General features: G+C 64.9%; 56 protein-coding genes and 1 tRNA gene (1 of these 57 only partly in view). 35 read left to right on the forward strand and 22 right to left on the reverse strand.

The features are described from left to right. Positions 1–1611, reverse strand: the 5' portion of a protein-coding gene (locus IVB46_RS04610) for an OprO/OprP family phosphate-selective porin (protein ID WP_247301705.1). 21 nt of this gene lie to the left of the window's left edge; only the first 1611 of its 1632 coding nucleotides appear in the window; its start codon is at positions 1609–1611; its stop codon lies off the left edge, out of view. Between the two features lie 313 nt (positions 1612–1924). Here IVB46_RS04610 and IVB46_RS04615 point away from each other — a divergent pair, with 313 nt between their 5' ends. Genes IVB46_RS04615 through IVB46_RS04625 form a run of 3 tightly spaced genes read left to right on the forward strand, consistent with a single transcriptional unit; the run spans position 1925 to position 5932 of the window. After that, positions 1925–3331 (forward strand): DegQ family serine endoprotease, encoded by a 1407-nt coding sequence (locus tag IVB46_RS04615; RefSeq protein WP_247301707.1) that lies wholly within the window; start codon positions 1925–1927, stop codon positions 3329–3331. Further along, entirely contained in the window at positions 3328–4665 is a 1338-nt protein-coding gene (locus IVB46_RS04620) for a replication-associated recombination protein A (protein ID WP_028151184.1), read from the forward strand. Before IVB46_RS04615 ends, IVB46_RS04620 begins: the two co-directional genes overlap by 4 nt. Positions 4666–4717: 52 nt before the next feature. Next, positions 4718–5932 carry an RluA family pseudouridine synthase gene (locus IVB46_RS04625; protein ID WP_247301710.1) on the forward strand — a complete coding sequence of 405 codons (1215 nt, stop codon included), beginning with the start codon at positions 4718–4720 and terminating at the stop codon, positions 5930–5932. A 137-nt stretch (positions 5933–6069) separates the two neighbouring features. Here IVB46_RS04625 and IVB46_RS04630 read toward each other — a convergent pair whose 3' ends face one another. After that, positions 6070–6516 (reverse strand): hypothetical protein, encoded by a 447-nt coding sequence (locus IVB46_RS04630; protein WP_247301714.1) that lies wholly within the window; start codon positions 6514–6516, stop codon positions 6070–6072. Positions 6517–6590: 74 nt separating this feature from the next. On the opposite strand from IVB46_RS04630, the gene IVB46_RS04635 reads away from it, so the two are divergent. The 5 genes from IVB46_RS04635 (at position 6591) to IVB46_RS04655 (ending at position 10960) form a co-directional block, all read left to right on the forward strand. Continuing rightward, entirely contained in the window at positions 6591–7385 is a 795-nt protein-coding gene (locus IVB46_RS04635; RefSeq protein WP_247301717.1) for an ATP12 family protein, read from the forward strand. Between the two features lie 56 nt (positions 7386–7441). Beyond that, the gene (locus IVB46_RS04640) at positions 7442–9034 is read left to right on the forward strand and encodes a flagellar hook-length control protein FliK (RefSeq protein ID WP_247301720.1); all 1593 of its coding nucleotides are present in this window, start codon (positions 7442–7444) and stop codon (positions 9032–9034) included. Beyond that, the gene (locus tag IVB46_RS04645) at positions 9031–9294 is read left to right on the forward strand and encodes an EscU/YscU/HrcU family type III secretion system export apparatus switch protein (protein ID WP_028151179.1); all 264 of its coding nucleotides are present in this window, start codon (positions 9031–9033) and stop codon (positions 9292–9294) included. Before IVB46_RS04640 ends, IVB46_RS04645 begins: the two co-directional genes overlap by 4 nt. Before the next feature lie 127 nt (positions 9295–9421). Next, positions 9422–10240, forward strand: coding sequence for a class D beta-lactamase (gene blaOXA, locus IVB46_RS04650; protein WP_247301721.1), 819 nt, complete (start codon positions 9422–9424; stop codon positions 10238–10240). 63 nt (positions 10241–10303) lie between these two features. After that, entirely contained in the window at positions 10304–10960 is a 657-nt protein-coding gene (locus IVB46_RS04655) for a carboxymuconolactone decarboxylase family protein (protein WP_247301722.1), read from the forward strand. Between the two features lie 143 nt (positions 10961–11103). Here the strand turns inward: IVB46_RS04655 and IVB46_RS04660 are convergent, their stop codons facing one another. The 3 genes from IVB46_RS04660 to IVB46_RS04670 all read right to left on the reverse strand — a co-directional run bounded on the left by IVB46_RS04660 (position 11104) and on the right by IVB46_RS04670 (position 13313). Then, positions 11104–12096 carry a dienelactone hydrolase family protein gene (locus IVB46_RS04660; protein ID WP_247342157.1) on the reverse strand — a complete coding sequence of 331 codons (993 nt, stop codon included), beginning with the start codon at positions 12094–12096 and terminating at the stop codon, positions 11104–11106. A 74-nt stretch (positions 12097–12170) separates the two neighbouring features. Continuing rightward, positions 12171–12764 carry a hypothetical protein gene (locus IVB46_RS04665; RefSeq protein ID WP_247301726.1) on the reverse strand — a complete coding sequence of 198 codons (594 nt, stop codon included), beginning with the start codon at positions 12762–12764 and terminating at the stop codon, positions 12171–12173. 144 nt (positions 12765–12908) lie between these two features. After that, a complete protein-coding gene (locus IVB46_RS04670; RefSeq protein ID WP_247301728.1) occupies positions 12909–13313 on the reverse strand; it encodes a DUF4260 domain-containing protein in 405 nt (134 codons plus the stop codon). A 149-nt stretch (positions 13314–13462) separates the two neighbouring features. Between IVB46_RS04670 and IVB46_RS04675 the strand changes: the two genes are divergently transcribed. Together IVB46_RS04675 and IVB46_RS04680 are read left to right on the forward strand one after the other, a co-directional pair. Beyond that, positions 13463–14995 (forward strand): acyl-CoA carboxylase subunit beta, encoded by a 1533-nt coding sequence (locus IVB46_RS04675; protein ID WP_247301730.1) that lies wholly within the window; start codon positions 13463–13465, stop codon positions 14993–14995. 110 nt (positions 14996–15105) lie between these two features. Further along, positions 15106–15453 (forward strand): hypothetical protein, encoded by a 348-nt coding sequence (locus tag IVB46_RS04680; protein WP_247301732.1) that lies wholly within the window; start codon positions 15106–15108, stop codon positions 15451–15453. 105 nt (positions 15454–15558) lie between these two features. Here IVB46_RS04680 and IVB46_RS04685 read toward each other — a convergent pair whose 3' ends face one another. After that, the gene (locus tag IVB46_RS04685) at positions 15559–16215 is read right to left on the reverse strand and encodes a glutathione S-transferase family protein (protein WP_247342162.1); all 657 of its coding nucleotides are present in this window, start codon (positions 16213–16215) and stop codon (positions 15559–15561) included. Between the two features lie 196 nt (positions 16216–16411). Beyond that, complete coding sequence (locus IVB46_RS04690; RefSeq protein WP_247301734.1) at positions 16412–18370, reverse strand: alpha/beta hydrolase domain-containing protein; 1959 nt, start codon at positions 18368–18370, stop codon at positions 16412–16414. A 106-nt stretch (positions 18371–18476) separates the two neighbouring features. Here IVB46_RS04690 and IVB46_RS04695 point away from each other — a divergent pair, with 106 nt between their 5' ends. Continuing rightward, on the forward strand, positions 18477–18779 hold the full coding sequence (locus tag IVB46_RS04695; RefSeq protein ID WP_247301736.1) for a hypothetical protein: 303 nt from the start codon (positions 18477–18479) through the stop codon (positions 18777–18779). A gap of 121 nt (positions 18780–18900) precedes the next feature. Beyond that, entirely contained in the window at positions 18901–19182 is a 282-nt protein-coding gene (locus IVB46_RS04700; protein WP_028154910.1) for a hypothetical protein, read from the forward strand. Positions 19183–19323: 141 nt separating this feature from the next. On the opposite strand, the gene IVB46_RS04705 is transcribed toward IVB46_RS04700, so the two are convergent. The 3 genes from IVB46_RS04705 to IVB46_RS04715 form a co-directional block, all read right to left on the reverse strand. Then, positions 19324–19572 carry a hypothetical protein gene (locus IVB46_RS04705; RefSeq protein ID WP_063982626.1) on the reverse strand — a complete coding sequence of 83 codons (249 nt, stop codon included), beginning with the start codon at positions 19570–19572 and terminating at the stop codon, positions 19324–19326. A 282-nt stretch (positions 19573–19854) separates the two neighbouring features. Next, on the reverse strand, positions 19855–20865 hold the full coding sequence (locus IVB46_RS04710) for an alpha/beta hydrolase (protein WP_247301739.1): 1011 nt from the start codon (positions 20863–20865) through the stop codon (positions 19855–19857). Positions 20866–21061: 196 nt separating this feature from the next. Further along, entirely contained in the window at positions 21062–21760 is a 699-nt protein-coding gene (locus tag IVB46_RS04715; protein WP_028154913.1) for a winged helix-turn-helix domain-containing protein, read from the reverse strand. Between the two features lie 149 nt (positions 21761–21909). Between IVB46_RS04715 and IVB46_RS04720 the strand changes: the two genes are divergently transcribed. From IVB46_RS04720 to IVB46_RS04730, 3 genes are all read left to right on the forward strand, one after another. Next, on the forward strand, positions 21910–22218 hold the full coding sequence (locus tag IVB46_RS04720; RefSeq protein ID WP_028151164.1) for an NIPSNAP family protein: 309 nt from the start codon (positions 21910–21912) through the stop codon (positions 22216–22218). Positions 22219–22242: 24 nt separating this feature from the next. Beyond that, positions 22243–22593: an antibiotic biosynthesis monooxygenase gene (locus IVB46_RS04725; protein WP_247301743.1), complete on the forward strand. Its 351-nt coding sequence runs from the start codon at positions 22243–22245 to the stop codon at positions 22591–22593. A 71-nt stretch (positions 22594–22664) separates the two neighbouring features. Next, positions 22665–23474 (forward strand): isocitrate lyase/phosphoenolpyruvate mutase family protein, encoded by an 810-nt coding sequence (locus IVB46_RS04730; protein WP_063982628.1) that lies wholly within the window; start codon positions 22665–22667, stop codon positions 23472–23474. A 162-nt stretch (positions 23475–23636) separates the two neighbouring features. Here IVB46_RS04730 and IVB46_RS04735 read toward each other — a convergent pair whose 3' ends face one another. Continuing rightward, positions 23637–24032, reverse strand: a complete 396-nt coding sequence (locus tag IVB46_RS04735) for a hypothetical protein (protein ID WP_247301745.1) — start codon at positions 24030–24032, stop codon at positions 23637–23639. Positions 24033–24199: 167 nt separating this feature from the next. Here IVB46_RS04735 and IVB46_RS04740 point away from each other — a divergent pair, with 167 nt between their 5' ends. After that, positions 24200–24844 (forward strand): trimeric intracellular cation channel family protein, encoded by a 645-nt coding sequence (locus IVB46_RS04740; protein ID WP_071917394.1) that lies wholly within the window; start codon positions 24200–24202, stop codon positions 24842–24844. 39 nt (positions 24845–24883) lie between these two features. Here IVB46_RS04740 and IVB46_RS04745 read toward each other — a convergent pair whose 3' ends face one another. After that, positions 24884–26092: a cytochrome c gene (locus IVB46_RS04745; RefSeq protein ID WP_247301748.1), complete on the reverse strand. Its 1209-nt coding sequence runs from the start codon at positions 26090–26092 to the stop codon at positions 24884–24886. Positions 26093–26364: 272 nt separating this feature from the next. Between IVB46_RS04745 and IVB46_RS04750 the strand changes: the two genes are divergently transcribed. The 9 genes from IVB46_RS04750 to IVB46_RS04790 all read left to right on the forward strand — a co-directional run bounded on the left by IVB46_RS04750 (position 26365) and on the right by IVB46_RS04790 (position 39690). Further along, positions 26365–29856, forward strand: coding sequence for an indolepyruvate ferredoxin oxidoreductase family protein (locus IVB46_RS04750; RefSeq protein ID WP_247301752.1), 3492 nt, complete (start codon positions 26365–26367; stop codon positions 29854–29856). Positions 29857–30336: 480 nt separating this feature from the next. Next, positions 30337–31494 carry a thiolase domain-containing protein gene (locus IVB46_RS04755; protein ID WP_247301755.1) on the forward strand — a complete coding sequence of 386 codons (1158 nt, stop codon included), beginning with the start codon at positions 30337–30339 and terminating at the stop codon, positions 31492–31494. Further along, positions 31494–31883 (forward strand): OB-fold domain-containing protein, encoded by a 390-nt coding sequence (locus IVB46_RS04760; RefSeq protein ID WP_247301757.1) that lies wholly within the window; start codon positions 31494–31496, stop codon positions 31881–31883. The genes IVB46_RS04755 and IVB46_RS04760 overlap by 1 nt, the downstream gene beginning before the upstream one ends. 206 nt (positions 31884–32089) lie before the next feature. Continuing rightward, positions 32090–32950, forward strand: coding sequence for a MaoC family dehydratase (locus tag IVB46_RS04765; protein WP_247301760.1), 861 nt, complete (start codon positions 32090–32092; stop codon positions 32948–32950). Positions 32951–33112: 162 nt separating this feature from the next. Beyond that, the gene (locus tag IVB46_RS04770) at positions 33113–33991 is read left to right on the forward strand and encodes an SDR family oxidoreductase (RefSeq protein ID WP_247301764.1); all 879 of its coding nucleotides are present in this window, start codon (positions 33113–33115) and stop codon (positions 33989–33991) included. A 118-nt stretch (positions 33992–34109) separates the two neighbouring features. Next, entirely contained in the window at positions 34110–35063 is a 954-nt protein-coding gene (locus IVB46_RS04775) for a dihydrodipicolinate synthase family protein (protein WP_063982634.1), read from the forward strand. Between the two features lie 4 nt (positions 35064–35067). Next, positions 35068–35883, forward strand: coding sequence for an NUDIX hydrolase (locus IVB46_RS04780; protein ID WP_247301767.1), 816 nt, complete (start codon positions 35068–35070; stop codon positions 35881–35883). Between the two features lie 80 nt (positions 35884–35963). Next, positions 35964–36878, forward strand: a complete 915-nt coding sequence (locus tag IVB46_RS04785; RefSeq protein ID WP_247342166.1) for a DMT family transporter — start codon at positions 35964–35966, stop codon at positions 36876–36878. 124 nt (positions 36879–37002) lie between these two features. Then, on the forward strand, positions 37003–39690 hold the full coding sequence (locus IVB46_RS04790) for a PAS domain S-box protein (RefSeq protein ID WP_085405487.1): 2688 nt from the start codon (positions 37003–37005) through the stop codon (positions 39688–39690). An 8-nt stretch (positions 39691–39698) separates the two neighbouring features. On the opposite strand, the gene IVB46_RS04795 is transcribed toward IVB46_RS04790, so the two are convergent. Continuing rightward, positions 39699–40052, reverse strand: a complete 354-nt coding sequence (locus tag IVB46_RS04795) for a GrlR family regulatory protein (RefSeq protein ID WP_346016112.1) — start codon at positions 40050–40052, stop codon at positions 39699–39701. A gap of 260 nt (positions 40053–40312) precedes the next feature. Here IVB46_RS04795 and IVB46_RS04800 point away from each other — a divergent pair, with 260 nt between their 5' ends. Continuing rightward, positions 40313–40807: a hypothetical protein gene (locus IVB46_RS04800; protein WP_247301774.1), complete on the forward strand. Its 495-nt coding sequence runs from the start codon at positions 40313–40315 to the stop codon at positions 40805–40807. Between the two features lie 50 nt (positions 40808–40857). Here IVB46_RS04800 and IVB46_RS04805 read toward each other — a convergent pair whose 3' ends face one another. Further along, on the reverse strand, positions 40858–41244 hold the full coding sequence (locus tag IVB46_RS04805) for a VOC family protein (RefSeq protein WP_085405489.1): 387 nt from the start codon (positions 41242–41244) through the stop codon (positions 40858–40860). A 181-nt stretch (positions 41245–41425) separates the two neighbouring features. Between IVB46_RS04805 and IVB46_RS04810 the strand changes: the two genes are divergently transcribed. The 3 genes from IVB46_RS04810 (at position 41426) to IVB46_RS04820 (ending at position 42922) form a co-directional block, all read left to right on the forward strand. Next, the gene (locus IVB46_RS04810) at positions 41426–41998 is read left to right on the forward strand and encodes a hypothetical protein (protein WP_166342252.1); all 573 of its coding nucleotides are present in this window, start codon (positions 41426–41428) and stop codon (positions 41996–41998) included. Positions 41999–42160: 162 nt separating this feature from the next. After that, positions 42161–42694, forward strand: a complete 534-nt coding sequence (locus tag IVB46_RS04815) for a hypothetical protein (protein ID WP_247301776.1) — start codon at positions 42161–42163, stop codon at positions 42692–42694. 151 nt (positions 42695–42845) lie between these two features. Beyond that, a tRNA-Arg gene (locus IVB46_RS04820) sits at positions 42846–42922 on the forward strand. Between the two features lie 50 nt (positions 42923–42972). Here the strand turns inward: IVB46_RS04820 and IVB46_RS04825 are convergent. The 4 genes from IVB46_RS04825 to IVB46_RS04840 all read right to left on the reverse strand — a co-directional run bounded on the left by IVB46_RS04825 (position 42973) and on the right by IVB46_RS04840 (position 45065). After that, positions 42973–43125: a hypothetical protein gene (locus IVB46_RS04825; RefSeq protein WP_247301777.1), complete on the reverse strand. Its 153-nt coding sequence runs from the start codon at positions 43123–43125 to the stop codon at positions 42973–42975. Between the two features lie 189 nt (positions 43126–43314). Next, complete coding sequence (locus tag IVB46_RS04830; protein WP_247301779.1) at positions 43315–44280, reverse strand: helix-turn-helix domain-containing protein; 966 nt, start codon at positions 44278–44280, stop codon at positions 43315–43317. Between the two features lie 146 nt (positions 44281–44426). Beyond that, complete coding sequence (locus IVB46_RS04835; protein WP_247301781.1) at positions 44427–44645, reverse strand: hypothetical protein; 219 nt, start codon at positions 44643–44645, stop codon at positions 44427–44429. 141 nt (positions 44646–44786) lie between these two features. After that, positions 44787–45065, reverse strand: a complete 279-nt coding sequence (locus tag IVB46_RS04840; protein ID WP_071912916.1) for a hypothetical protein — start codon at positions 45063–45065, stop codon at positions 44787–44789. Between the two features lie 310 nt (positions 45066–45375). Between IVB46_RS04840 and IVB46_RS04845 the strand changes: the two genes are divergently transcribed. Next, positions 45376–45837 (forward strand): host attachment protein, encoded by a 462-nt coding sequence (locus IVB46_RS04845; protein ID WP_247301782.1) that lies wholly within the window; start codon positions 45376–45378, stop codon positions 45835–45837. Between the two features lie 30 nt (positions 45838–45867). On the opposite strand, the gene IVB46_RS04850 is transcribed toward IVB46_RS04845, so the two are convergent. Beyond that, positions 45868–46131 (reverse strand): hypothetical protein, encoded by a 264-nt coding sequence (locus IVB46_RS04850; protein WP_063982649.1) that lies wholly within the window; start codon positions 46129–46131, stop codon positions 45868–45870. 291 nt (positions 46132–46422) lie between these two features. On the opposite strand from IVB46_RS04850, the gene IVB46_RS04855 reads away from it, so the two are divergent. The 3 genes from IVB46_RS04855 (at position 46423) to IVB46_RS04865 (ending at position 48684) form a co-directional block, all read left to right on the forward strand. Next, positions 46423–46869, forward strand: coding sequence for a hypothetical protein (locus tag IVB46_RS04855; RefSeq protein ID WP_063982650.1), 447 nt, complete (start codon positions 46423–46425; stop codon positions 46867–46869). A gap of 98 nt (positions 46870–46967) precedes the next feature. Beyond that, entirely contained in the window at positions 46968–47840 is an 873-nt protein-coding gene (locus tag IVB46_RS04860; protein WP_085405495.1) for a DMT family transporter, read from the forward strand. A gap of 97 nt (positions 47841–47937) precedes the next feature. Further along, positions 47938–48684 (forward strand): hypothetical protein, encoded by a 747-nt coding sequence (locus IVB46_RS04865; RefSeq protein WP_247342169.1) that lies wholly within the window; start codon positions 47938–47940, stop codon positions 48682–48684. Positions 48685–48740: 56 nt separating this feature from the next. On the opposite strand, the gene IVB46_RS04870 is transcribed toward IVB46_RS04865, so the two are convergent. After that, positions 48741–49037 carry a histone gene (locus IVB46_RS04870; protein ID WP_247301785.1) on the reverse strand — a complete coding sequence of 99 codons (297 nt, stop codon included), beginning with the start codon at positions 49035–49037 and terminating at the stop codon, positions 48741–48743. Between the two features lie 66 nt (positions 49038–49103). Next, on the reverse strand, positions 49104–50495 hold the full coding sequence (locus IVB46_RS04875) for a deoxyribodipyrimidine photo-lyase (protein WP_247301867.1): 1392 nt from the start codon (positions 50493–50495) through the stop codon (positions 49104–49106). A gap of 169 nt (positions 50496–50664) precedes the next feature. On the opposite strand from IVB46_RS04875, the gene IVB46_RS04880 reads away from it, so the two are divergent. Continuing rightward, complete coding sequence (locus IVB46_RS04880) at positions 50665–52395, forward strand: Cache 3/Cache 2 fusion domain-containing protein (RefSeq protein WP_247301787.1); 1731 nt, start codon at positions 50665–50667, stop codon at positions 52393–52395. 164 nt (positions 52396–52559) lie between these two features. Here the strand turns inward: IVB46_RS04880 and IVB46_RS04885 are convergent, their stop codons facing one another. Further along, complete coding sequence (locus IVB46_RS04885) at positions 52560–53219, reverse strand: peroxiredoxin (protein WP_014494579.1); 660 nt, start codon at positions 53217–53219, stop codon at positions 52560–52562. A 381-nt stretch (positions 53220–53600) separates the two neighbouring features. On the opposite strand from IVB46_RS04885, the gene IVB46_RS04890 reads away from it, so the two are divergent. Then, positions 53601–54173 carry a hypothetical protein gene (locus IVB46_RS04890; RefSeq protein WP_028154483.1) on the forward strand — a complete coding sequence of 191 codons (573 nt, stop codon included), beginning with the start codon at positions 53601–53603 and terminating at the stop codon, positions 54171–54173. The last annotated feature ends 93 nt before the right edge of the window (positions 54174–54266 follow it).

Consider the following 54266-nt stretch of genomic DNA (forward strand, 5'->3'; position numbering starts at 1 on the left):
CAACGCGACCGCATCGAACTTCGAGCCGGTGTCCGCCGCCGACACCGCCGAGGCCTGCTTCGACACCGTGCCATGCAGATAGTCGAGCATGAAGCGCACATTGCCGTTGACGTACCAGTTGAGCGCCAGCGTGTAGACGGTTTGCCGCCCGCCGGCGATGCCGGCGGCGGTCGCCAACTGATCGTTCAGATCTATGGTCGAGTAGCGACCGGCGATCTCCCAGGCACCCCAGCCGCCGCCGTTGATCGAGAACGGATTGTTCGGCTTGACGCCGCCATAGGCCGCGTTGCTCGGATTGTACTTGCGCGATTCACCGGTCAGGACATAGGCCGCCTGTGCGTAGCCGCCCTGGAATTTCAGGCTCGATGTACCGATGGGCGCCACCGCGGTGTTCGCACCGCGATCGATGTTGAACCAGTAGTATTCGCCCTGGACCCAGAGCGGTCCATAGGTGGCCGCGGCTTCCACGCCATAGACCTGCGCGCCCGACACATTTGCAATCGCACCGGTCGAGATCAGCGTCGTGGGATCGATGCGCAGCTCGGGACGATCGCTGAGCGTGAGCGTTTGCGTGTTCGCGAGCAGATTGCGCGGCGGCTGGATCAGCCATTCCGCGTCGGCGCCGAGATGCACCGAGTAGTCGTTGCCGCTCACGACCTGACCCGCAACGCGGGCGGTCGCGCCATATTGCTCGCTGGTCCCGGGAGGTGACACGCTCGAGGCCGAGTGAATGGCACCCGAGGTCGGGCCGGTCACGTAAGCGCCGGCCCAGAACACGTCATTGTACCAGCGGGCACCGGCGGCGGAACGGAAGTCGCCGGCGGCGATATTTTGCGCGATGATGCCGACCGAGGCGCGTTCCATGAAGGCAATGTCGTTGGAACTCGTGGATTCATCCAGGGTCCAGGCAAGGTCCATGATGCCGGCTTCGATTGCCATCTTGCCGCCGAACGGCTTCAGCCCCGTGTAGCTCACCCAAGCATTCTCGATGCCGGAGGTGCCTCCGCCCGGCAGGAAGCCGACAGGGGTCGCGCCGGCGGCGCCCGTGCCGCCAAATCCGTCGGACGAGCCCCCGAAATCGTAGATCAGCGCGAAATTCCAGTCTTCGAGGAATTTGCCGACGACACCGATGCGCGCGCGACGCACGTTTTCGCCGCTGTCCAGCTTTTGCGGCACAGTTGCCGCCGTGTTGGGACGATAGTCATAGCCGCCCATATCGTAGTGCACGCGACCGGTGATCGCGACGCAGTTTGCCCCATCGGCGGTGCAGATGGTCGGCCGATTGTTCGGCATCGTCACGACGGCGCCGGACGCGGGCGCCGGTCCCTTGAGCGGGATCGCCGCGTTAGCATTGGCCACGGCCGCCTTCGCCTCCGAGCGGGCTTCGGCCTTGGCCTCTGCCTTTGCTTCGACTTTGGCCTTCGCCGTGGCCGCCGTGTTGGCGGCGGTCTGGCTCTGGAGCTTGTCGAGCTTCTGCTCCAGCATCTTCAATTGCTGCTTCAGCAGAGCGATCTCCTGATCGCTGCTGCTTGCCGTTTGGGCCTGGGCCTGCGAGGCCGCCAGCGCACCGGCGAGACCAATCGCGGTGGCCGCAAGTCTTGTCCTGCTCACATCATGACTCCATCGTTTGACGAACTTCCCCAAGTCGCAACGGGAGAGCCTAGGTATGATCGATGACTGCCCCGCGACGCTGCGCCCGGTTGCGCGGTTCCCACTGATGCCAATTCGCCGCAACCGAATCCGCTCGACACCACAATGGTGGATGACGCGCATCATGCCAATCCACCGCCCAGGTAAATTGTCATTTCGCATGCGGGACTTGCAAGGCGGACACACCGGAAAGGCGGCTGAATAATGCCCCCTGGCGCCCTTCTATTGGCGGGCGAACGCGCCTATATTCCGGCGTCTTTTCCGAGAGGTAGGAATGTTTCGATCGACCCGGACCGCCGTCATCACGGCATTGTGCATAGCGTTTTCAGCCCACCTCAATCCGGCCGCCGCGCAGGACCGCCGTGTCCCGTCCTCGCCCGCCGAACTGCGGCTGTCCTATGCGCCGATCGTGCAGCGGGTGCAGCCGGCCGTCGTCAACGTCTACGCGGCCAAGGTGGTGCAGAACCGCAACCCGCTGTTGGACGACCCGATCTTCCGCCGCTTCTTCGGCGTGCCGGGCCAGCAGCCCGAGCAGATGCAGCGCTCGCTCGGCTCCGGTGTCATCGTCGATGCCTCCGGCCTCGTCGTCACCAACGTCCACGTCATCGAGGGCGCGGACCAGGTGAAAGTATCGCTGTCGGACAAGCGGGAATTCGAGGCCGAGATCCTGCTGAAGGATCCGCGCACCGATCTCGCCGTGCTGCGCCTGAAGGACACCAAGGAGAAGTTTCCGACCCTCGACTTCACCAATTCCGACGAACTGCTGGTTGGCGACATCGTGCTCGCGATCGGCAATCCCTTCGGCGTCGGCCAGACCGTGACCCACGGCATCATCTCGGCGCTCGCGCGCACCCAGGTCGGCATCACCGACTACCAGTTCTTCATCCAGACCGATGCGGCCATTAATCCCGGCAATTCCGGCGGCGCGCTGGTCGATATGAGCGGAAAGCTCGCCGGCATCAATACCGCGATCTATTCGCGGTCCGGCGGCTCGCAAGGCATCGGCTTTGCGATTCCCGCCAACATGGTGCGCGTCGTCGTCGCCTCCGCCAAGAGCGGCGGCAAGGCGGTGAAGCGGCCGTGGTTAGGGGCAAAATTGCAGGCGGTGACGCCCGAGATCGCCGAGAGCCTCGGCCTGCGTTCGCCGACCGGCGCGCTGGTCGCAAGCGTGGTCTCGACCGGCCCCGCGGCCAAGGCCGGCCTGAAATCCTCCGATCTCATCACCGGGATCGACGGCCAGACCGTGGATGATCCCAACGCCTTCGATTACCGTTTCGCCACGCGTCCGCTCGGCGGCACGGCGCAGATCGACGTGCAGCGCGGCGGTAAGCCACTCAAGGTCACGATCTCGCTCGAGACCGCACCCGACTCCGGCCGCAACGAACTCGTCGTCACCGCGCGCTCGCCGTTCCAGGGCGCGAAGGTCTCGTCCATCACGCCGGCGGTTGCCGACGAGCTGCATCTGGACGCCGACACCGAAGGCGTCGTGATCACCGATCTCGGCGGCGACAGCGCGGCTGCGAGTGTCGGCTTCCAGAAGGGCGACATCATCCTCGCCGTCAACAACCAGAAGATCGGCAGGACCGCCGACCTCGAAAAGGCGGCGGGCGAACGGCCGCGGATCTGGCGCATCACGCTGGTGCGCGGTGGCCAGCAGATCAACGTCACGCTGGGCGGATGAGCCCGAAGCGACCACAGGAGACGCCAACTCTCTTTGCCGCGGCGGGGCTCGACCACGAGGCTCCGCATCCGCTGCCGGACCGGCTGCGCCCGCGCGCGCTGTCGGAGGTCGTAGGCCAGGACCATATCCTCGGTCCCGATGGTGCGCTGACGCGCATGCTGGAGACGCGCACGCTCGGATCGCTGGTGTTCTGGGGCCCGCCCGGCACCGGCAAGACCACGGTGGCGCGGCTGCTGGCCGATGCGACCGATCTGCATTTCGAGCAGATCTCCGCGGTGTTCTCCGGCGTCGCCGATCTGAAGAAGGCGTTTGACGCCGCACGCGCCCGCCGCGAGATGGGCAAGGGCACGCTGCTGTTCGTCGACGAGGTGCATCGCTTCAATCGCGCCCAGCAGGATTCGTTTCTGCCGGTGATGGAGGACGGCACCGTCGTGATGGTCGGCGCGACCACCGAAAACCCGTCCTTCGAGCTCAACGCGGCGTTGCTCTCTCGTGCGCGCGTGCTGGTGTTTCGCTCGCTCGATGCCGCCGCGATCGAAAAACTGTTCGCGCATGCCGAAGAGGTCGAGGGCCGCAAGCTGCCGCTCGATGACGAGGCGCGCGCCGTGCTGGTGCGCATGGCCGACGGCGACGGCCGGGCCTCGCTGACGCTTGTCGAGGAGGTCTGGCGTTCGGCGCGGGCGGACGAGATTTTCAACGCGGCGCAGTTGCAGGAGATCCTGCAGCGCCGCGCGCCGATCTACGACAAGTCGGCCGACGGTCACTACAACCTGATCTCGGCGCTGCATAAGTCGGTGCGGGGCTCCGACCCCGACGCCGCGCTGTATTACCTCGCGCGCATGCTCGATGCCGGCGAGGACCCGCTGTTTCTGGCCCGCCGCGTCGTGCGCATGGCGGTCGAGGACATCGGCCTTGCCGATCCGCAGGCGCTCGTCATTGCCAACGCGGCCAAGGACGCCTTCGACTTCCTCGGCCATCCCGAGGGCGAGCTCGCGATCGCACAGGCCGTCGTCTATCTCGCCACCGCGCCGAAATCGAACGCCGTCTACACGGCTTTCAAGGCCGCGATGCAGGTCGCAAAACAGGCCGGCTCGCTGCTGCCGCCAAAGCACATCCTCAATTCCCCGACCAAGCTGATGAAGTCCGAAGGCTACGGCGCGGCCTACGAATACGACCACGACGCCCCCGACGCCTTCTCCGGCCAGGACTACTTTCCGGAAGCCCTGGGCCGCCAGACCTTCTACGACCCGCCCGAGCGCGGTTTTGAGCGCGAGATCCGCAAGCGGCTGGATTACTGGGCCAAGCTGCGGAAGGAGCGGGGAGGCTCGCGCTAGAAACGGCCATTTCGCCGTGACGGGAGCCGGCTTTTAGGGTACGCAGGCAACCATGAGCCGCCGCATCAAGAGAATGAACCCAAAGCCCCGCTCGCGTGACGAGCGCGACGATTCGCGTCCATTCAAGGCGCGCACTGCGAAGAAGGCGGGACCACGGCTGGGTGGCAAGCCGGGTGCGAAGCCGCCGCGCTTTGCGGCGGAGCGTGCCGAGCGGCGGCCGCCCAAGGCTGCGCCCGAAGCGTCTGCGCCGGCAAAGCCCGTCGAGGCGCTGCTGCCGACCAAGGTGCAGACCGTCAAGGTGACGGCTGATGAAAACAACATGCGCGTCGATCGTTTCCTGGAAGCGCGCTTTCCCGGCCTGTCGTTCTCCCACATCCAGCGCGTCGTCCGCAAAGGCGAGCTGCGCGTGGACGGCAAGCGTGTCGACAGCAAGGATCGGCTGGAGGAGGGCCAGAGCGTCCGCATCCCGCCGTTGAAGCTCGACACGCCAAAGGCCGTCGGCGAGCTGTCGGAAGGTGCCCAAAAGACGCTTCAGGCGCTCAAAGAGATGACGATCTACGAGGACGACGACGTCCTCGTCCTGAACAAGCCTCTCGGCCTCGCCGTGCAGGGTGGCTCGGGCATGACACGGCACATCGACCAGATGCTGGAGGTGATGCGCGATTCCAAGGGCCAGAAGCCGCGCCTGGTCCACCGCATCGACCGGGAGACCTCGGGCTGTCTCCTGATCGCCAAGACGCGGTTTGCCGCCTCGCATCTGACCGGCGCCTTCCGCTCGCGGTCCGCGCGAAAAACCTATTGGGCGCTGGTGCCGGGTCTGCCGAAGCCGAAGCAGGGCCGCATCTCGACCTTCCTCGCGAAGGAAGAGAGCGAGGACGACACCATCATGCGCATCGCCCAGCATGGCGACGAGGGCGCGAGCCACGCGGTGACGTATTATGCGGTGGTCGAGACTGCCGGCAACAAGCTGACCTGGGTGTCGCTCAAGCCCGTGACCGGCCGCACCCATCAGCTGCGCGCCCACATGGAGCATATCGGCCACCCCATCGTCGGCGATCCCAAATATTTCAACATCGAGAACTGGCAGCTGCCGGGCGGACTGCAAAACCGGCTGCATCTGCTCGCGCGCCGCATCGTGATTCCGCATCCCCGCGGCGGCGTGATCGACGCCACCGCGCCATTGCCGCCGCACATGCAGCAGTCGTGGAATCTGCTCGGGCTCGATGCGAGCCGGTTCGATCCGATCGAGAACGCGCCGGAAGAGTAGGGATTGGGGCCTCGCTACCAGCCCCGTCATTGCGAGGAGCGAAGTGACGAAGCAATCCAGAATGCTTCTGCGGATACAGTCTGGATTGCTTCGCTGCGCTCGCAATGACGGTGTTGAGGCAGTGGCGACTGGCCCCCTCACTTCCGAAACTGCTCCAGAAACATCCGCAGACTGTCGTGCGGGCTCTCGACATCCGTGATCAGCCAGCCTTCGGGTCCGTTGACCAGGACGAAGTTCAGCGTGACCTTTCGCCCGCGATTGTCGAAATTCGCCGCGACATAGGTCTTGTCGTATTGCCTGCGAACGACCGCGATCGCGACCGGGCCGAGCTTCCAGCTCGGGCTCTGCACCAGGAAGTCGTAGGGCTCGACCCTCGGCGCGCTCCAGGCCTTGCGCAGGCTGGGGTCGAAGAATTGCCGGGCGGAGGCGGCATCGCGCGGCAGGCCTTTTGACAGTTCCGGCGCGCCATCGCCGTAATGCGCGTAGACATTGCGGACCAGCGATTCCGGGGTGCGGAAACCGGCGTCCGCCGCGGCCAGCCAGAGCCCGGCGAGCAGGGCCACAATGCCCGCAAGTTCCCTCATGCCTTGCCGCTCGCTTTATCAGCCGCCGGACTTGGCTTACAAGCCTAGCATTCAGAGACCGGGGCCGAAACGAGATGCGCGAATTGTTCGATGAGGTTGCGGGGCGGTCCCCGCTCGATCCGCAGGAGGCGGTGCGCCAGGCCGCGCGTACGCCGCAGCGCAAGCGCTTCTACAAGGAGGCGGGCGTGGCCGAGGCCGAGGGCGGCTTCGCCATCACGCTTGACGGCAGGCCGATCCGGACGCCATCGGCCCGGCAGGTGGTGATCCCGTCGCGCGCGCTGGCCGATGCCGTGGCCGCGGAATGGGCGGCCCAGGGCGAGACGATCAATCCCGTGACCATGCCGCTGACGCGGATCGCCAACAGCGTCGTCGAGGGTGTCATCGATCGCGTCGAGCTCGTCAGCGAGGACCTTGCCAAATACTTCGAGACCGACCTGCTGTTCTATCGCGCCGGCCACCCCGAAGGGCTGGTCGCCCGCGAGGCCACGCATTGGGATCCCGTGCTGTTCTGGGCTGCGGAGACGCTGGGCGCGCATTTCATCCTGTCCGAAGGCATCATGCATGTGAAGCAGCCGGACGAGGCCGTTCAGGCCGCCCGCGCCGCGCTCCCCGGTGATCCCTGGTCGATCGCGGCGCTCCACGTGGTCACGACCCTGACCGGTTCTGCGCTGCTGGCGCTGGCGCTCGCCCATGGCGTGCGCGATGCCGGCCAGGTCTGGGCCGCCGCCCATGTCGATGAGGACTGGAACGCCGAGAAATGGGGCGTGGACGAGGAGGCGGCTGCCCGCCGCGCCGCTCGCCTGAAGGATTTTGAGGCCGCCGTGGCGGTTCTGGCGGCCGTGAAGCCGCGAGCGGACAAAGGTCCTTAACGAGAGGTTTACGAGGGCGGCCTTAGGGTGGGGCCAGCGTTCCCTGGGCCCCTGAAATGCCAACGCCGATAAGCTCGATCGTTCCCATCAGTGCCGCCAGCCCTGTGGCTGATGCGGCGACGCCCGATCTCGTGCTCCAGGCCGGCAGCGTCGTGGACGCAAGGGTCGTCAGCGTGATGGCCGACAATCTGGTGCGGATCGCGATCGCCAATCTGTCGATGGATGTGATGTCCGAGGTGTCATTGACACCGGGGCAAAATCTCAAGCTCGCAGTGTCGCAGAACGACGGCACCATCAGGCTCGCCATCATGAACGGGGCAGGCGAGGCGACGGCCGATCAGATCACGCTGACGCCGCGGGCGGCTTCGCTAGTGGACAGCCCGCCGCTTGCACCATCTGCGACGACCGCACGCAACACGCTGACGCCGTTGGAGCAGGTCGCCGTCACCGTGGCTTCGGCCGAGGCGGTAACAAAACAGGGCAGCCAGGCGCCGCTGTTCGCCAATCTCGCTTCCGTCGTCACCGGTAGCGATCTGCCGGCCCGACTGAAGCAGGCGGTGCTGGACGTGCTGGCGCAGCAGACGCCCCTCACCACCGCCCTCGATGGCGGTGATATCGAATCCGCCTTCCAGAAGTCCGGTCTGTTTCTCGAGGCGTCATTGGCCGCAGGCACAACGCCGTCCTCCGGTACAATGCCGGACCTGAAGGCCGCGCTGCTGGTGCTGCGCCAGACATTGGCCACGCTCGAGACTGCCGCGCCACAGGCCCAAGGCGCCGCGATCGCTACGGCGGGGACACCGCAGGTCGCCGCCGCTCCGGCTCAGGCTGCATCGCCGTCGACCGAGCTCGCTATGGGCCAGCAACCGCAGATGCCGCGCAGCGCCAATCTCGCAGCCGCTGTGCTCGCCGACATCGCCGGCGGCGCTCCGCAGGCCGCGATGCCGCGAACCATGTCCGCCGGCCTTGCCGCGGCCCTCCTTCAAGAGGTCACGCAAAACCTGCCGCGCCTGATCGGCAACGTGCCGGGCTCCAACAAGGCCGTGCCCGACGGCCATCTCTTCGAGGCTGCGGCGCGCGCGACACCGCCGCCGTTCCGCGGCGCGCTGCCGGCGCCGCAGGGGATCGCCTCGCCATCGCTCGCGCCGGATACGCCGCTCTCCACAACGGTGCACCGCCTGCTCGACGACACCGATGCCGCGATCGCACGTCAAACGCTGCTCCAGGTCGCCTCGCTGCCTGATCGCACCGATGCCAGCGGTCACCGCATCGACCCGACCGTGCCGCAGTGGAATTTCGAGATTCCCTTTGCGACCCCGCAGGGCACCGCGATGGCGCAATTCGAGATCTCGCGCGATGGCGGTAATGAGTCCTCTGATCCCGCCAAGCGCGCCTGGCGCGCGCGCTTCACGCTCAATGTCGAGCCGGCCGGCCCCGTGCATGCGCTGATCACGCTCAACAGCGACAAGACTTTTGTGCGGATGTGGGCGGAGCGGCCCGCGACCGCGCAGCAGCTCCGCGCCGGCATCGGCGAGCTCAATCAGGCCCTGACGCGCGCCGAGCTCAAGCCCGGCGACATCCTGGTGCGCGACGGCACGCCGCCGCAGCCGGCGCCGGCCCGCGCCGGCCACTTCCTGGATCGCGCCACATGAGCGATCCATCCAAGCTCGCAATTGCGCTGCATTACGAGAAGGGCAGCAACGCGCCCGTCGTCGTCGCCAAGGGCAAGGGCACGATCGGCGAAAAGATCGTCGAGATCGCCAAAGCCAACGACATCCCGATCGAAGAGAACGAGATCTTGGCCGGCGCGCTCTCCAAGGTCGAGCTCGGCGAGGAGATCCCGCCCGACCTCTACAAGGCCGTCGCCGAAGTGCTGGTGTTCGTGCTGCGGCTGTCGGGCCGGGGACGGTAGAGCATGATCCGGAAAAGCGTGCAGCGGTTTTCCGAAAAGATCGTGCTCAAGAAATAACCTGTCATCGTTTCACCACGATAGCGGCCGCATGGTCGCGGCCATCTTCATTGCTCAACGGATACCGCTCTTGCTGACCCGCCGTTCCACTCTGGGCCTTCTTGCCGCAGCTGCCACCATGCCGTCACGTGCGTTCGCCCATGTCGCGCCGCCGCGCAACGAGATTCGCGACAGCCTGGCAAAGCGCTTCACCGATCTCGGCACGGCGGGCACCTTCGTCGGCTACAAGGTCGAGGACTATCTGATCGTCGCGAGCGACAAGGACCGTTCCGGCGAAGCGAAGCTGCCGGCCTCGACGTTCAAGATTCCGAACTCGCTGATTGCGCTCGAGACCGGCGTCGTCACCGATCCCGACAAGGACGTGTTTCCCTGGGACGGCGTGAAGCGGCCGATCGAGGCCTGGAACAAGGACCACACGATGCGCAGCGCCATCGCGGTCAGCGCGGTGCCGGTCTATCAGGAGATCGCGCGCCGGATCGGGCAAGAGCGGATGCAAAAGTATGTCGACATGTTCGACTACGGCAATCGCGATATCGGCGGCGGCATCGACCAGTTCTGGCTCACCGGCAATTTGCGCATCGACCCGGTCGAGCAGATCGATTTCGTCGACCGGCTGCGCCGCCGCGCGCTGCCGATCAGCAAGCGCAGCCAGGACCTCGTCGCCGACATCCTGCCGGTGACCAAGGTCGGCGACAGCGTCATCCGCGCCAAATCCGGCTTGCTCGGCGCCGAGCGCGGCGAGCCGTCGCTCGGCTGGATGGTCGGCTGGGCCGAGAAGGGCGAGGCGCACACCGTGTTCGCGCTCAACATGGACTGCAAGGAGCCGCGTCTCGTCGGCGAGCGCATGCCGTTGACGCAAGCCTGCCTTGCCGAGATCGGCGCGATCTAGCTGGCGCGTACGAACCTGCTAGCATCCTTCCGACCAAACAAAAGAAAAGGTCGGGAGGATAAAATGAACTCAACGCCACTCTGGCTGTCGTCGCTCACGTTGGCCGCCGCCGGCGGCTGGCTCGCAGCCACGATGTTTGCCGCACCCGCCACCAGCAAGGAGCCGCGCTTTCCGCAGCTCACCATGGACCAGCTCGACGCCAAGCAGAAGCCGCTCGGCGAGCAGATCATGAAGGTGTCGAGCGTCGGCATCGGCGGGCCCTACAATCCGATGATCCGCAGCCCGGTGCTCGGCCAGCGACTGTTCGACCTGTTCTACTATCTGCGCTGGGAAACCTCGGTCCCGACCAAGCTGAACGAGTTCGCGATCCTGATCATCGGGCGGCAGTGGCGCTCGCAGGTGGAATGGTTCGCGCATGCGCCGCTGGCGGCCAAGGCGGGCCTGTCGGCGGATATCATCGCGGAGCTGAAGGCCAACAAGCGGCCGTCGAAAATGGCCGAGGACGAGGCCGTGGTCTACGACTTCGTCACCGAGATCGCTACGACCAAGAAAGTTTCCGACGAGACCTACGCGCGGGCGAAGAAGGTGTTCAGCGATCAGCAGATCGTCGATCTCACCGCGGTTGCCGGCAATTACGTGATGGTCGCGATGCTGCTGGCCATGGCGGAAGAGACGGTGCCGCCGGACAAGCAGGAGCCGTTCAAGCCGGGCGAGCCGTAGCGGTTTTTGTTGCGGCCATCCTTCGAGACGCCCGCTGCGCGGGCTCCTCAGGATGAGGACCTGTATCGTGGCGAGATATCAGACCCTCATGGTGAGGAGCCCGCGAAAGCGGGCGTCTCGAACCATGAAGGCCCGCCTGCTTCTCACCCCAACTTGAACAGCGCTTGCAAAAATTCCTCCACCGCCTTGCGCGACTCCGCGGCGGTCGTGGGGTTGCCGCCGACATGCGGGTTCAGCTCGACGCAGGCATCCCTATAGGTGAACGGCGCGTTGGTATCGCCGTTCATCAGCACGCCGCCGTCGCCTTCCTTGATATGGCAATTGCGCACGGTCTGCGCGTTGGCCGACACCGCAACGGCGCTGACGCCGAGCAGGCCGCTGTCGAAGCCGTGCGCGCTGTCGGGGTATTCGGTCATCACCACATCACGCCCGGCCGCCTTGAGCCGTCCAACGAACGCCTTGCAGCTCGTCACGGGATTGTAGTCGTCGGGCGTGCCGTGGAAGATCCGGATCGGGCGTGCGGCGACGTCACTGTCGCTTTGATACGTCGTCGAGCAATCCGGATAGAACGGGATGTAAGCCGCGAACTGCACGCCGGACTTGTTCCAGAGCTTGTTGAAGCGATCGAGGCTCGCATAGAGCGTCGCCTGTCCGCCGCGCGAGAAGCCCATCAGCACGATGCGGTCGGGATCGACGCGGGGATGCTTCGCAAGAATCTCCAGTGAGCGGTAGATGTCGACGATCAGGTTGAGCCGGCCGAGCAGGGCCTGGTTCGGCCCCACCACCGTCAGCCCGCGGCCGGTAAAACCGTCGATCACGAAGGTCGAGATGCCCATGGCGTTGAAAGCGTGCACCCAGGCCTCGGTGGTGGCGCCGACGCCGCTCGAGCCGTGCATCAGCACCACGACGGGAAGTTTGCCGGTGCCCTGGGCGACGCGGAATTCGCCAGCGACCGTCACCGGCTTGCCGGCCGCCGCATCGCCGCTGAGGAATTGCTGGTCGGAGAGGGTGAGCGAGGGGATCGGGTAGATCTCGGCGCGGGTGGCGACTTCCTTCGACAGGGATTGCGCGTTGGCGCTACCGGCGAACAGTGTTGAAATGCAGAGCGCCATAGCGACGCGGAATGCGGTCGGCATCGTGATCATCCCCCTATGATTTTCATGGAGTAGAACAACCGGTCTGCGCGCTGTCAATTTGATGCGCGACGACCTCAGGCCTTATCTGCCTTCTTCACCGTCAGCGCCTGGTCGATTGCAAAGCCGCCGATCTCGCTCATCGCCTGCGAGATCGCGTCGCCCTTGCGGGCAAAGCCGGCGGAGAGGACATCGAACTGGGTGCGTGCCAGACGCAGCACCTCGAGCGGCACCGAGACCGCGGTCTGGTTGAAGCTGTCGACGGAGGCGCGCAACGTCTCGAGCTCGGTGGTGAGCTTGCCGATATGGCTTTCCGCATCCTGCATCAGGCCGAGCAGCTTGCCGCGCTCGGCGTCGAACGCCGCGCGCTCGGCCGCCGCGGCCGCGGTTAACTCGGCGAGCTGAGTCCCCAGCGTCGCGATCTGGCTGACCATGGCTTCGGAGGCGAGCGCGGTCGTCTCGCGCAGGTCTACAAGGCGCTTGTTCTCTTCCTGTTGCTCATGAAACAGACGTTCGGCCGACATCGCCCGTTGCTTCAGCGATTCGATCAGCGCGGCCGCGCGCAGCAGCATCTCGCCGTTGCGCCCCGACACCATGCTGGCCATCCGCCGCAGGAAGTCGGTGGTTTCGGACGGGCTGTTCGGCGGCAGGGGGACGGCCGTGGCGGACATGGGTGATGCTTGCAGCCAGACGTGGTGACCGCCGCCGTACCGACTGAGCTCACGCAACATTCGGCGCCTGATCGTGAAGGGGAGCAAGCCTGAATCGGCCGGCCCGGTCAACCGGCGAGGGCCGACAAAAAGGCGGCAATCCCCTCAAGCGTCTCTCTGGCGGCCGATCCGCCCGAGATGGGTGAAGCCGAACCCGGCCGAATATTTCAGGCCATAGCCGAGCGCCCGGTCGATGCCGATATGGGCGAGCCAGATCAAGGCGATGGACAGCGTGAGCGGCGAGGCGAAGCCGAAGCCCAGCGTCAGCAGCGCCACCGGCGCCATGTAGCTGTGGGCGGCATTGTAGACCAGCGCCCCGAATCTGGCGTCGGCGAGGTACGCCAGGAAGCTCAGATCGGGGACGAAGAAGAGCAGGGCGAACACCAGCCACGAGCCGCCCCAGGAGGCGTAGAGCATCACCATCCCCGTGAACAGGGTCAGGCCTTCCAGCCGCAGCAGGATCTTGACGCCGCCGGTCGCCGCGCCCGTCTCGGCCGTTACCTCATCCATTGTCGTCTCCCAGGCAAAACTCTGTAATTCCTTGCGCTTTCCCGCTGCGGCAAGGCAGCCCTGCGGCGCCGAAAGCGTCTTCCCGGCCCGCAAAATGCCGTGTTAGAACCCCCGGCAATCGCATTTAGGCTAAGAACTGGCGGGAGCAAATGAAGAATATCCTGGACGCCCTTGAAGATCGTCGCGCCGGCGCAAAGCTCGGCGGCGGGGAGAAGCGCATCGAGGCGCAGCACGCCCGCGGCAAGCTGACCGCGCGCGAGCGCATCGAGCTCCTGCTCGACAAGGGATCGTTCGAGGAGTTCGACATGTTCGTCGAGCACCGCTCCACCGAGTTCGGCATGGAGAAGAACAAGATCCCCGGCGACGGCGTCGTCACCGGTTGGGGCACCGTCAACGGCCGCAAGACGTTTGTGTTCGCCAAGGACTTTACGGTGTTCGGCGGGTCGCTCTCGGAAACGCACGCGCTGAAAATTACAAAACTCCAGGACATGGCGATGAAGGCGAGGGCGCCCATCATCGGCCTCTATGACGCGGGCGGCGCCCGCATCCAGGAGGGTGTCGCCGCGCTCGCCGGCTATTCCTATGTGTTCCGCCGCAACGTGCTCGCCTCGGGCGTGATCCCGCAGATCTCCGTCATCATGGGCCCCTGCGCCGGCGGCGACGTCTATTCGCCGGCGATGACCGACTTCATCTTCATGGTGAAGAACACCAGCTACATGTTCGTCACCGGCCCCGACGTGGTGAAGACCGTGACCAACGAGGTCGTCACCGCCGAAGAGCTCGGCGGCGCCTCCGTGCACGCCACGCGCTCCTCGATTGCGGACGGCGCCTTCGAGAACGACGTCGAGACGCTCTTGCAGATGCGTCGCCTGATCGACTTCCTGCCGTCCAACAACACCGACGGCGTGCCGGAATGGCCGAGCTTTGATGACATCGGCCGTGTCGACATGTCGCTCGATACGCTGATCCCCGACAATCCGAACAAGCCCTACGACATGAAGGAGCTGATCCTGAAGGTCGTGGACGAGGGTGATTTCTTCGAGATCGCGGACGCCTTCGCCAAGAACATCGTCACCGGCTTTGGCCGCATCGCCGGCCGCACCGTCGGTTTCGTCGCCAACCAGCCGATGGTGCTGGCCGGCGTGCTCGACAGCGACGCCTCGCGGAAAGCCGCGCGCTTCGTCCGTTTTTGCGATGCCTTCAACATCCCGATCGTCACCTTCGTCGACGTGCCGGGCTTCCTGCCGGGCACCGCGCAGGAATATGGCGGCCTGATCAAGCACGGCGCCAAGCTGCTGTTTGCGTATTCGCAGTGCACCGTGCCGCTGGTCACCATCATCACCCGCAAGGCCTATGGCGGCGCCTTCGACGTCATGGCCTCCAAGGAGATCGGCGCCGACATGAACTACGCCTGGCCGACCGCCCAGATCGCCGTGATGGGCGCCAAGGGCGCGGTCGAGATCATCTTCCGCTCAGACATCGGTGACCCCGACAAGATCTCCGCGCGCACCAAGGAATACGAAGACCGCTTCCTGTCCCCCTTCATCGCCGCCGAGCGTGGCTACATCGACGACGTCATCATGCCGCACTCGACGCGCAAGCGGATCGCAAGGGCGCTGGCGATGCTGAAGGACAAGAAGGTGGAAACGCCGGCGAAGAAGCACGACAATTTGCCGTTGTGACGACAAGTAGCCCGGATGGAGCGTAGCGAAATCCGGGTCTTGCCTTAGTCCCGCATGTCGCTGCGCTCATGCGGACGACTGGTTTCTTCTGATTTGGCATCTCGATCCAAATGACCGAAGACGATCTGACCGACGAGATTTCCGACATCGAAGATCGGATCGAGGCGCTGGCCGAGATCGCCGAGCGGTGCCGGAAGTACATCCTGGCGTCCAAGATCGCCATTGGCGGTGGTGCGGCGCTGCTCTTGGTCACGATCCTCGGCTTGTTCGGGACAGGTCTGACCGCGGCGCTCGGATCGATCGCCTTGGTGCTAGGCGGGATCGTGTCGCTCGGTTCGAACATCAGCACGTTGCAGCAAACCGAGAGCGCCATCGGTGCTGCCGAGGCGCTTCGCGCGCAACTGATCGGCAGGATCGACCTTCGCGTGGTTGAGGACACGCCGCTGAAATTGGTGTGAGGCGAAATTCGTACGGTGGGTTAGCCCCGTGACTGCGCGAAGCGCAGTTCGCGCGGCGTAACCCACCATCTTTGTTGAGACATGCGTTGGCGGATTACGCTTGCGCTAATCCGCCCTGCGTTTGACATCCGCCGCGGCGAAATGCGCCATCTGGTCGGCGTGGGCTTTTGCGAACGCTGGACGGCCCGTGGCGCGCGCAACGTAGTCGCGGCAGGCGGGGCTGCCCGCCAACCCATCGAAGCGATCGACGACGCGCAGCACGTCCGACATCAGGATGTCGGCGACGGAGAAGGACCCCGCCAGCCATTCGCGCGCCGCCAGCGCGGTCTCCATGTGCTTGAGGCGTAGCTTGAGGAAGTCGTCGACGAATTTCACGGCAGGTGAGCCATCGGCACTGCCGGTGAACTTGAACATCGTCCAGGGCAGGGCCGGCATCTCTACCGAATTGAGCGCCGCGAACACCCATTCGACCGTGTCGCTGCGGCCGCGCGGATCGGTCGGCATCAGCGTGGCGCTGAGCTCACCCAGATGCAGCAGGATCGCGCCGCTCTCGAAGATCGAGAGGTCGCCGTCGGTCAGCCACGGCACCTGGCCGAACGGCTGGTGCGCGAAATGGGTGGCGTCCCGCGGGCCGAACGGCACGCTCGCGACGCGATAGGGCAATGCGGCCTCTTCGAGCGCCCAGCGCACGCGCAGGTCGCGCACGAAGCCGCGCGGCATTTCGGGAACCCAGTCGAAGGTGGTGAGGGTGAGATTGGCCATGCGGTGTCTCCGTGCTCTCTGGGCATAGGACGGATGAAGGACGAGCGTTCCGACAGGCGAGGACGTTTTTTCTCTGCACGCAGCGACCGTAGGGTGGGCAAAGGCACACTTGCGCCGTGCCCACCATCTTTTGGCCGACGGTAGAAGTGGTGGGCACGCTCCGCTTTGCCCACCCTACGGGGCCACTGGGCTTCGCTCACTGCCCGAGCTTCGCCAGCTTGCCTTGCTTCGCGGCTTCCACCGCGCGCTCCGCATCCTCCGGCAACAGAATTCGCTCCGCCACCTGCCGCGCCACCTCGCGGCGGACCGCCGCCACATACGCCCCGTCATCCGCATAGCGCTCCGCGATCGACAGTCGGGGATCATGCACTTCCATACGCGCAGCCTCGGTCGGCGCGAATGGCACGACCGCGCCTTGCAGCGGATAGAGTGCCGTCGGGCCAAAACCTTGCGCGCGCGGATTCCATGCGGTGTAGGTCGCGCGCGGCACCGCCAACGCAAGCTGGCGGATACCCGCGATGGCCATGCCGTCATTGTCCGCCTTCGGCACGAACACGGGATAGCGGCCGATCTCCTTGGGCGGCAGCACGCTCTGGTCGGAGAAGGCGGCGAGCGTATGGATGCCGGCATAGGGCAGGCCGGGGATATCCATCGGCACCGCGCCTTGCGCTGCGACCAGCGTGCCATGGGCGCGCATGGGGACGCGGCTGGCCGGCGGCTTGATGCCGTCGCTGATCCAGGCGTTGAGGTCGGTGAGCAGCGCGCGCATAGGCATGCCCGCATGCATCGGGTTTTGCGGCAGCGACATCGCAGGCAAACCCTTCTTCATCACGTCGGCGGCTTCGGCGAAATGCGGCGTGCCTGAGATCATGTAGGCGCGGACGTTGTCGGGGAGGTCGAGGTGGTTGCCGGCGAGGTCGGTGACGAGCAGCGATGCGTGCGAGGCCCACCATTCGTGCTCGCTATCGGTCTGCATCACCTTCGGGCACGTCGCCGAGAGCGAACAGCGGCGGAGCAGGCCGTCGGTCTTGCCGGAATAGGGATCGCTGAGGCTCGCATAGGTGAAGGGGAACAGATCGGCCTGCCACGCCGGATCCTGCGGATGGCGCGGGTTGCGGCCGGGCTGGCCGAAGCGGACGTTCGTCGCCATCCGCCGCGTGCCCGCGACATGCGGCATCAATCCGTCGAACACGGTGCGGCCCTGGAGATCCTCGTTGAAGCCGAGATAGAGGAAGTCGCGGAGAAAGCGGCCGGATTGCGACACGCCGAAGCCGATGGCGCGGCTGACGGAGGGATGCAGGCCGTTCAGCAGCGGGTTCGCCTGGGTCTCATCGTGGCGGAGAAAGCTGACGACGTCGCGCACGGCGGCATAGCCCATGCCGAGTGGCACAGGATCGCGCGCGGTGTAGGTGATCTCGTAGAGCGCGCCGGCATCAAAACCATCGGGCCGGGTGATCTCCACCGTCACGGGATCGACGAGCTTTGCGAGGAGGCCGGAAGGCGTCTGCCGCGCATCCGCCCAGGCGGCGCGCACGGAGACCTTGAGGTCGGCGGCATCAGTCGCCGGCCAGGTCAGCGTCGCACGCGCGGGATTGGTCGTGTTGTCGAAGACCACCTCTTCGCGCGCGGGCCCGGTGACGGTCTTCAGCACCGGTGCCGTCATCGCCATCTGGCCGGGCTTGGAGGGGATGTCGCCCTGCCAGCCGACCCAGACCATCGTAAAACCCTGGCGGTGCAGGGAGCCGATGCCGGCATCCTCGGCCTTGTCGGCATTGTTGGCGCCGGGCTGGGCGGCATCGTCGAACAATTGCGGTGCCAGCTTGCGGCCGCGATTGGGCACCTCGAGCAGCAGCGTGCCGTTGCCGTGGGTGGGATCGGTGGGGCGCAGGATCACGACGTCGGCGGTGGCTGCCACCTTGCCGTCGGGGCTACGCGGCGCGAGCGCGAGGTCGGTGATGACGGCGTTGCGATCGTCGGACGGGTTGAGCGCGAAGGTCGCGCGCGCGGTGATGCGCTCATAGGTGCCGACATCGCCAAAGCTGCGCCCCGCAAAGGCGGGCTCACGCGCGAGGATGTCGAAGCGGATGATTTCGGCGAGCGAGACCGTTGGCCACAGGCAAGTGATCGCAACGACGCCCGTGATGATCCTGCGCATGGCCGTTCCTTCCCCCATCGGCGCGATCATGAAGTTCCGTCGCGCGGGCTTTTTGTTGCCGCCACCATAACCGTCTATGCTGCGGCCAAACAACGGGAGGAAACACATGCCTGCTGCCTACTTCGTCGTTCGCGCCACCGTCACCGACGCCAGCAGGCGCGCCGCCTTCGAGACGGAACATGTGCCCGACGCGGTGAAGGCGTTCGGCGTAGCTAAGGCCTGGCGGTTCTGGAGCCTGGACGATCCCTCGCTGCATCAGGCCATGTATCAGTTCGATGACGAGGCCAAGCTGGCTGCGATGTTGAAGGGCGATGCGTTGAAGCAGCTCGTCGCCGATTTCAACCGCGACTGGCCCGACGTGAAGCGCACGCGCGAGACGCTGGTGCTGGCGCAGGAGTTTGGAGCGTAGCCGTAGCTCGCTCGTCCCTGACACCCATGTCATGAATCTGAAGATGCGATTCAGCTTTCGTTCATGTCGTGACCACGACACTCCCTCTGCATCACTTGCTCGATAGCCTAGAGGACATGTCATGGAGCGTCGGAACTTTTTGAAACTTGCATTCGGCGTCGCGGCTGGAGCCGCGACGTTGACCGCGACCGCACAAGCTGCGCCGTTGGCGCCGCAGCCGCTTGGTGATCCCGCGCGCGCGCCGCAAGGCAATCCCGACGCTCGTCCCGCCGTCACCACCAGTGAGGAGACCGCGCAGCTCAAGCCCGAGCAGGTGCATTGGCATGGCCATCACCGCCATTGGGGCTGGCGCCGCCGCCACTGGGGTTGGCATCGCCGGCGCTGGCACCGCCACCACTGGTAAGCTCGGCACACGCCAGGCCTTGAACGGGGATCGCGATTGCGGTCCCCGTTTTGATTCGGAGATGCGACGCCAGGCGTTCAAAACGAAAATGGCCGCGCAGGCTTTCGCCGCACGGCCATCTCGCAATACGAAAAGGTCAGATCAGATCGGGCGGCAGCGGCCACCCCACCAACGGAAGCCGTACGGGCAGACGCGGGCGCGGGGCACGACGACGACCGGCGGGGCAACCACCACCGGGCCGGGCCGCACAACGACCGCACCGCGCATCGGGCGGCAGCCGCCATAGGCGCCGCGGTACCAGCCGGGGCCGCAGCCACCGGCGGCGCTGGCCGCTTCGCTGAAACCGACGACCGCGCTGGCGAGCATGACGGCGGCAAACAGGTATTTCATGTGATCTTCCTCTTGTCCTTGGGCAGGTTTTTGGGGCGCTTGCGGCGCACAATGAATCAAAAGACACGATTCGACACGTTAAATTTGGGCACGTGCCGACACGTCGCGATCCAAACCTGCCAATCATGACCTGAATGCGGCATGAACATTCTCTGCATGCGGCTTCCGGCGACAGCGATGGCGCTGGAGCGCCGTCCCGATGGAATCGGAACGGGGCTCCATGTTTTTTGTTTTGTCGCGTTTTCTTGACGCGAACCGGTATCCACTTCGCTCGAAAACGCTCTAGCGACCGAGAAAGCCCAGCATCAATTCCTTGTACTTCTCCGGCGCCTCCAGGAAGACGAGGTGGCCGGTGTCCGGGATCACTTCGGCCCGCGCGTTCGGCATCTTGGCCGCAAGCGCTTTCGCGAGCTCCGCGTTCTGGCCCATTTTCGCGCGCAATGCCTCCGGCGCGTTCGGACGGCCCGGCGCGTTGTGATCGTCGGCGCCCATGATGAACAGCGTCGGCTCTGTGATCAACGCGACCTCGTGCGCGACCGGCTCGCGATAGATCATCTGGCCGGAGCTGACGTAGGCGCGCAGCCAGCGCGGATAATCGGGACTGCCTTTGATGTTGAAGCGGGCGTCGACGAACGGCGTGATCGCGTCGGGCGGCAGCTTGATCGCGTAATTGGTCTGGAGCTGCTTGCGATAGCCGTCGGGTGTGAGCTTGTCCTCGCTCTCGATGATCTTCTCGGTCGGCGTCGGCGGCACATAGAGACGGTAGTCTTCCAGCCCGATCGGCGCGGTCAGCACGAGATGGGCGACGCGATCCGGATAGGCGCGGGCGATGCGCACGCCCAGCATGCCGCCGAGCGAATGCGCGACGACCTCGGCTTTGTCGATCTTGAGATGATCGAGCAGCGCAATGGTGTTGCGCGCCAGCGTGTCGAAGTGCAGTTCGCCTTGCGGCTTGGAGGATTTGCCGAAGCCGATCTGGTCCGGCACGATCACGCGAAAACCGGCGTCACTGAGCATCTTGATGACGGGCGCCCAGTAGCTCGACGGAAAATTGCGCCCGTGCAGCAGCACGACGGTGCGGCCGTTCGGCCGCTCGGGCGCGACGTCCATATAGGCCATGCTGAGCTGCTCGCCGTCATTGATGACAGGCAGCAGATGCACGGGATACGGATAGGCAAAGCCTTCGAGCGCGATGCCATAGGGCTCGCGCGGGGCGGTGTCGGCAGCGTAAGCGAAAGAGAGCGGGGCAGTGAGGAGGGCGGCGGCAAGCGCGACCGGGAGGATGCGGTTCATGAAGATCTCGTAATTGGAGCCGTCATTCCGGGGTGCGTCGAAGACGCGGACCCGGAATCTCGAGGTTCCAAGTTTGATGCTTCGCATCGCCCCCGGAACGACACTGCGCTTAAAGCGATGGATGGCCCGGTCAAGCCCCGCCATGACGGAAGCCGTGGTTCACACGCAAACGTGCGATCTCACGCACCTGGCGTGATCAATCCTTCCCGGTCCCGAACAGCGTCGCAAACTGCTTCTCGCCGGTACGGGTGAAGTTCACCACGCGGCTGCCGGGCGTGGCGTCGCGCGCGGCCCATTTCAGCTCGGCGAACCGCTGCATCATGGCGGCGCCCAGCGTGCCGGCGAGATGATGGCGCCGCTCGCTCCAGTCCAGGCAGGCCTTGCACACCGGACGGCGCGGATGGGTGAGCATGTCGGGCGAGATCTGCAAATGCTTTGCGAGGAAGCGCTCGCCCTCGGCCGTCAGCTCGATGTCCTGCTTCTTCTGCCTGACCAGGTTTCGCGTCCGTAGACTGTCGAGCATCTGCACGCCGAGATCGCCGGCGAGGTGGTCGTAGCAGATCCGCGCGCGCCGCAGCGCCGGATCCTTCGGCCCGGTGCGCACGCGCATGTGGCCGGTCCGCGCGGCAAGTCCCGCAAGGCCTTCGAGCACGCCGGCGACGTCATCGTCGGTGAGGCGGTAGTAGCGGTGGCGGCCCTGCTTCTCCGGCTCGATCAGCCCGCCGGCCTCGAGCTTGGCCAGATGCGAGCTCGCGGTCTGCGGCGTGATGCCGGCCTCCTGCGCGAGCTCGCTCGCCGTCAGCGCGCGGCCGTTCATCAGCGCGGTGAGCATGTTGGCGCGAGCGGGGTCGCCGACCAGCGAAGCAATCATGGCGATGTCAGGACCTGATTTCATGCTTCGATGGTAGCCGAAGCATTGCGGTGGAGCAAGGACGTAGTCTGTTTCTGCGAACACGTCATTGCGAGCGAAGCGAAGCAATCCAGTTGCTTCAGCGGCGACGGTGTTGCTCGCGCTTGCCGCAATGAAAAATCAGGGAGCTCACCATGTCCGTCACCGTCTTCATCCGCTACCAGCTCGATCCCTTCAAGCGTGCGCAGTTCGAGGAGTACTCGAAGCGCTGGCTCACCATCATCCCGAAATGCGGCGGCGACCTGATCGGCTATTTCATGCCGCATGAGGGCACCAACAACATCGCGTTTGCGCTGATCACCTTCGAGAGTCTGGCCGCCTATGAGGCCTATCGCGCCCGGCTGCGGCAGGACGCAGACGGCATGGCCAACTTCCATTTCGCCGAGGAGAACAAATTCATCCTCGCGGAAGAGCGCACCTTCCTGCGCAAGGTGGTATTGTAGACCGCCAACGCAAAGGAGACGCCCATGATTGCCGTGATTTTCGAAGTCTGGCCCAAGCCGGAACATCGCCAGGACTACTTCGACCTCGCGGCCGACCTGAAGCCGATCCTGCAAACCATCGATGGCTTCATCTCGGTCGAGCGCTTTGAAAGCCTGACCGAGAAGGGCAAGATCCTGTCGGTGTCGTTCTGGCGGGACGAGGCAGCAGTCCAGGCCTGGCGCAATACGATGGAGCACCGGCGCACGCAGGCGAAGGGCAGGTCGAAGATCTTTGCCGATTATCACCTGCGCATCGCCAGCGTCATCCGCGACTACGGCATGAATGATCGCGAGCAGGCGCCGAAGGACAGCCGCGCCGTGCACGACGCGCACTAGCTTTTGCGGGCGCGCACTGGCGCTGCCCAGTGCGCGCGCTTATGTCTGCGCGGCCAACAAGGGAGAGAAACATGCATGTGACAACCGCTGACAAGCGCGCGACGTTCAAGACGATGCACGAGAGCGGCTGCTTCATCCTGCCCAATCCGGTCGATGTCGGCAGCGCCAAGGCGTTGCAGCATCTCGGTTTCAAGGCACTGGCCTCATCGAGCGCAGGCTTTGCCTGGACCATCGGCAAGGCCGACAACCACGTCACGGTCGACGATGTCTGTCAGCATCTGGCAGCATTGTGCTCGGCCGTCGACATCCCCGTGAATGCGGATTTCGAGGGTGGCTTCGCCGTCGAGCCGGACAAAGTCGCTGACAATGTCGAGCGCGGTGTGCGCACCGGCGTCGCCGGCCTCTCGATCGAGGATTCCACCGGCGACAAGGACAAGCCGCTCTACGAGCGCGCACTGGCGGTCGAGCGCATCAAGGCGTCGCGCAAGGCGATCGGCGACAGCGGAACGCTGCTGGTCGGTCGCTGCGAGGCGTATTTGTGGGGCGTGACCGACCTCAAGCTCGTCATTGACCGGCTCACGGCCTATGCGGACGCAGGCGCCGATTGCCTCTACGCGCCGGGCCTGAAGACGCGCGAGGACATCGCCGCGGTGGTGAAGGCGGTCGCACCAAAGCCGTTCAACCTGCTGATCGGCGCGTCCGGCCTGTCCTTGCAGGAGGCCGCCGACCTCGGCGTGCGCCGCATCAGCGTCGGCGGCTCGCTCGCCCGCGCTGCCTGGGGCGGCTTCATGCGCGCCGCGAAGGAGATGGCGGAGAAGGGGACCTTTACCGAGCTCGGCACCGGCTATTCCGGCGGCGAACTCAACAAGATGTTCAGCTAAACGAAAAGCGGCGGGATGTGAGGTCCCGCCGCTTTTTCATCCTCTCGGTGTCATGCCCCGCGCAAGCGGGGCATCCAGTACGCCGCGGCCTCTCGATTCAATCTCCGCCGCTGGTGGAATACTGGGTCGCCCGGTCAAGCCGGGCGACGACAGCTGTTGTCGTTACTTCGCGCCCTCGGACGGGGCGGCCGGATCAGGCGCCGCCGGCTTGCTCGGGGCAGCACCCGTGGTCACGCCGGGTCCCGTGTTGTTGCGCGGCGTCACGTCACGCATGCCGGGAGGCGCGGCCGGATTCGCAGGCGGAGCCTGTTGGGCGGTCTGCGTCGCCGGCGTGTTGCCGGCCTGGTTGCCGGTGCTCGTGTTGTTCAGTCCGTAGAACACGGCACCCAGTACCAAGGCGATCGCCACTGCGAACAAGGCTACCTTGCCGCTGGAGGCGGGGCCTTCGCCAAGCTCGGGATCGACCTGAAGCTCGGCATCCCGTCGCGCCGCACGGACATACTCATCATCGGCGAGATTCGGGCGATACGGATCGTTGGGAAAACGGTCGTCAGCCATCGATTTTGTCTCCTCGATTATTGCGGCTGGACAACCCCTAGACGCGAGATTCTGTTCCGCCCTCCTTAGTGCTTTCGTCGCATGTTGCCCTTGCGCGAGGAATCGGGAACTTGTTCATTTTGGAACAGTTGCGCGTCGGTTCCATCGGAGGGGAAGGGAACAAAGCGATGTGGAGCGTGCCGCCGAGCGATAGCGTGCTGCATCTGTTGTCGCTGGTCGCGGTCGCAGCGCAAGGCATGACCGCCGCGCTCGCGGCCGGCCGCCGGAGCATGGACTGGCTCGGCGTCTGCTTCCTCGGCTGTATCACCGCGCTCGGCGGCGGCACCTTGCGCGATCTCTTCCTCGGGCACTATCCGCTGGCCTGGGTCGCTCATCCCATCTACCTCGCTCTGGCCGGCGGCGCTGCCTTCCTCACCATCCTGATCGCGCGGCTCGTGCACCGGCTGAAGGTGGCCTTCATCGTGCTCGATGCCATCGGCCTCGTCGTCTTCACCATGGCCGGCTGCGACATCGCCTGGCAGACGAATGCCACGCTGCCGATCGTCATCGTCTCCGGCATGGTGACCGGCTGCGCGGGCGGGGTGCTGCGCGACGTGCTCTGCAACGACGTGCCGCTGCTGTTCCGCTCCGAGCTCTATGCGACCGTTTCGGTGGCGACCGGCCTGTTCTATGCCACCGCCTTCGGCCTCAATCTCAACGCGGAGCTCTGGACCATTTTGACGTTTGTCCTCGGCATCAGCTTCCGCCTGCTCGCGGTGCGCTACAAATGGGAGATGCCGAAATTCGTGTTCACGGAAGGCGAGGAGCGGTAGGGCTCTTTCTTACCTCTCCCCGCTTGCGGGGAGAGGGGACTAATCACCCTTCCGCGCCTTCGCCACCTGCGCCGTGGTCACCAGCGGCGCGGCGTTGCCCCAGGAATTGCGGATGTAGTTCGTCACTGCGGCGATCTCTTCGTCGGACAATTGCTTGGCATAGCCCGGCATCTCGCCGCTGTTCGGCGCGCGTGGCGTCGTCACGGTGTGGGCGCCGTCGAGGATGATGCGCAAGCTGGAGGACGGATTGACCGATTGCAGAAGCGCGTTGCCGGGCAGGGGCGGATAGATGCGCGGCGCGCCGGAGCCGTCGGCTTCATGGCAGGCGATGCAGAGTTTTGCGTAGACGGCCTGGCCGGCCTTCATCTCGGCCTCGTCGGGCGGCGTCACGATCGTCTCGCGCCGCGACGGCGGCAGACTCTTCAGATATTCCGCGATGGCGCGCACATCGGCATCGCTCATCTTCGAGGTCGAGCCGACGACCACCTCGGCCATCAGCCCGCCGGCATGGCTTTTGACGTTTCGCCCGCTTTGCAGATACTCGGTGATGTCTTCGACGCTCCATGACTTCAGCCCGGTGCGCGCGGCGCCATCGAGCCTTGGTGCGTACCAGCCGCCGACCTCGTTGCCCGACAGCGCCTGCGCAGTTTTGTCCGCGCCGAAATAGTTCTTCGGTGTGTGGCAGGCGCCGCAATGGCCGAGCCCGGTGACGAGATAGCCGCCTCTGTTCCACGCCGCGCTCTGGCTCTGGTCCGGCTCGAACAGACCGGGCTTGAAATACATCGCGTTCCAGACCCGCATCAGGCCGCGATAGCCGAACGGCCAGCGCAGCTCCGGCGGCTTGTTGCGGCTTGCGACGGGCGCCAGCGTTCCGAGATAGGCCCGGATCGCCAGCGTGTCGTCCTTCGTCACCTTCGTGAAATAGGGATAGGGGAAGGCCGGGTAATAGTTCGAGCCGTCGGGCGCGATGCCGGTGCGCACCGCGCGGGTGAAATCGGCGTCGGTCCAGGCGCCGATCCCGGTGTCACGATCCGGCGTCAGGTTCGGCGCGTAGATCGCGCCGAAGGGCGTATCGATGCGCTTTCCGCCCGCGAACGGCTTTGCCGGATCGGTGGTGTGGCAGCCCGCGCAGTCGCCGGCCTCGACCAGCGCCTTGCCATAGGCGATCAGCTCCGGCGATGGCTCGGCGGCGCGGGCCGCGCACGCAACTGCACTGCACAATGCGACAACAGCCAGAATCATTCGCATCGAAAGCTTCCCCTGCGACCAATCGCCCGGATAGGAGCCTCACGTCGTTTCGCGTCGGTGGGGGTATGGTGACACAAATTGAAAATGCTTGATGCCTTTGCAGCCACGAAATTGCGATTATTACCCGGCGCTTCCTTTGGTCCAGATTTGTGATGCGGAGCGTTAAATATCCGACATAGAGTGGCGGAGTTGGTCGGCGCGCCCTAGCTAAAAACAACGGGCAGGCAACGGCTTAAGTGGCCAAACGCTCAAACGGGCGGAAGAGGACAAGAATGGGTATCAACCAGGGTCCGATCAGTCTCGACCAGAAATACACCCAGGAAACCGGACACGTCTTCACCACGGGCATCCAGGCCCTGGTCCGGTTGCCGATGGCCCAGATCCGGCGCGACCGCGCCAACGGCCTCAACACCGCGGGCTTTATCTCCGGCTACCGCGGCTCGCCGCTCGGTGGCTACGACCAGCAGCTCTTTGCGGCGCGAAAACATCTCGAGCAGTACAACATCAAGTTCCAGCCCGGCGTGAACGAGGATTTGGCGGCGACCGCGGTGTGGGGCTCGCAGCAGCTCAACCTCTCGCCCGGCGCCAAATATGATGGCGTCGTCGGCATCTGGTACGGCAAGGGCCCCGGCGTCGATCGCTGCGGCGACGTGTTCCGCCACGGCAATGCCGCCGGCTCGGCCAAGAACGGCGGCGTGCTGTGTCTGGCCGGCGACGACCACGGTGCAAAATCCTCCACCGTTCCGCATCAGTCCGACCATGCCTTCATGTCGGCTTTGATGCCGTATCTCTATCCCTCGAGCATCCACGAGATGATCGAGATGGGCCTGCTCGGCATCGCGATGTCGCGCTATTCGGGCTGCTGGGTCGGCATGAAGGTGATCACGGAGACGGTGGAGACCACCGCCGAGATCGACCTCACCGACGAGATGAAGCCGTTCATCATCCCGCCCGATTTCGAGTTGCCGCCCGGTGGCCTCAATCTGCGCTGGCCCGACGACCGCTTCGAGCAGGACCGTCGCCTCCAGGATTACAAGGGCTTTGCCGCGATCGCCTTTGCGCGCGCCAACAAGGTCAACCGCGTCACCATGGATTCGCCGAACGCCCGTTTCGGCATCATGGCGTCGGGCAAGAGCTATGAGGACGTCCGCCAGGCGCTGCGCGAGCTCGGGATCACCGAGGAGGTCGCCGCCAAGATCGGGCTTCGCCTCTACAAGATCGGCATGCCCTGGCCGCTGGAGCCGGAAGGCGTACGCCAGTTTGCGGTCGGCCTCGAAGAGATATTCATCATCGAGGAACGGCGCGAGATCGTCGAGAACCAGGTCAAGCAGGAGCTGTTCAACTGGCGCGACGACGTTCGCCCGCGCATCGTCGGCAAGATGGACGAGCACGACAAACGCTTCCTGACCTTCGCCGCCGAACTCAGCGTTGCCTCGCTTGCGACCTCGCTCACCGAGCGGCTTCTCCGCCTTAATCTCAACCCCGAGATCGCGGAGATGCTCCGCGCCAAGGCCGACTGGTTCAACGGCCGCCAGGCCACGCAAATGCAGGCGACAGCGCCTGTCTCTCGCGTACCGTATTTCTGCTCCGGCTGTCCCCACAACACGTCCACCAAGGTCCCCGAAGGCAGCCGCGCGCTCGCCGGCATCGGCTGCCACTTCATGGCGCTGTGGATGGATCGCTCGACCGAGACGTTCACTCATATGGGCGGCGAGGGCGTGCCGTGGGTCGGCATCGCGCCCTTCACCAACGAGAACCACATCTTCGCCAATCTCGGCGACGGCACCTACTTCCACTCCGGCCTTCTCGCCATCCGGCAAGCGGTCGCCTCAAAGACCAACATCACCTACAAGATCCTCTACAACGATGCCGTCGCGATGACGGGTGGCCAGCGCCATGACGGCGATCTCTCGCCGCAGCAGATCACGTTCCAGCTCCACGCCGAAGGCATCCGCGAGATCTACCTGGTCTCGGAGGCGCCCGACACCTATCCTTCCGACACCATCGCGCCCGGCGTGAAGCTGTATCACCGCGACGAACTCGACAACGTCATGAAGATGTGCCGCGAGTACAAGGGCACCTCGGCGATCGTCTTCGTGCAGACCTGCGCGGCCGAAAAGCGGCGCCGCCGCAAGCGCGGCCTGATGGAGGATCCGGCGCGCCGCGTCATGATCAACCCGGCGGTCTGCGAAGGCTGCGGCGATTGCTCGGTGCAGTCGAACTGCATCTCGGTCGAGCCCCTGGAGACCGAGTTCGGCCGCAAGCGCGCCATCAACCAGTCGTCCTGCAACAAGGACTATTCCTGTGTGAAGGGCTTCTGCCCGTCCTTCGTCACCGTCGACGGCGGCAAGCCGCGCCATCGTGCACCGGCCGATCTCGGTGACATCGGCGAGCTACCGGAGCCCGCGTCTCGGCCGACGGTGGATAAGCCCTATAACATCGCAGTCGGCGGTGTCGGCGGCACCGGTGTCCTCACGATCGGTGCGCTGCTCGGCATGGCCGCTCATATCGAGGGCAAGGCCTCGATGATCCTCGACATGTCGGGCCTGGCGCAGAAGGGCGGGGCGGTGCTCAGCCACGTCCGCCTGTCCGATCATCCGGCCGAGGTGACCTGCTCGCGCATCGTCACTGGTACGGCAGATCTCGTGCTCGCCGCCGACGAGGTGGTCGCGGTCGCCAAGGACACGATCTCGCTCTGCGACACCAGCCGCACCCGCGGCATCATCAACAGCCACGTCATTCCCACCGCCGACTTCGTCCTCAACCGCGACTTCAACTTCCAGACCCGCAAGCTGAACGGGCTGCTGGAAACGGCGCTGCACAAGGACTCGGTGTTCTTCGACTTCACCAAGCCGGCCGAGCAGCTGCTTGGCGACAGCATCGCCACCAACATGATGATGATGGGATATGCCTATCAGAAAGGCCTGTTCCCGCTGTCGGCAGAATCGATCGAGCAGGCGATCGAGGTCAACGGCGTCGCGATCAAGATGAACAAGGAGGCCTTCCGCCTCGGCCGCCTCGCGGTCGCCGATCCCCAGCGCCTCGCCGACATGCTGAAGGGGACGGACGAGGTGGTTGCGCCGAAGACGCTGGATGCAATGACGCTGGATGAGGTCGTCGCGCATCGCGCCAAGCACCTGACCGCCTACCAGAGCGGCCGCCTCGCAAAACGCTATCGCAAGCTGGTCGATCAGGTTCGCGATGCCGCCAAGCAGGGCGGTTATGACGATGCGCTGCCGCGCGCGGTCGCGGTGAACTATGCCAAGCTCCTGGCCTACAAGGACGAATACGAGGTTGCGCGCCTCTACACCGACGGCGCTTTTGAGCAGCAGCTCCGCGACCAGTTCGAGGGCGACTTCAAGTTCAACTTCAATCTGGCTCCGCCGATCCTCAGCCGCGGCGTCGACGCGCTGGGTCGCCCGAAGAAGCGCGCCTTCGGCCCGTGGATGCTGAAGGCATTCAGGGTGCTCGCGAAATTCAAGTTCCTGCGCGGCACGCCGCTCGACATCTTCGGCCACAGCGCCGACCGCAAGCTCGAGCGCGATCTGATCGTGGGCTACGAGAAGGACGTCGCCACCGTGCTCGGCCTGTTGTCGCCGCTCACGATCGACACCGCGGTCGAGCTGCTATCGCTGCCCGACCGCATCCGCGGCTACGGCCCGGTCAAGGAGAAGGCCGTCGCGGACGCGAAAGCCCGCTACGCCCAGCTCGCGGCCGACCTCGCGAGCCCGCCGCCGGCGCCGAGGCAGATCGCGGCGGAGTAGGGCGGTCTCGACGCGGACGCAATGCGTAGGGTGGGTTAGCCCTGCAGATGCGCGAAGCGCATCTGCTCGGCGTAACCCACCACTTCTCCGTCCACGTGGAAAGCAAAGAGGTGGGTTACGCCTTCGGCTAACCCACCCTACGATTTCCTCTTTGAAATCAACCAGCGTCCTACTGTGCATGGGGTTGTTTTCGTAAAAAAGGAAAATCGCTTGCGCCGTCGGGCAAAACACCTTTAGGATTTTGGTCGTCGCGTTCGTCATTGCGAGCGCAGCGAAGCAATCCAGAAATGCATCCGCGGAAAGACTGCTGGATTGCTTCGCTGCGCTCGCAATTCCGACTTGGAGGCAGACGAGGTTAGCCCCCACTTGCGCCAACGCGCTGCCCTCTCGCCCGACGGAATATTTCCGCGCTTGCCAAGCTGGCCCCCGCGGTTCAGAAAAACGGAGCAAGAAGAAACGCGAGCGCGGAGACCTGACGTTTTGACCATCAAGGGCAAGGCCTACATTGCCGGGATCTACGAACACCCGACCCGGCATGCGCCGGACAAATCCACCGCCCAGCTCCATGCCGAGGTCGCCAAGGGCGCGATCGAGGATGCCGGGATCAGCAAGGACGACGTCGACGGCTATTTCTGCGCGGGCGACGCCCCCGGCGGCGCATGGCCGATGGTCGATTATCTCGGCCTGAACACCAAAAAACTCCGCCACGTCGATTCCACCGAGACCGGCGGCTGTTCCTACATCATCCATCTCGGCCACGCCGCTGAAGCCATCGCGGCGGGCAAGTGCTCGATTGCGCTGATCACGCTCGCGGGCAAGCCGCGCACCGGCGTGATGCCGCCGCGCGCAGCCGGCGCGGAAGCCGATTTCGAGTTGGCTTACGGCGCGACCACCCACAATGCCTATGGCATGTGTGCCATGCGCCATATGCACGACTATGGCACCACCAGCGAGCAGCTCGCCTGGATCAAGGTCGCGGCCTCGCATCACGCGCAATACAATCCGCACGCGATGCTCAAGGACGTCGTCACCGTCGAGGACGTCCTGAACTCGCCGATGATCTCCGATCCGCTGCATCGCATGGATTGCTGCGTCGTCTCCGACGGCGGCGGCGCGCTGATCGTGGCGACGCCCGAGATCGCCAAGAGCCTGAAGAAGCCGTTGGTCAAGCTGATCGGTCACGGCGAAGCCATGAAGGGCCCGCGCGGCGGCAAGGATCTCGACCTCACTTACTCCGCCGGAATCTGGTCCGGCCCGCGTGCGTTCGAGGAAGCCGGCATCACGCCGAAGGACATCAAATACGCCTCGATCTATGACAGCTTCACCATCACCGTCTTGATGCAGCTCGAAGACCTCGGCTTCTGCAAGAAGGGCGAGGGCGGCAAGTTCGTCGCCGACGGCAATCTGATCTCGGGCGTCGGCAAGCTGCCGTTCAACACCGACGGCGGCGGGCTCTGCAGCAACCATCCCGTCAATCGCGGCGGCATGACCAAGATCATCGAGGCCGTCAGGCAGCTGCGCGGCGAGGCGCATCCGAAGGTGCAGGTCAAGAATTGCGATCTCGCCATCGCCCACGGCACCGGCGGCCTTCTGGGCGTTCGCCACGCCGCTTCGACGGCCATTCTGGAGCGCGTGTGATGGTAGATGCAAAAAAGTATCCGGCACCGGTCACCAACCCCGAGACCGCTGCGTTCTGGGACGCGGCCAAGCAGGGCAAGTTCATGATCAAGCGCTGCACCGCGTGCGGCGAAGCGCATTACTTCCCGCGCTCGATCTGCCCGTTCTGTTACTCGGACAAGACGGTGTGGGAGGAGGCTTCGGGCGAAGCCACGATCTACACCTGGAGCCTGATGCGGAAGTCGCCGACCGGTCCCTACGCCATCGCCTATGTCACGCTGAAGGAAGGGCCGTCGCTTCAGACCAACATCGTCGACTGCGATCTCGAGAAGCTGAAGATCGGCCAAAAGGTAAAGTTGGTGTTCAAGCCGACCGATGGCGCGCCGTTGCCGTTCTTCACGCCGGCGTAATTTCTTCCTTCCCCCCTTGTGGGAGAAGGTGGCGCGAAGCGCCGGATGAGGGGTATCGCTCCGCAGAGGGACTCTCTGTGCGGAAGCAACCCCTCACCCGAACGAGTTTGCCGCACGGCTCTCGCGGCCCTCTCCCACAAGGGGAGAGGGCACATTAAACGAGCGCCGTTGCTCGCTGAGAAGAATGCCGGGAGGAAACCAGAAAAATGTCCGCCAGATACGAAGAACTCAAAGGCCTGAAAAACATCGGCCAGAAATACGCCTATGGCGATCGCGAGGTCATGCTCTACGCCTATGGCATTGGCCTCGGCGCCGATCCGATGGATGAGAAGGAGCTCGCCTTCGTCAATGAGGGCACGCTGACGCCGCGGCCGCTGAAGGTGGTGCCGACCTTTGCGTCCGTCGCCGCATGGGGCTCGGGGCCCGGCGAGATGAACCTCAACCGCGTGATGGTGGTGGACGGCGAGCGCGACATCACTTTCCACCAGCCGCTGCCGGTGGCTGCGAACATCACCGCCGATTCCTCCGTTGTCGAGGTCTACGACAAGGGCAAGGACAAGGGCGTCGTCATCAGCCACCAGACCGTGCTCAAGAACGAGAAGGGCGAGAAACTGGCAACGCTGGTCGCCTCGCGCTTTGCCCGCGGTGACGGCGGCTTTGGCGGGCCGAACCTGACGCAGCCCGATCCGCACAAGATCCCGTCGCGCGCACCGGACAGGACCATCGACATCGTCACGCGTCCGGACCAGGCGCTGGTCTATCGCCTCTGCGGCGACCGCAACCCGCTGCACAGCGACCCCGAGTTCGCCAAGAAGGCCGGCTTCCCGCGCCCCATCCTGCACGGCATGTGCACCTACGGCATCACCTGCCGCGGTGTGCTCCAGACTTATGCAGACTACGACGCCTCCGCCTTCCGTCAGCACGTCGCTCGGTTCTCATCGCCGGTTTATCCCGGCGAGACCGTGACCATGGACCTCTGGAAGGACGGCAACACGATCTCGTTCGAGGCCAAAGTGAAGTCGCGCGGCGTCACCGTGATCAAGAACGGCAAGACGGTGCTGGGTTAGGGCGGTCTCGTGCCCCGGACGCAGCGCAGCGCTCCTTAGCGGTGCGCTGCAGAGCCGGGGCCCAGAGAATGTCGAACGAAGAATGGGTCCCGGCTCTGCGACGCAGCGTTTCACGCTGCAGCGAGTCCGGGACACGAAAAACAAAAGCAGGGAGAGGCCACCATGGGACTACTCGACGGCAAGGTTGCGCTGATCACCGGCGCGGGCGGAGGGCTCGGTGAGGCCTACGCAAAGCTGTTCGCGCGGGAAGGGGCGTCCGTCGTCGTCAACGATCTCGGCGGCCCCCGTGACGGCTCCGGCGCCGACAAGTCGATGGCGCAGCTTGTGGTGGACGCGATCAAGGCCGAGGGCGGCAAGGCGGTCGCCAACGGCGCCGACATCTCCACCATGGAGGGCGGGCAGTCGGTGTTCGACGACGCCATCAAGCACTTTGGCCGCGCCGATATCCTGGTGAACAACGCCGGCATCCTGCGTGACCAGACCTTTTCCAAGGCGTCCGAATCCGACTGGGACAAGGTGATCAAGGTGCACCTGAAGGGCACCTTTTGTTGCACCATGCCGGTGTTTCGCTGGATGCGGGAAAACGGCGGCGGCGTCATCGTCAACACGTCCTCGACATCAGGTCTGATCGGCAATTTCGGCCAGACCAATTACGGCGCGGCCAAGGGCGGCATCTGGGGCCTGTCCAACGTGCTGGCGATCGAGGGTCGCAAATACAACATCCGGATCTGGACGCTGGCCCCGGGCGCGCTGACCCGCATGACCGCAGACCTGCCCCGCTATAAGGAGAACCCCGGCGCGGCGCTGGGGCCGGACGGCATCGCGCCGGCCGTGCTATACATGGTCAGCGACTTGTCCGGCGACCAGACCGGCAAGGTGCTGGGTGTGTCCGGGCCCCGCGGCGTGCGCGAAATGCGGATGATGGAAATGGACGGCTGGAAACCGCCGCACTCGGGCTGGAACGCCCAGGACATCGTCGATCATGCCAAGGAGATCTTCTTCTCCGAGGAGCAGATCAAGATGGGGGCGAGGCGGTTTTAAAGGTCGTCATCCCGGGGCACGCGAAGCGTGAGGATCCATACTCCGGATCGTGGTTATGGATTCCGGGCCCGCGACTGCGTCGCGCCCCGGAATGACAATAGAGAGACAAGGAAAGACGATGAAACTGACCGCCGACGCCAAGGGCACCTTCGCAATCGCGCCGACACCGTTCCACGATGACGGCCGGATCGACGAGCGCTCGATCGACCGCCTGACCGATTTCTACGAGGAGGTCGGCTGCGACGGCGTCACGGTGCTGGGCATCCTCGGTGAGGCGCCGAAGCTCGATGCCGCGGAGGCCGAGCAGGTGGCGGTGCGCTTCGTCAAGCGCGCCAAGAAGATGCAGGTGATCGTCGGCGTCTCCGCGCCGGGCTTTGCCACGATGCGCTCGCTGGCGAAGGCTTCGATGGATGCCGGCGCGGCCGGCGTGATGATCGCGCCGCCGCCGTCGCTCCGTACCGACGACCAGATCGTCGGCTACTATAAGCAGGCGGCGGAGGCGATCGGGCCCGATGTGCCCTGGGTGCTGCAGGATTATCCGCTGACGCTCTCGGTGATCTTCACCCCTGCGGTGATCCGCAAGATCGTCACCGACAATCCGAATTGCGTGATGCTCAAGCACGAGGACTGGCCGGGCCTCGAAAAGATCTCGACGCTGCGCAGCTTCCAGAAGGACGGCTCGCTCCGTCCGCTCTCGATCCTCTGCGGCAATGGCGGACTCTTTTTGGACTTCGAGATGGAGCGCGGCGCCGACGGCGCCATGACCGGCTATGCTTTCCCGGAGCTCCTGATCGACGTCGTGCGCCTCTCGAAGGAGGGCAAGCGCGACGCTGCGCATGATCTGTTCGACGCGCATCTCCCGCTGATCCGCTACGAGCAGCAGCCGGGCGCAGGTCTGGCGGTGCGCAAGCACGTGCTGCAGAAGCGCGGCATCATCTCGTCCAGCGCCCAGCGCAAGCCGGGCGCGACCATCACGCCGGCGGCCAAGGCGGAGGTCGATTACCTCCTGTCGCGCGTCGCCCGCGTCGACAAGCGCGCCAATCTTGGCCCGCAATCCAGCGCCGCAGGTTAGTTGAATGCCAGAGACATCAGCATCACGCCCGGCTTCGACCATCCTTCTGCTCCGTGACGGCGCAAAGGTCGACGGCAAGAGCCGCGACGAAATCGAAGTGTTCATGATGGTCCGCCATCATCAGATCGAGTTCAACTCGGGCGCGCTGGTGTTTCCCGGCGGCAGTGTCGATGCCGGCGACAACGAGATCGTCGCCCGTGCTGACCTCTATTCGGGCGGCGAGGGCCTGAGTGAATCGGATCGCGGTTTTCGGATCGCCGCGATCCGCGAGACCTTTGAGGAGAGCGGCATCCTGCTGGCGCGGGCGAAGGGCGCGGGTACGCCGATCGATGCCAGGCGCGCCGGCGAGATCGCCGACAAGCATCGCGTCGCCCTCAACGAGCACAAGATCAGCTTCCTGAGTATCCTCGCCGACAACGGCCTCCAGCTCGCACTCGACACGCTCGTGCCCTACGCGCACTGGATCACGCCGGAGGGCATGCCGAAGCGGTTCGACACCTGGTTCTTCCTCGCGGCCGCACCGCCCGATCAGCTCGGCGCCCATGACGGCCGGGAGTCGACCGACTCGATCTGGGTGTCGCCGCGCGAGGCGGTGGAGGGCGGCGAGAGCGGCCGCTTCAAGCTGCCGTTCCCGACCACGCGCAACCTGATCCGGCTCGCCAAGCAGGGCAGCGTGGGCGCCGCGCTGGAGCACGCCCGCGGCATGTCGATCGTCACGGTGATGCCGGTCATGACCAAGACCGAAGGCGGCCGCCAGCTCCGTATTCCCCGCGAGGCCGGCTATGACGGCGAGGTCTTCGAGGTCGGGGCGGTCGGCTAGGATACTTCGATACCAAACGAAGTATTGGCGGCCGCGGACGCGCTAGGTTCCGTCCATCGCGAATGGACGGGACGAGCAAAATGGATCAGGGACGGGACCCCAACATCGCCGTCGAGCTGGCGCTGCTGGTCGCGCTCGCAACGCTCTGGGGCGGCTCCTGCACCTTCATCAAGCTCGGCGTCGCCACCATTCCGCCGATCACGCTGATCGCGGCGCGCACCACGATCGCCGGGCTGCTGCTGCTCGTCGTCATGTGGGCACGCGGCATCAGGATGCCCACGGATGCCGCGACCTGGCAGCGCTTCGCGTTCCAGGCCGTGCTCAACAGCGTCATCCCCTGGACGCTGATCGCCTGGGGCGAGCGTCATGTCGACGCGTCGCTCGCGACCATCCTCAACTCGGCCGGGCCGATCTTCACCTTCCTGCTCACGGCCGTCGTCACCCGCCACGAGGTGACGACGCCGCGAAAACTGTTCGGCGTGGTCGCCGGCATGGCGGGCATCCTGCTGATCGTCGGCGTCGACGCCTTCCACGGCATCGGCAGTGGCCTCGTCGCGGAGGCCGCCATCGTCGCCGCCACCATCTGCTACGCCTGCGCCGCGATCTTCGGCCGCAGTTTTAAGGGTCTCGATCCGATGGCACCGGCCGCCGGCTCGCTGCTGGCGGGTGCGGCGGCGCTGATCCCGGCCTCGCTGATCGTCGAACAGCCCTGGACGGTGTCGCCCTCGCTGAGTTCCGTGCTGGCGCTGCTCGCGCTGGCGACGTTCTCGACCGCGGCGGCGTTCGCGATCTACTTCCGCCTGATCCAGACGCTGGGCTCGGTCGGCACCACCGCGCAGGCCTATCTGCGCGTGCCCATCGGGGTCGCCATCAGCGTCGCCTTCCTCGGCGAAACCCTGAGCCGGACCGCCTGGATCGGGCTTGCCTGCGTCGTCCTCGGCGTCGCCGCCATGACGATCCCGGCCCGGCGGCCGGCCAGCGTCAAAACGTCATAATCAGGTGGGGAGAAGGGCGATGGATTCGCGATATTAAGGATATTCGGCAGCGCGAGGCATGTTCCCCCGGGGCCGCAAAACATCGTATATTGGGCCTCCAATAGCCCGGTCCTCAAAAGCCCCAATGTCCGCCGAATTGACGCCGACCCCTGAGAAAAAGCGAACATTCTCGCTCTCCATCGGCCAGCTCACCTTCGGCAGCTTCCTTCTGGTGCTGGCGGTGATCATCGTCACCTCAACCGCGAGCGTGATCGCGATCCGGCACATCGATACGACCTTCGCCGAGTTGCAGCGGCTCCAGAGCGTCGGCGACCTCGCCGAGGACATCGACCGCCGCATGAACGAGCTGCGCCTTGCGGCGCGCGATTTCGTCACGGATCCCGGCGCCGGCACCCAGTTCAAGCAGGTCGGCGAGGCGGCCTCGACGCTGAACGACATCCTGAGGAAGACCCGCATCGAGCTCGCGCCCGAGCAGCAGGACATGATCGACGGGGTCACGGAGCGCCTTGCGACCTATCGCAATGGCCTCGAGCGAATCTCGACCCTGATTGACCGCCGCGCCCAGCTGCTCGCCGGGCTGCCGCCGCTGCGCGACCGGTTCGACGTGGCCGTCGGAGCCGCGGCGGACCGCGAGCTCGCCTCCCGCCTGTCGGAATCGCAGAGCCGGATCGCACTCGGGCTGCTCGCGCGCAACCCGTCCGCCGCCGAGCAGGCCGCGCAGGGGATGCGGGCGATGGACATCGCGGACGCCAGGCTGAAGACGGCCGTGAACGACTATGCCGAGGCCATCATCGCGGTGGCGGTCCGGGAGCGGCAGATCGCCGATATCGACCGCGAGGTGCTGGGCACCGAGGGCCGCCTGATCGGCCGCGTCACGGAACTCCTGCGCGAGGTCAGCGCCCGGCGCGGCCACGTGCTGTCGCGCGATTTCGCCCGTACGCTGACGGAGGCACGGTGGCAGAGCATCGTGTTCGGCACCATCGGCGTCTTGATCGGCATTCTCGCGGCCGGGTTCGTGGTGCGGCGGACCGTCCGGCCGCTTGCGAAGATCGCGAGATCCATCCGTGCGCTCGCAGCGGGCGAGAAGGACACCTCGATCCCGTCGGCCGACCTCGACAACGAGATCGGCGACATCGCGCGCGCGGCCGAAGTGTTCCGCCGCGCGTTGGAGGAGGCCGACACGGCGCGTGAGGCGGCGGTGCGGGCGCTCACCGAGCAGCGCCTCGCCGAAGAGAGCTACCGCAAACTGTTCGAGGGCTCGGTCGACGGCATCTATGTCACGACGCCGGCCGGCGATCTCCTCAACGCCAATCCGGCGCTGGCGCGGATGATGGGCTATGACAGCCCGCAGCAGCTCATCGACAGCATCAACGACATCGCCCACACCATCTATGTCCACCCCGAGGCGCGCGCCGAATACCAGCGGCTGATGGCGCGCGACGGCATCGTCCGCGAGTTCGAGTACCAGGTGCGCCAGCGCAGCGGCAATATCCTGTGGCTTTCCGACAGCGCCACGGGCGTGCGGGACGAGGCGGGCAACATCGTCCGCTACGAGGGCACGCTGCGCGACATCACCGACCAGAAGCGGGCGGAAGACGCCATCGCCGAAGGAAGGCGCCTGCTCCAGCAGGTCATCGACACCGTGCCCGCGGTCATCAACGTCAAGGACCGCGAGCTGCGCTACGTGCTGATGAACCGCTACATGGCCGGCATCTTCGGCATCGAGCCCGCCGATGCGCTCGGCCGCACCACCGCGGATCTGATGTCGCGCTACGGCGCAGCCAAGACCGACGAGAACGACAAGCGGGTGCTCAGGCTTCGAAAAGGTCTCGGCTTCTACGAAGAGGAGTACAAGGACGCCTCCGGCAACATGCGGCAATGGCTGGTCAACAAGCTGCCGCTGCTCGATGCCGACGGCGAGATCGAGCGGATCGTCACCGTGGCTCTCGACATCGGCGAGCGCAAGCGCGGCGAGCAGGAGATGCGCAAAGCCAAGGAATCCGCCGAGACCGCGTTGCGAAACCTGCGCGAGACCCAGGCCTCGCTGATCGAGGCGGAGAAGCTCGCCGCGCTCGGACGGCTCGTCGCCGGCGTCGCCCACGAGGTCAACAATCCCGTCGGTATCAGCCTCACAGTCGCATCCGCGCTGGAGCGCAAGACCGCGATGTTCACCTCCGAAGTCGAGCGCGGCGAGCTCCGTCGCTCCACGCTCAACGACTTCCTCAACACCAGCCGCGATGCGTCCTCGCAGCTCGTCTCCAACCTGAACCGCGCGGCCGAGCTGATCCAGTCGTTCAAGCAGGTCGCGGCCGACCGCAACTACTCGGACCAGCGCAGCTTCGATCTCGGCGACCTCACCGAGCAGGTGGTGATGAGCCTGCGGCCGGGCCTGCGCAAACACAATCTGACGCTCAACGTCGAGTGCCAGCCGAGCCTGACCATGAACAGCTATCCCGGCCCGTATGGCCAGGTGCTGACCAATCTGTTTCTCAATTCGGTGGCGCACGCCTTCCCGGACGGGCGGCCGGGAATCATCGACATCCAGGTGCGCGAGTCCGGCAAGGACAATGTCGAGATCATTTTCTCGGACAATGGCTGCGGCATGTCGCTCGACGTGCGCCGCCGCGCCTTCGATCCGTTCTTCACCACGCGGCGCGACCAGGGCGGCACCGGCCTCGGACTGCACATCGTCTACAGCATCGTCACCAATCGCCTCGGCGGGCGGCTCGATCTCGATTCCGAGCCGGGCGAGGGCACGCGCATCCAGATCATCCTGCCGCGCACCGCGCCGCTCGAGCAGGCTGCGGAATAGTCCCGCGCCTAATCAGCTTCCGCGAGCTTGTGCAGCGTGGCGCCGAAAATCAGGCTGGCCTTGCCGACGAGCGCTGTGCCCGTCATCTCCGCGCGGGTGTCCGTGTAGGTCCCGCTGACGCCGATGCCGACCGGGGCAGGGCCGCCGAACAGCGGATTGTCATCGCCCCGCGGCGAGGTGTGCCGTTGCACCAGCACTTCGCCTTTGAAGGTGCGGTCGTCCTTCACGACGTAGCTGCCGGTGTAATAGAGGTACGCATCGCCGCCAAGGATCTTGCCGTCGCGAAAGAGAATCACGCCGCTGCCCTTGCCGACTCGACCATCGAGCAGGTTCACGTGAATCGAGTAGAGGCCGTTCTTCATCACGTCCCACAGGCCGGCCGCCATCGCCCAACGGCGTAACCGGTAGAGCTTTTATGCCAAAGCGCGTTCCCGCGCGCAACGCGGCAGTTTGCCGGGCGGCGGTGCGATCTTGCCGCCGCCAGCCGTAGTTGTCCCGACTTGTCTATGACACCACCATGACTGTCTGATCATGACGCGAGGCCAGTCGTTGCGAATCAAGTTGGCCCGCGAAATGCATAACCATTGTTGCACTGGCCGCGGGGTGCTGGAGCAAGACAAATGTGAGCAACTGGATCGATTCCGGCGGCGATGAGCCGCGTCTGTACAGTGTGCGCCCCACGATTTGCGAAACACAACGGCCGACTGGCGGCGCGCCACGCTGGCGAGGCGTGGTGAGCCTCACTTGCGCCTTGGCCCTGATCGCGCTCGCAGCCCCCTCGGGGCATGCGCGCGACCGCGGCCAGTTCGTCAACACCAATGCCGAATTGAAGGCGTGGTTCGACGGCCTGCGCAGCGGCAAGGGGCCTTGCTGTTCCGATGCCGACGGCTCGGCGCTCTCGGACACTGACTGGGAGAGCAAGGACGGACACTATCGTGTCCGCATCCCGCGCCTGGGTCATGTGCTCGACGGCCAGCAGCAGGAGCTCGTCTGGGTTGATGTGCCCGAAGAGGCCGTCATCTCGGAGCCGAACCGGGTCGGGCGCACCATGGTGTGGCCGATCTACGGCTACATGGGCGTCGCCATCCGCTGCTTTATGCCTGGCAGCATGAGTTAGCCGGGCGACAGCACGCCCGGCCTCTCGTCGACCTTAGATGCGGCGCCGCGTTAGGTGTATTTCTTGTCGCGCTCGAGCAGCTCGATGGAGATGCCTTCCGGGCCGCGGATGAAGCAGATGCGCACGCCGGGCCGGATCGTGGTCGGCTCGCGCGTGAAGGTGACGCCCTTGGCCTTGATCTCGGCCGCGACGGCGTCGATGTCCTTCACGGTGAGACCGAGATGGTCGAGGCCCTGATGCGGGTGCGGCGGCGGCGGGTTGACGGCGTTGTCGCCCTCGAGCGATGCGATGAAGATCTTTGCGCCGCCGAGATTCACGTCGATCCGTCCCGGTGCGCGCACGATCTCGCCGCCGAGGATGTCCCGCAGCCAGGCCGCTGTGGCCTCCGGATCGGGACTGCGCAGATGGACGTGATCCCAAGTGACGACGACTGGCATTTCATGTTCTCCCAACGGGGTCTTCGATGTTGCAGCGCATGTTAGCGGCCCCGGCTCGTGATCGCCACCGTCCTTGCCGACTCGGCATGAGCGCGGGAACCTTAGTTCGTCTCCCGGATTAAGGTAAACAGTGGCCGAGTCCGTCGTCGAACGAGCCCAGGCCGCGGTCGGTGATACAGCCATGAACGCCAGGTTTGATCGGATCGGGTGGGGACGTTTCGCCGGGAGCGGCGAGCGCCTGGCGCGAGCCGTGACGATCGCGAGCGTCTCGTTCGGGCGAAGCCTGCTCTGGCTACTGGCGGCGATCATCGTCGGCTGCGGGGTGTGGATGCTGCTGCCGCTCTCCAGGGGCAACAGCACCGAGCCGGTGAAGTCTGACGTGGCAACGGTCGAACCGGCACCTCCGGGCAGTACGGCGGCGGCGGTCTCGCCGATTGTCGAAGCTCAGGCGCCAGCTGCGGCAGAACTCGATCGCCTCAAAATCTCATCGCAGACCTGGCGCCGTGGCGGGCTCGGCTCGAAGGCGCTGGTGACGTTCACGCTGCGAAACGACAATGACTATGCCGTTAAGGATCTGGAGATCGTCTGCGCGTTCACGCGGCGCGATGGCAGTCATCTCACCGACCGCAGCCGCGTGCTTGCCGACACGGTAACGATGAAGAGCCGCAAGACCTTTGCCCGTATTGCTGTCGGCTTCATCAACGTTAATGCCGATCAGGCGAAGTGTTCGCTGGTCGCAGCACGGCGCGCGTAACGCCCGGCAGTTCCCGGTAGCGGAAAAGTTACTGTCCGCAGGCCTTGGCCGAAAAACTTGGCGTTGCCATTTGAACCAAGGGCCGGGTGCAGGAACCAATTAGAGTATCGCCTGTTTAAGGCGAAGAGCCCACGCGGGGATGCGGGGGGCGGAGCGTGGCCGATGCCCATTTTCAGGTACTTCGTTTTCGTCGGTGGAGCGCTGCTCGCACTGTTGTTCGCGGCGGATTACGTTCTGCCGTCGCAACCGGTCGCACGGGCCATTGTCACCGCAAGCAACGATCAGCCCTTGATCCGGATTCGGTCGGATCGCCATTTGCCTGAGCGTGTCGTGCTCGACACCAGCCAGCCGACGATTGCCGCACCCGCAGTGAAGACCGCCGCGGTCGTTGCGCCTCAGGCGCCGGTGCAGGAGGCTGCTTCGCCGGAGCTGGCCGAGATGTCGGCCAAGGCGCGGGTGCGCGAGACCTTCGCCCAGTTTACGCCGGCCCCGAAGGCCAACGCCGCTGCGGCCAGGAAGACCGAGGCCAAGCCGCAAGTTCAGGCGCAGGCTCAGCTTCCCCAGGGGCAGACGCCTCAGATCCAGGCTCAGCCCAAGCGCAAGGTCGCCAGGGCGCACCCGGCTCCACAGCAGGGCCGGTCGATGATGCTGGTCGCGCAGCAGCCCCATTTCGGTCTCTTCAACACGACCTGGTAAGGGCGCCTCCGACCGTCTCGAAACGAGACGGAGAGGGCTTTTTATTGGTCAATCTCTCTGCTAATTCGAACCGATCCGAACGCCGTCCGGTGCGCTGGCTTGCCAGCAGCGGTCCGGCGCTTCTCGGTTGCGGCCCCATACCCGGGCCGGGGCGCTCGTAGCTCAGCTGGATAGAGCATCGGATTTCGATTCCGAGGGTCGGAGGTTCGAATCCTTCCGAGCGCGCCACTTGCCAGGCCGGAGCCTTGAGGCCCGGCCGGCCCAATTCGCTGGTCCCCTTACTTGCCCTGGATCTTCAGCCCATTGGGGCCGACATTGATCTGCAGGCCGTCGGGCTGCTTTTTCGCCTGGTAGAGGTTGTAGCCGAGCACGGCTGCCGTGACGACCAGTGCGCCGATGATCAGAAACAACAGATTGCGGCTGGTGGACATTCATTTCCCTGAACCACTTGGTTGACGGTGAGAAAAACCCCGCGTGTGGGTTGCGCGGGGTGTTTCAGTGCGCCCCGGGGCGGGCCGCGGCACATTGCTCGGACTTGCTAACGTGGTTGGAAGGAGCAGGTTCCCTGGCGGCCCGGCGCGGTGGGCCCAAGCAACATCACCACCGCTAAACCCGTGATCTCAGCTTGCGGAACGGCAGGTGTGGCGGGCCCGTGCCAGCGTGTCGGAGGGCGCCTCGTGGAAGGTCGCGCGGTACGCCGCGGCAAACTCGCCGAGGTGATGAAATCCCTGGGCGCGTGCGCATGTGGCGACCGTCGCGCCACCGCCCTTCAGGAGCCGCGAGCGTGTGGCCCACAGCCGCTTCAGGCGGATGTATTGATGCAGGCTCATGCCGCGCACCTTGCTCACCGCGCCGCCGAGCGTTCGGACCGAAACGCCCAACTCACCGGCGAGATTGGCCGTATAGATCGGAGCGGTCGGATAGGCCGAGACGTAATCGTCGATCTGCTGCACGAGCCTGGCCGATCGCGCGCCGGCATTCGGGGCGGTGCGATCAGACGACGGGTCGATTTGAAACAAATCGTCGAAGGCGAGCAGCAGGCCCTCCTGGAGATGCGCGGCGACCTCGGTGGTTTCGAACATATGCGGCTCTACGGACGCGGTCCGCAAGATGTCGAGAACAAGCTGACGCGCGTAGAGATGCGCCACGGGGTCCGCGATGCGAACCCACAATGCATCGGCGCGATCGAACCAGCCGCGATCCCTGAGCGCGGGGGAGAACATGATCAGCGCGTGGTAATTGGTCTGATGCTCGACGAAATGACAATGATGATTGCCGCGCAAGGCGATGAAAACGCGCGAGTCGAGTTCGATCCCGCTCGAGCTGGCCCGCAGATCGTCGGTCATCGGCAGGATCACCATGCCGCCCGGTGCGCGATAGGCGGTATCGAGAATCCGCGCAAACGACCTCGCCACGATGATCCGGCATCCCGGCAGGTTCACGATCGCGCGCGCCGCGGCGAAGTTGGCAACGTCGAGCGGAATGCTGCGGGCGTCTTCCATCGACTCGGCCGGTCGAAACGCGTCGACATCGGAAAACCGGATCAACTGGAGGGCGGAGGAGGGGGCGAGAGCGTCGAAGAACATGCTTCTGGCCGAATGCTGAAATGTGACAATTAAATAAAATTCGATACATCGCAATCAATGGCGAAACAGGATGATTCAGTAAACCGGATTCCGGGCCGTAGTATTGCGGACATCATGCCACGCGGCGCGGCAGTTCGATGTCACCGTCAACGGTCCCGGTTCATCGGTTGGCCTGAGGCGAGGTCGATGAAATGGAGGCGCGTGCAGGCGGGACATGCGAAGGACTCGAAGCTCCGCCCCTCGAGCCGCCGCCCCTCAAGCCTCCGCTCGTCAAGGTTCCGCTCGTCAGGCCTTGGCTGCCTCTCGAGATGCGTCTGCACATTCATGCCCGTCTGGGGGCACCGGAAAACAATGAAATCCGCCATCGACGTAGAATGACGGCACAGCGAATTTCATCTTTGATCTAGATCAGTTTTGGAATCGCTCCACGCAAGCCGCGAGCACGCGAATGGACACAACGCGCGATCTCGCAAAAGCGAAGGGGCCCGAGAGGGCCCCTTTGGAAATCACCAGCGGCGATAGCGTGGTCCGTAATAGCGAGGCCCATAGGCGCGTGGCCCATACCCATAATATCGGGGCCCGTAATACGGCCGCGGGCCGTAATACCCATCATAGTTCGGGCGCCAGAAACAGCGTCCCCAGGCGTCACAGACCATACGGACCTGCTCGACGTCGGAGACCTGCGGCGTCGCAGGTGCGGGCGCGATGGGCATGGCGGACGCCGCCGGTGATGCCATGATGGCACCGAACAGGGATGCGGCGACGAGGCCAGTCTTGAGATTCATGATGTCTTCCTCTGCTTACGCAATACAGATATCGAAGTTGTTCTGATCAAATTGTGGCGGAACCGAAATGTAATGCTGATGAACAAATCTTCAGCAAAGCTCGCCGCAGACCTGACCTTTCGCTTCGCAAGACTATCCCAGGTTCGCGCGCGTGACCAATGCTGCGCTTGCACTGGCGCTGCCTGGCAGGACATTGCGTTCATCTTTGATCCTGCGCAATTCGCCGGCACGACTTCATCCCTAGTCTTGCCGTAGCCAGCGCTTCGAGGAATTCGAAGAGCAGGCTCGCGAGATTGCCTGGAGCTGTGCAATGGACAAGATGAGACTAGACAAGGGTGACTGGCTGATCGTGTGCGACGGGCGCAAGGCGCTCATTTTGGAAAACCTCGGCGACGAGATGTTTCCGAACCTCCACACCCGGGAGGTGCACGAGCAGCCCAATCCCTCGACCAGTGCGCAAGGGACCGATGCGCCGGGCCGGCTGAACGCCGCCGTCGGCGGCGCGCGCAGCTCGGTCGAGCAGACCGATTGGCACGATGAGGCCGAGCGTGCCTTCCTGCGGAACCTGGCCGGCCGGCTCGATGCCGCCGTCAGCGCGGGCGAGACCTCGGCCCTGACCATGGTGGCCTCACCACGCGCGCTCGGGATGATCCGCGCCGATTATTCGGTCGTGGTGCGCAAGGCGCTTCAGGGCGAGGTCGGCAAGGACCTCGTCAAGCTGCCGGTCTACGAGATCGAGAAGCAATTGCTGCTGTCGGGCGCCGCCAAATAGCGGCACCCGCAGAGGACGTGCCAGCGCGCCTCAGAAGCAGGGGTGCCGGCGGCCGTCCTGGCCGATATAGGTGGCCGAGCTCTGGTAGCAGCGGTTGTTCGACGGGCCGTCGTAGAAGGCGAAGGTGCCGGGGGTAACGCCGGGCCCGTAATTGTGCAGATAGCTGATCGGGTAGGGCAGCGGGTTGGTGTAGTGGCGGTGGTACCGGTGGTGTCCCCGCGCCTCCGCAAGGCTGGGGGCGAGGATTGCGGCCGACAGGGCAGCAACCGCGGCTACAAGCTTCAACGTGCTCATCTCGATTCTCCGGAACCCGCGCGAATAGGTCAGGTGTTTATAGCCATTTCGAGCCGCCGGGACACCCGTCCGGCGCCTGGAAATCGGGGCCAATCCCGCCGATTCCCGGGTGGGTGTGACAGAATTGCCCGGAGCAGGGTCGAAGGCTGCCCATTTTTGGCCTTTTCGGGATGCTTAACGAATTCCCCACACAAGTATGGCCAAAGAGAATTCGCTTAAGAATCCTGTCGCCGGCCCTTTGGGGGTCCTTCGAGGCCGGTTCATTCCTGAAGGCTTTCGCCGTCACGCACCATGCGCATCACGCTTTTGAGCCTGCTGTTGCTCTCTGTCGCCGCCGCCACGCCGGCGCGCGCTGAGCTGCACATCACCCGTGACCACGGCGGCTACGTCGAGGAGTACAAGGCCAAGTACAAGCGCGTCCGCGAGAAGGGTGAGCGCGTCATCATCGACGGCATCTGCAACTCGGCCTGCACCCTGGTGCTCGGCATGGTGCCGATGAACAAGATCTGCGTGACGCCGCGCGCCAGCCTCGGCTTCCATCAGGCCTATTACGACAAGGCCTTCACCTTCGGCATCAAGGTCACCAGCGCGGAGGGGACATCCGACCTGATGTCCTACTACCCCAACACGGTGAAGGACTGGATCCGCCGCAATGGCGGGCTCACCACCGACATGAAGAAGATCAAGAACGGTGTCGAGCTCTGGAAGATCATAGACCCCTGTCCGGAAGAATGGTGAGCGGCTGAGCTGCGCTCCCGCTGTGCGTCGCAGCGCAGCATCGCTCGTTTGGAAATTCGCATTGCCGCATAGGCCCCGGTCCGGCAATGAGGGCGGCAATGAACCATAATCAAGAAGCCCTGACCGCCCGCGCCGCGCCGATCCTGTTCGTCGTGCTCTGGAGCACCGGATTCATCGGCACCAAATACATCATCAACAACGCCGATCCCTTGACCTATCTCGCCATTCGCATGGCGATCGTGGTCGGCCTGATGGCGATCATCGTGGCGATTGCGCGACCGAAATGGCCGGACCGTGTCGACGTCGCGCATAGCGCTGTTGCCGGCATTCTCGTCCACGGCTTCTATCTCGGCGGCACGGCGATTGCGATCGCGCATTCGATCCCGGCCGGACTCTCGGCGTTGATTCCGGGCCTTCAACCGATCCTGACCTCGACCATCGCCAACCGCTGGCTCGGCGAACGCGTGACGCCGGTGCAATGGGCGGGGCTGGTGCTTGGCCTCGGCGGTGTAGCGCTGATCCTGCACGGCCGCCCGATGACCGGCGAGGCGGGGCTCGGCTGGCTCGCCTCGGTGGTGTCGCTGATCAGCATCACGCTCGGCACGCTCTATCAGCGCCGCTACTGCAACCACATCGACTGGCGCGCCGGCAATCTCGTGCAATATATCGCCGTCACCGTCTTCTTCACGGTCGGCGCCTTCCTGTTCGAGGACCGCGTGGTGCACTGGACGCGGGAGTTCGTGCTCGCGCTTGCCTGGCTCGCTGTGGCGCTCTCGATCGGATCGATCGGGCTGTTGTACTGGCTGATCCGCCACGCAGCGGCGACCTCGGTTGCGAGCCTGTTCTACCTGGTGCCCGCCGTCACGGCGCTGATGGCCTATCTGCTGTTCGGGGAGAAGCTCGATGCGCTGGCGATTGCCGGCATGGCGATGTGCGCGGCAGCGGTGTTCGTGGTCAATCGGCGTTTCTAGGCAGGCAGGCCAGTACGTCGGAATACATCCCTGACGTGCGGCGCGCGCTCGTGCTAGGCTGGACTGATTTCAGCTTCCCTTTGGCAAGGTGATTTCCATGAAAAAAGCACGGCGTGCACTGCTCGGCAGGTCCTTGAGGCCGGTCCGGATTGCCTGCATCAACTACGCCGAGGAGATGATCAGCGAGCGGATGATGGGGAGGCTCACGGCGGCGCTCCAGAAATGCTACGACGAGCATTTCCTGCCGGTCTGGGGCTATTCCATCGATCTCGACGTCACCCGCAACCCGAAGCCGACGGACTGGCAGCTGCTCTATTTTGACGACGCCACCCACAAGAACTTCCTCGGGCGGCACGAGCTGACGCACCGCGGCCAGCCGATCTCAAAGATCTTTCTGAAGGCACTCGGCGAGGACGATCCGGTCAGCCTGGCGGCCTCGCACGAACTGTTCGAGATGGTGCTCGATCCCATGGCCAATCTGTGGGCCGACAAGACTCGGCACACCCAATATGCTTACGAGGTCTGCGACGCCGTGGAAGAGGAGTCTTTTCTCGTCAACGGCTTTCCGATGTCGAACTTCGTCTATCCGTCCTGGTTCGAACCGTTCGAGCATCCCCGCGGCACCAAGTTCGACCATATGGGGTCGCTCAAGGCGCCGTTCTCGATGACGGAAGGCGGCTATGTCATCAAGAAGGTCAACGGCCGGAAGGTGATCAAGCAGTTCGGCTCATCCGAGAAGCGGAGGCGCTTCGCCAAGGAGGACCGGCGCGGCCATCGCAGCGAATTTCGTGATCCGAAGGGAGAGCATCACCCGGGCCGGCGCGCCGCCAAGCGGCGAGGGTAGGGATGGGAGCAGTCTCCGGGCGCGCCCGCACCTGGAGACCTGCTCGAGCGCTGCGATCAGCGCTTGGCCTTCTTTTTCGACTTGGCAGCCTTCTTCGCAGACTTCCTGGTGGCCTTCTTTGCAGCCTTCTTGGCCGCTTTCTTCGACGACTTCTTTACAGCCTTCTTCGCAGATTTCTTGGTCGCCTTCTTGGCTTTCTTCTTGGAAGCCTTCTTCGGTGCTACTTTCTTCGCGACCTTCTTGGCGGCTTTCCTGACCTTCTTGACGGCGGTGACTGCGGCTTCGCTGGTTGCTTCCACGGCGGTGGTGATCGTGTCCAGCGCCTGTTCGGTGATCGGCTTCTCGTCGTCCATATCGTCCCCCACGGTTTGTATGGAGCGATGACGATAGCGGGTTTCAAAATCGAGTCAAAGCAGCGCTCAACCTTTGCGGATCTTTGCGTAGGCGGCGAGCGCGCGCTCGCGCCCCTTCGCGTGATCGACGATCGGCTGCGGATAGGTCTTGCCGAGCGTGACGCCCGCGCTTGCAAGCTCGATCGGTGATGCCTGCCAGGGCTGGTGGATCAGCCTGGCCGGCACGTCTTTCAGCTCGGGCACCCAGCGCCGGACATAGGCTCCATCAGGATCGAACTTCTCGCCCTGGAGAGTTGGATTGAACACGCGGAAATAGGGCGCGGCGTCGGCGCCGCAGCCGGCGACCCATTGCCAGTTGGCGGGATTGCTGCCGGCATCCGCATCGACCAGCGTGTCCCAGAACCAGCTCTCGCCGTCGCGCCAGTCGATCAGGAGATGCTTGACCAGGAAGGACGCCACCACCATCCGCACCCGGTTGTGCATCACGCCGGTGTGCCAGAGCTCGCGCAGGCCGGCATCGACGATGGGATAGCCGGTGCGTCCGCGCTGCCAGGCGGCGAGCGTTTTCTTGTCTCCCTTCCAGGGAAAGCCATCGAAATTCGTTTGCAGGTTTTCGGTGGCAAGGCTCGGGTGATCGTGGAGGAGGTGGCGGCAGAATTCGCGCCAGCCGAGCTCGCTCAGGAACTTTTCGACGCCGGGCCCGATCGCGGGATTCTCCGCTGCTGCAAAGCGCGCGGCGTGCCAGACTTGGCGCGGGCTGAGCTCGCCGAACCTCAAATGAGGCGACAGGCTTGAAGTCCCCTCGCGATCCGGGCGGTCGCGATCGCCGACATAGACGCGCGCGGTGTGCTTGAGGAAGTCGCGGAGGCGTACGCGGGCCGAGGCTTCACCCGGCGTCCAGGTCTGGCGCAGGCCGCCAGCCCAGTCGGGCTTTGTCGGCTCGAGCGTCCAGCTCTCCAGCGCGTCGCTGGCGAGCCGCGGGGCAGGGCGTAGCACCCGCGGTGTGGGCAGAGGCTTGGGCGGATCGCCCAACGACAGCACCCGTCGCCAGAACGGCGTGAAGACGCGAAGGCCGCGGCCCTCCTTGTTGCGGATCGCCGAGGGTGGCACCAGCAAGTCGCCAGGGAAGCTCTGCGAGTCCACGCCGCGCTTTGCCAGCGCCGCTTCGAGCTGTTTCTCGACGGCCTGATGCGATGCCTGCGCGATCTCATTCCAGTAGACCGCTCCCGCTCCGCTCTCCCGCGCCACTTCGGGGATCACCTTGGCCGCCGGCCCCTTGCGCAGGATCAGAGATCCGCCGTGCGTTGCGATCTCGGCGCCGTGCGCCCGCAGCGACTGCGCCAGCCACCAGCGCGTCGCACCGCCCGGCGCCCGTCCGGCCACCTCATCCATCACATAGAGGCAGATCACCGGCGCGCCTGTCTTCGCGGCAGCATGGAGGGCGGGATGGTCGGACAGGCGGAGGTCATCGCGGAACCAGACGATGACAGGCGGCGCGCTTGGCGTGGTCAGGGCAGGCCTCGTTTACAATTTGGCAAGCATGCCGCGTGCGGCGGTGTGAACCGTCGTTAATTCGGTCGTAAGCCGATTGCATGAATATGCAGGAATTCCGAGGGTAGTTCCATTCATGTCCAACCGTGCGACGGCAAAGTTCTTGCCGCAATTCAAGCTGGGTACCAAGACCGTCCTGTGCGCCGTGCTGCTGATCGCCGTGAACACGGCGCTCGTGGTCGGCGCCGGCTACTGGTCGCTGACCTCCGCCTTCAACGATCGTGCGCTGCGCGACATCGAGGTCAATTTGCGCACGCTGGCCCTGGCTTTTGCCGAGGTCGTTCCCGACGCGAAGATCACGATGCGGGATGGCGGGGTGGCGCGCGCCGAGATTCCCAAAATGCCGGAGTTCAGGGATCACGCCATCGTCGATCGCGCGGTGTCCTATGTCGGCGGCAACGCGACCCTGTTCGTGTTCGATGATGCGAGCGGGCAGTTCGTCCGCCGCTCGACCAACGTGAAGAAGGAGAACGGCGACCGCGCTGTCGGGACCCAGCTTGCCGCCGATCATCCCGGGCAGGCCGTCCTGCGCCGCGGCGAGGCGTACAAGGGCCCGGCCACGCTGTTCGGCAAAACCTTTATGACCGCCTATTTCCCGGTCGCGGATGCCACCGGCAAGGTCGTCGGCATTCTCTATGTCGGCATCCCCATGGCGCAGTTCGAGAGCATGCTGACCCAGGCCATCGAGAGCATGGCGATTGCGGCCGGTATTGCGGCGTTGCTGGTGCTGGTCCTCACCTTGCTGGTCGTCCGCCGTATCACCAGGCCGCTCACCTCGGTCACACGCTCGCTGACGGCGCTGGCCGAAGGCAAGAGCGACGTCGAGATCGATTGCGAGGATCGCGCCGACGAGATCGGCGAGATCGCCCGCACGGTCGCCGTCTTCAAGAGCAACTCGCTGGAGCGGGCGCGCCTGCGCAGCGAGCAGACCGCGGCCACGGCTGCCGCGGCAGAGCAGCGCAAGGCGGAGCTGCGCAATTTCGTCGAGCAGTTCCGCGGCAGCGTCGGCGGCATCCTCGACAAGGTGCTGAGCTCCTCCGGTGAGTTCGAGCGGGTGGCGCGGCAACTCACCGACACCGCACGCTCCACCGCCGATCTGTCGGCGCAGTCGGCCGGCGCATCCGAGAACGCCTCCGAGCACGTGCGCACGGCGGCCTCAGCCTCCGACGAACTGTCTCTGTCGATCTCCGAGATCACCCGCCGGGTGCAGGAATCGAATGAGATCTCCGCCGAGGCGGTACGGCAGGCCGAAGCCACCGACCAGCGCATGGCGCAGCTCTCGGAAGCGGGGGCGCGCATCGGCGACGTCGTCAAGCTGATCACCTCGATCGCCGAGCAGACCAATCTTCTGGCGCTGAACGCCACCATCGAGGCCGCGCGTGCCGGGGACGCCGGTCGCGGCTTCGCGGTGGTGGCCCAGGAGGTCAAGACGCTCGCCGGCCAGACCGCCAAGGCGACAGACGAGATCTCGAACCAGATCGCCAGCATGCAGCTTGCAACGGAGGAATCGGTCACCGCCATCAAGGCGATCGGCCAGACCATCGAGCGCATCAGCGGCATCGCGGGCTCGATCTCGGCCGCGGTCGAGCAGCAGAGAAGCGCCACCCACAACATCGCAGCCAGCGTTCGCGCTGCGGCCTCCGGCACCGCCGATGTCGCGGTCAATGTCCGTCACGCCGCCAAGGGCGCGAGCGAGACGGGAGAGACCTCCAGCCGGATGTTTGCCTCTGCCCAGGCGCTATCAGGCGAGAGCCTGCATCTGAAAGCCGAGGTCGACAGCTTCCTCGACCGCGTGCACGCGGCCTAATCCAACTCAGTCATTTCCGGGGCGGTCCGCAGGATCGAACCCTGGTGCGCAATGGCGCACCAGGGAATCTCGAGATCCTCAGGTGCGCAATTGCGCACCGAGTTCGATGCTGACGCATCGCCCCGGGATGACTTTTTGCGGTCGCTATCCGCGACCGCCAAAAGTCACTTCGGCTGCGGCACGATGCGGATGTAGGGCTTCGGTTCCTTCCAGCCCTGCGGATAGATCGTCTTCGCCTCGTCGTTGGAAACCGAGCCGGCGATGATGACGTCCTCGCCCTGCGTCCAGTCGGCCGGCGTGGCGACGCGATGCTTGGCAGTGAGCTGGAGCGAGTCGATGACGCGCAGGATTTCCTGGAAATTCCGGCCTGTCGTCATCGGATAGACCAGCACCAGCTTGATCTTCTTGTCCGGCCCGATGATGAAGACGTTGCGGACGGTCTGGTTGTCGGCCGGCGTGCGGGTGAGGGGATCGCCGGAGGTCGAGGCCGGCAGCATCTCGTAGAGCTTGGAGACGTTGAAGTCGGTGTCGCCGATCATCGGATAGTTCGGCGCGGCGCCTTGGGTCTCCTTGATGTCTTCCGACCATTTGGAATGGCGGTCGACCGGATCGACCGAAAGGCCCATCAGCTTGACGCCGCGCTTGTCGAATTCCGGCTTCAGCTTGGCAAGCGCGCCGAGCTCGGTCGTACAAACCGGCGTGAAGTCCTTGGGGTGGGAGAACAGGAGAGCCCAGCTATTGCCAATCCAGTCGTGGAACTTGATCTTCCCTTCGGTGGTCTCGGCTTCGAAGTCGGGCGCGGTGGTGCCGATCGGGAGTGTCATGGTTCTACCTCATCTCATTGAATTTACTTGGTAATTTATCTTCGGTCGTCGCGGCCAGTATAGGGTCTTCGCGCCCCTAAGTGAACCGCTTCAAGTAAAATGTGAATTTCTTCTCTGAAGGGCCGATTTCCTAGCACCTTTCTGTTACAGCCGCGCCTGCGACGAAACATCTCGACCGGAGCCGTACGGTCTCGATTGCCCCCATAAAGCCTTTTATGACCCGCATCACGCTCGCCCCGACGCCTCCGGAACCGAAATGGTCCTCGTAGCGACTAATCGGCAACCATTGAGAAAAGTCGCGATCCCCGTATCGAATCATTAACCACCCCTTTACGCCCGCATGAAAATGCTGGTCGATCAGAAGAAATCTGGAAGTGAACTATGTCTGCCGCTGCGCATAAGTCTGTTGAGTCGCCGTCTCTCGAACCGTCCTGCCGCGATACCGCGGCTCATGCATTGACCGTCGTGCGCGACGGCGTGATCACGGGCGAAGGCCCGACCACCAAGGGCCGGGTCCACTTTTCCCGCTCGCTCGATGCCGATGACACCGCCTGGTGCGCGCGCATCCTGACCGCCACGGCCGTCAACGACCAGCCGGTCAGCCGCGCCGAAGCCGAGGCGCTGTTCGAGATCAATGAAGCCGCAACCGAGCGCACCGATGGCGGCCGGTTCGACGACCTGCTCGCCAAGGCCGTTGCCCATTACGCCGCGAGCGCCTCGGGCCTGAAGGTGCCGCCGCGCAGCGTCGCGCTTTCGGCAGAGTCCGAGATCGAGAGCTGGGCGCCGTCCTACGCCGCCAAGGTCAACAGCGAGATGCTGGAGTGGATCGCCGGACAGATGCGCGGCAAGCGCCAGAACAACCGTCGCCTGATGGCGATGGTGGCGACCTTCCTGGGCGCCACCGCGCTGCCTCTGGCGGGCCAATTGCCGAACGTGTTCGACATCGGCATGTAAAAGATCTGGGCATGTGAGAGTTAGACGAGACTGTCGCGCCCCTTGCGAGGCGCGACAGTCTCGTCTAACTCTCACATGCCCAGATCTTTTACA

It is taken from the genome of Bradyrhizobium sp. 61 (genome assembly GCF_023073075.1).
In the GTDB taxonomy this organism is placed as follows: domain Bacteria; phylum Pseudomonadota; class Alphaproteobacteria; order Rhizobiales; family Xanthobacteraceae; genus Bradyrhizobium; species Bradyrhizobium barranii.

Coding starts and splice junctions, on each gene's coding strand:
- IVB46_RS04615 (WP_247301707.1), top strand. CDS start 1,925: ATGTTTCGATCGACCCGGACCGCCGTCATCACGGCATTGTGCATAGCG.
- IVB46_RS04620 (WP_028151184.1), top strand. CDS start 3,328: ATGAGCCCGAAGCGACCACAGGAGACGCCAACTCTCTTTGCCGCGGCG.
- IVB46_RS04625 (WP_247301710.1), top strand. CDS start 4,718: ATGAGCCGCCGCATCAAGAGAATGAACCCAAAGCCCCGCTCGCGTGAC.
- IVB46_RS04630 (WP_247301714.1), bottom strand. CDS start 6,516: ATGAGGGAACTTGCGGGCATTGTGGCCCTGCTCGCCGGGCTCTGGCTG.
- IVB46_RS04635 (WP_247301717.1), top strand. CDS start 6,591: ATGCGCGAATTGTTCGATGAGGTTGCGGGGCGGTCCCCGCTCGATCCG.
- IVB46_RS04640 (WP_247301720.1), top strand. CDS start 7,442: ATGCCAACGCCGATAAGCTCGATCGTTCCCATCAGTGCCGCCAGCCCT.
- IVB46_RS04645 (WP_028151179.1), top strand. CDS start 9,031: ATGAGCGATCCATCCAAGCTCGCAATTGCGCTGCATTACGAGAAGGGC.
- IVB46_RS04655 (WP_247301722.1), top strand. CDS start 10,304: ATGAACTCAACGCCACTCTGGCTGTCGTCGCTCACGTTGGCCGCCGCC.
- IVB46_RS04660 (WP_247342157.1), bottom strand. CDS start 12,096: ATGCCGACCGCATTCCGCGTCGCTATGGCGCTCTGCATTTCAACACTG.
- IVB46_RS04665 (WP_247301726.1), bottom strand. CDS start 12,764: ATGTCCGCCACGGCCGTCCCCCTGCCGCCGAACAGCCCGTCCGAAACC.
- IVB46_RS04670 (WP_247301728.1), bottom strand. CDS start 13,313: ATGGATGAGGTAACGGCCGAGACGGGCGCGGCGACCGGCGGCGTCAAG.
- IVB46_RS04675 (WP_247301730.1), top strand. CDS start 13,463: ATGAAGAATATCCTGGACGCCCTTGAAGATCGTCGCGCCGGCGCAAAG.
- IVB46_RS04680 (WP_247301732.1), top strand. CDS start 15,106: ATGACCGAAGACGATCTGACCGACGAGATTTCCGACATCGAAGATCGG.
- IVB46_RS04685 (WP_247342162.1), bottom strand. CDS start 16,215: ATGGCCAATCTCACCCTCACCACCTTCGACTGGGTTCCCGAAATGCCG.
- IVB46_RS04690 (WP_247301734.1), bottom strand. CDS start 18,370: ATGCGCAGGATCATCACGGGCGTCGTTGCGATCACTTGCCTGTGGCCA.
- IVB46_RS04695 (WP_247301736.1), top strand. CDS start 18,477: ATGCCTGCTGCCTACTTCGTCGTTCGCGCCACCGTCACCGACGCCAGC.
- IVB46_RS04700 (WP_028154910.1), top strand. CDS start 18,901: ATGGAGCGTCGGAACTTTTTGAAACTTGCATTCGGCGTCGCGGCTGGA.
- IVB46_RS04705 (WP_063982626.1), bottom strand. CDS start 19,572: ATGAAATACCTGTTTGCCGCCGTCATGCTCGCCAGCGCGGTCGTCGGT.
- IVB46_RS04710 (WP_247301739.1), bottom strand. CDS start 20,865: ATGAACCGCATCCTCCCGGTCGCGCTTGCCGCCGCCCTCCTCACTGCC.
- IVB46_RS04715 (WP_028154913.1), bottom strand. CDS start 21,760: ATGAAATCAGGTCCTGACATCGCCATGATTGCTTCGCTGGTCGGCGAC.
- IVB46_RS04720 (WP_028151164.1), top strand. CDS start 21,910: ATGTCCGTCACCGTCTTCATCCGCTACCAGCTCGATCCCTTCAAGCGT.
- IVB46_RS04725 (WP_247301743.1), top strand. CDS start 22,243: ATGATTGCCGTGATTTTCGAAGTCTGGCCCAAGCCGGAACATCGCCAG.
- IVB46_RS04730 (WP_063982628.1), top strand. CDS start 22,665: ATGCATGTGACAACCGCTGACAAGCGCGCGACGTTCAAGACGATGCAC.
- IVB46_RS04735 (WP_247301745.1), bottom strand. CDS start 24,032: ATGGCTGACGACCGTTTTCCCAACGATCCGTATCGCCCGAATCTCGCC.
- IVB46_RS04740 (WP_071917394.1), top strand. CDS start 24,200: ATGTGGAGCGTGCCGCCGAGCGATAGCGTGCTGCATCTGTTGTCGCTG.
- IVB46_RS04745 (WP_247301748.1), bottom strand. CDS start 26,092: ATGCGAATGATTCTGGCTGTTGTCGCATTGTGCAGTGCAGTTGCGTGC.
- IVB46_RS04750 (WP_247301752.1), top strand. CDS start 26,365: ATGGGTATCAACCAGGGTCCGATCAGTCTCGACCAGAAATACACCCAG.
- IVB46_RS04760 (WP_247301757.1), top strand. CDS start 31,494: ATGGTAGATGCAAAAAAGTATCCGGCACCGGTCACCAACCCCGAGACC.
- IVB46_RS04765 (WP_247301760.1), top strand. CDS start 32,090: ATGTCCGCCAGATACGAAGAACTCAAAGGCCTGAAAAACATCGGCCAG.
- IVB46_RS04770 (WP_247301764.1), top strand. CDS start 33,113: ATGGGACTACTCGACGGCAAGGTTGCGCTGATCACCGGCGCGGGCGGA.
- IVB46_RS04775 (WP_063982634.1), top strand. CDS start 34,110: ATGAAACTGACCGCCGACGCCAAGGGCACCTTCGCAATCGCGCCGACA.
- IVB46_RS04780 (WP_247301767.1), top strand. CDS start 35,068: ATGCCAGAGACATCAGCATCACGCCCGGCTTCGACCATCCTTCTGCTC.
- IVB46_RS04785 (WP_247342166.1), top strand. CDS start 35,964: ATGGATCAGGGACGGGACCCCAACATCGCCGTCGAGCTGGCGCTGCTG.
- IVB46_RS04790 (WP_085405487.1), top strand. CDS start 37,003: ATGTCCGCCGAATTGACGCCGACCCCTGAGAAAAAGCGAACATTCTCG.
- IVB46_RS04795 (WP_346016112.1), bottom strand. CDS start 40,052: ATGAAGAACGGCCTCTACTCGATTCACGTGAACCTGCTCGATGGTCGA.
- IVB46_RS04805 (WP_085405489.1), bottom strand. CDS start 41,244: ATGCCAGTCGTCGTCACTTGGGATCACGTCCATCTGCGCAGTCCCGAT.
- IVB46_RS04810 (WP_166342252.1), top strand. CDS start 41,426: ATGAACGCCAGGTTTGATCGGATCGGGTGGGGACGTTTCGCCGGGAGC.
- IVB46_RS04815 (WP_247301776.1), top strand. CDS start 42,161: ATGCCCATTTTCAGGTACTTCGTTTTCGTCGGTGGAGCGCTGCTCGCA.
- IVB46_RS04825 (WP_247301777.1), bottom strand. CDS start 43,125: ATGTCCACCAGCCGCAATCTGTTGTTTCTGATCATCGGCGCACTGGTC.
- IVB46_RS04830 (WP_247301779.1), bottom strand. CDS start 44,280: ATGTTCTTCGACGCTCTCGCCCCCTCCTCCGCCCTCCAGTTGATCCGG.
- IVB46_RS04835 (WP_247301781.1), bottom strand. CDS start 44,645: ATGGCGGATTTCATTGTTTTCCGGTGCCCCCAGACGGGCATGAATGTG.
- IVB46_RS04840 (WP_071912916.1), bottom strand. CDS start 45,065: ATGAATCTCAAGACTGGCCTCGTCGCCGCATCCCTGTTCGGTGCCATC.
- IVB46_RS04845 (WP_247301782.1), top strand. CDS start 45,376: ATGGACAAGATGAGACTAGACAAGGGTGACTGGCTGATCGTGTGCGAC.
- IVB46_RS04850 (WP_063982649.1), bottom strand. CDS start 46,131: ATGAGCACGTTGAAGCTTGTAGCCGCGGTTGCTGCCCTGTCGGCCGCA.
- IVB46_RS04855 (WP_063982650.1), top strand. CDS start 46,423: ATGCGCATCACGCTTTTGAGCCTGCTGTTGCTCTCTGTCGCCGCCGCC.
- IVB46_RS04860 (WP_085405495.1), top strand. CDS start 46,968: ATGAACCATAATCAAGAAGCCCTGACCGCCCGCGCCGCGCCGATCCTG.
- IVB46_RS04865 (WP_247342169.1), top strand. CDS start 47,938: ATGAAAAAAGCACGGCGTGCACTGCTCGGCAGGTCCTTGAGGCCGGTC.
- IVB46_RS04870 (WP_247301785.1), bottom strand. CDS start 49,037: ATGGACGACGAGAAGCCGATCACCGAACAGGCGCTGGACACGATCACC.
- IVB46_RS04880 (WP_247301787.1), top strand. CDS start 50,665: ATGTCCAACCGTGCGACGGCAAAGTTCTTGCCGCAATTCAAGCTGGGT.
- IVB46_RS04885 (WP_014494579.1), bottom strand. CDS start 53,219: ATGACACTCCCGATCGGCACCACCGCGCCCGACTTCGAAGCCGAGACC.
- IVB46_RS04890 (WP_028154483.1), top strand. CDS start 53,601: ATGTCTGCCGCTGCGCATAAGTCTGTTGAGTCGCCGTCTCTCGAACCG.